Annotated in this window: 42 protein-coding genes and 1 pseudogene; 24 read left to right on the top strand and 19 right to left on the bottom strand. The window is 63.8% G+C overall.

All coding sequences use genetic code 11. From position 1 onward, the window contains the following. Positions 1-501 (top strand): FUSC family protein (locus tag VSR34_RS32895; RefSeq protein WP_342964580.1); only part of this gene is annotated, 501 nt, incomplete at its 5' end. A gap of 334 nt (positions 502-835) precedes the next feature. On the opposite strand, the gene VSR34_RS32890 is transcribed toward VSR34_RS32895, so the two are convergent. The 7 genes from VSR34_RS32890 to VSR34_RS32860 form a co-directional block, all read right to left on the bottom strand. Then, positions 836-1603, bottom strand: a complete 768-nt coding sequence (locus VSR34_RS32890; protein WP_342964579.1) for an ABC transporter ATP-binding protein — start codon at positions 1601-1603, stop codon at positions 836-838. Further along, complete coding sequence (locus VSR34_RS32885; RefSeq protein WP_342964578.1) at positions 1600-2481, bottom strand: ABC transporter ATP-binding protein; 882 nt, start codon at positions 2479-2481, stop codon at positions 1600-1602. The genes VSR34_RS32890 and VSR34_RS32885 overlap by 4 nt, the downstream gene beginning before the upstream one ends. A gap of 1 nt (position 2482) precedes the next feature. After that, on the bottom strand, positions 2483-3397 hold the full coding sequence (gene nikC, locus VSR34_RS32880) for a nickel transporter permease (protein WP_342964577.1): 915 nt from the start codon (positions 3395-3397) through the stop codon (positions 2483-2485). 58 nt (positions 3398-3455) lie between these two features. Next, positions 3456-4526: an ABC transporter permease gene (locus VSR34_RS32875; protein WP_342964576.1), complete on the bottom strand. Its 1071-nt coding sequence runs from the start codon at positions 4524-4526 to the stop codon at positions 3456-3458. Positions 4527-4537: 11 nt separating this feature from the next. Further along, positions 4538-6145: an ABC transporter substrate-binding protein gene (locus VSR34_RS32870; protein ID WP_342964575.1), complete on the bottom strand. Its 1608-nt coding sequence runs from the start codon at positions 6143-6145 to the stop codon at positions 4538-4540. A gap of 69 nt (positions 6146-6214) precedes the next feature. Beyond that, positions 6215-6781 carry a D-alanyl-D-alanine dipeptidase gene (gene ddpX, locus VSR34_RS32865; RefSeq protein ID WP_342964574.1) on the bottom strand — a complete coding sequence of 189 codons (567 nt, stop codon included), beginning with the start codon at positions 6779-6781 and terminating at the stop codon, positions 6215-6217. Positions 6782-6950: 169 nt separating this feature from the next. Next, entirely contained in the window at positions 6951-7667 is a 717-nt protein-coding gene (locus VSR34_RS32860) for a FadR/GntR family transcriptional regulator (RefSeq protein ID WP_342964573.1), read from the bottom strand. Positions 7668-7897: 230 nt separating this feature from the next. On the opposite strand from VSR34_RS32860, the gene VSR34_RS32855 reads away from it, so the two are divergent. From VSR34_RS32855 to VSR34_RS32820, 8 genes are all read left to right on the top strand, one after another. After that, a complete protein-coding gene (locus tag VSR34_RS32855; RefSeq protein ID WP_342964572.1) occupies positions 7898-9448 on the top strand; it encodes a sugar ABC transporter ATP-binding protein in 1551 nt (516 codons plus the stop codon). Beyond that, positions 9441-10472, top strand: coding sequence for an ABC transporter permease (locus tag VSR34_RS32850; RefSeq protein WP_028213815.1), 1032 nt, complete (start codon positions 9441-9443; stop codon positions 10470-10472). The genes VSR34_RS32855 and VSR34_RS32850 overlap by 8 nt, the downstream gene beginning before the upstream one ends. Positions 10473-10525: 53 nt before the next feature. Continuing rightward, positions 10526-11473 (top strand): ABC transporter substrate-binding protein, encoded by a 948-nt coding sequence (locus VSR34_RS32845; protein ID WP_342964571.1) that lies wholly within the window; start codon positions 10526-10528, stop codon positions 11471-11473. 82 nt (positions 11474-11555) lie between these two features. Next, positions 11556-12572, top strand: coding sequence for an aldo/keto reductase (locus VSR34_RS32840; RefSeq protein WP_342964570.1), 1017 nt, complete (start codon positions 11556-11558; stop codon positions 12570-12572). A gap of 99 nt (positions 12573-12671) precedes the next feature. Next, entirely contained in the window at positions 12672-13682 is a 1011-nt protein-coding gene (locus VSR34_RS32835) for a zinc-binding alcohol dehydrogenase family protein (protein ID WP_342964569.1), read from the top strand. A gap of 31 nt (positions 13683-13713) precedes the next feature. After that, entirely contained in the window at positions 13714-14874 is a 1161-nt protein-coding gene (locus VSR34_RS32830) for a mannitol dehydrogenase family protein (RefSeq protein WP_342964568.1), read from the top strand. Next, positions 14871-16397, top strand: coding sequence for an altronate dehydratase family protein (locus VSR34_RS32825; RefSeq protein ID WP_342964567.1), 1527 nt, complete (start codon positions 14871-14873; stop codon positions 16395-16397). The genes VSR34_RS32830 and VSR34_RS32825 overlap by 4 nt, the downstream gene beginning before the upstream one ends. Positions 16398-16552: 155 nt before the next feature. Next, positions 16553-16891, top strand: coding sequence for an L-rhamnose mutarotase (locus VSR34_RS32820; protein WP_028213810.1), 339 nt, complete (start codon positions 16553-16555; stop codon positions 16889-16891). A gap of 89 nt (positions 16892-16980) precedes the next feature. On the opposite strand, the gene VSR34_RS32815 is transcribed toward VSR34_RS32820, so the two are convergent. After that, positions 16981-18111: a DSD1 family PLP-dependent enzyme gene (locus VSR34_RS32815; protein WP_342964566.1), complete on the bottom strand. Its 1131-nt coding sequence runs from the start codon at positions 18109-18111 to the stop codon at positions 16981-16983. 138 nt (positions 18112-18249) lie between these two features. After that, positions 18250-19170, bottom strand: a complete 921-nt coding sequence (locus tag VSR34_RS32810) for a LysR substrate-binding domain-containing protein (RefSeq protein ID WP_028213808.1) — start codon at positions 19168-19170, stop codon at positions 18250-18252. A gap of 196 nt (positions 19171-19366) precedes the next feature. Between VSR34_RS32810 and VSR34_RS32805 the strand changes: the two genes are divergently transcribed. Beyond that, positions 19367-19771: a RidA family protein gene (locus VSR34_RS32805; RefSeq protein WP_028231514.1), complete on the top strand. Its 405-nt coding sequence runs from the start codon at positions 19367-19369 to the stop codon at positions 19769-19771. A gap of 91 nt (positions 19772-19862) precedes the next feature. Next, positions 19863-21140 carry an FAD-binding oxidoreductase gene (locus VSR34_RS32800; RefSeq protein WP_028213806.1) on the top strand — a complete coding sequence of 426 codons (1278 nt, stop codon included), beginning with the start codon at positions 19863-19865 and terminating at the stop codon, positions 21138-21140. A gap of 104 nt (positions 21141-21244) precedes the next feature. On the opposite strand, the gene VSR34_RS32795 is transcribed toward VSR34_RS32800, so the two are convergent. The 5 genes from VSR34_RS32795 to VSR34_RS32775 form a co-directional block, all read right to left on the bottom strand. Then, positions 21245-22717, bottom strand: coding sequence for an NAD-dependent succinate-semialdehyde dehydrogenase (locus VSR34_RS32795; protein ID WP_028231512.1), 1473 nt, complete (start codon positions 22715-22717; stop codon positions 21245-21247). 107 nt (positions 22718-22824) lie between these two features. Further along, positions 22825-23316, bottom strand: a complete 492-nt coding sequence (locus tag VSR34_RS32790) for a winged helix-turn-helix transcriptional regulator (RefSeq protein ID WP_006749694.1) — start codon at positions 23314-23316, stop codon at positions 22825-22827. Between the two features lie 85 nt (positions 23317-23401). Beyond that, positions 23402-24802: an aspartate aminotransferase family protein gene (locus VSR34_RS32785; protein WP_342964565.1), complete on the bottom strand. Its 1401-nt coding sequence runs from the start codon at positions 24800-24802 to the stop codon at positions 23402-23404. A 159-nt stretch (positions 24803-24961) separates the two neighbouring features. Then, positions 24962-25888: a glyoxylate/hydroxypyruvate reductase A gene (locus VSR34_RS32780; protein ID WP_028231510.1), complete on the bottom strand. Its 927-nt coding sequence runs from the start codon at positions 25886-25888 to the stop codon at positions 24962-24964. 10 nt (positions 25889-25898) lie between these two features. Next, positions 25899-26759 carry a GNAT family N-acetyltransferase gene (locus tag VSR34_RS32775; protein ID WP_028231509.1) on the bottom strand — a complete coding sequence of 287 codons (861 nt, stop codon included), beginning with the start codon at positions 26757-26759 and terminating at the stop codon, positions 25899-25901. A 456-nt stretch (positions 26760-27215) separates the two neighbouring features. Between VSR34_RS32775 and VSR34_RS32770 the strand changes: the two genes are divergently transcribed. The 12 genes and pseudogenes from VSR34_RS32770 to VSR34_RS32715 all read left to right on the top strand — a co-directional run bounded on the left by VSR34_RS32770 (position 27216) and on the right by VSR34_RS32715 (position 40834). Beyond that, positions 27216-27884 (top strand): haloacid dehalogenase type II, encoded by a 669-nt coding sequence (locus VSR34_RS32770; RefSeq protein ID WP_028231507.1) that lies wholly within the window; start codon positions 27216-27218, stop codon positions 27882-27884. Positions 27885-28175: 291 nt separating this feature from the next. Beyond that, on the top strand, positions 28176-29762 hold the full coding sequence (locus VSR34_RS32765; RefSeq protein ID WP_342964564.1) for an ABC transporter substrate-binding protein: 1587 nt from the start codon (positions 28176-28178) through the stop codon (positions 29760-29762). A 49-nt stretch (positions 29763-29811) separates the two neighbouring features. After that, on the top strand, positions 29812-30765 hold the full coding sequence (locus tag VSR34_RS32760; protein WP_028231505.1) for an ABC transporter permease: 954 nt from the start codon (positions 29812-29814) through the stop codon (positions 30763-30765). Positions 30766-30795: 30 nt separating this feature from the next. Beyond that, positions 30796-31752, top strand: a complete 957-nt coding sequence (locus VSR34_RS32755; protein WP_036045470.1) for an ABC transporter permease — start codon at positions 30796-30798, stop codon at positions 31750-31752. Beyond that, entirely contained in the window at positions 31752-33626 is a 1875-nt protein-coding gene (locus VSR34_RS32750) for an ABC transporter ATP-binding protein (RefSeq protein WP_028213850.1), read from the top strand. Before VSR34_RS32755 ends, VSR34_RS32750 begins: the two co-directional genes overlap by 1 nt. 140 nt (positions 33627-33766) lie before the next feature. Further along, positions 33767-35101 (top strand): FAD-binding oxidoreductase, encoded by a 1335-nt coding sequence (locus VSR34_RS32745; protein ID WP_342964563.1) that lies wholly within the window; start codon positions 33767-33769, stop codon positions 35099-35101. Between the two features lie 24 nt (positions 35102-35125). Continuing rightward, positions 35126-35632, top strand: a complete 507-nt coding sequence (locus tag VSR34_RS32740) for an AraC family transcriptional regulator (RefSeq protein WP_342964562.1) — start codon at positions 35126-35128, stop codon at positions 35630-35632. A 118-nt stretch (positions 35633-35750) separates the two neighbouring features. Then, on the top strand, positions 35751-36485 hold the full coding sequence (locus VSR34_RS32735; protein WP_028213796.1) for a cupin domain-containing protein: 735 nt from the start codon (positions 35751-35753) through the stop codon (positions 36483-36485). 2 nt (positions 36486-36487) lie between these two features. Continuing rightward, complete coding sequence (locus VSR34_RS32730; RefSeq protein WP_342964561.1) at positions 36488-37813, top strand: FAD-binding oxidoreductase; 1326 nt, start codon at positions 36488-36490, stop codon at positions 37811-37813. A 136-nt stretch (positions 37814-37949) separates the two neighbouring features. Then, positions 37950-38123, top strand: a pseudogene (locus VSR34_RS32725) (FAD-dependent oxidoreductase); the annotation flags it as partial. Continuing rightward, the gene (locus VSR34_RS32720; RefSeq protein WP_028213793.1) at positions 38120-39577 is read left to right on the top strand and encodes an aldehyde dehydrogenase family protein; all 1458 of its coding nucleotides are present in this window, start codon (positions 38120-38122) and stop codon (positions 39575-39577) included. The pseudogene VSR34_RS32725 and the gene VSR34_RS32720, both read left to right, overlap by 4 nt. Before the next feature lie 69 nt (positions 39578-39646). Continuing rightward, positions 39647-40834 carry a M20 aminoacylase family protein gene (locus VSR34_RS32715; protein ID WP_342964560.1) on the top strand — a complete coding sequence of 396 codons (1188 nt, stop codon included), beginning with the start codon at positions 39647-39649 and terminating at the stop codon, positions 40832-40834. 196 nt (positions 40835-41030) lie between these two features. On the opposite strand, the gene VSR34_RS32710 is transcribed toward VSR34_RS32715, so the two are convergent. From VSR34_RS32710 to VSR34_RS32690, 5 genes are all read right to left on the bottom strand, one after another. Beyond that, positions 41031-43730 carry a CoA-binding protein gene (locus tag VSR34_RS32710; RefSeq protein ID WP_028213791.1) on the bottom strand — a complete coding sequence of 900 codons (2700 nt, stop codon included), beginning with the start codon at positions 43728-43730 and terminating at the stop codon, positions 41031-41033. Between the two features lie 11 nt (positions 43731-43741). Next, positions 43742-45040, bottom strand: a complete 1299-nt coding sequence (locus VSR34_RS32705; protein WP_028231498.1) for an ATP-grasp domain-containing protein — start codon at positions 45038-45040, stop codon at positions 43742-43744. A gap of 638 nt (positions 45041-45678) precedes the next feature. Continuing rightward, the gene (locus VSR34_RS32700; protein WP_342964559.1) at positions 45679-46086 is read right to left on the bottom strand and encodes an OsmC family protein; all 408 of its coding nucleotides are present in this window, start codon (positions 46084-46086) and stop codon (positions 45679-45681) included. Positions 46087-47490: 1404 nt separating this feature from the next. Continuing rightward, the gene (locus VSR34_RS32695; RefSeq protein WP_342964558.1) at positions 47491-47829 is read right to left on the bottom strand and encodes a type II toxin-antitoxin system RelE/ParE family toxin; all 339 of its coding nucleotides are present in this window, start codon (positions 47827-47829) and stop codon (positions 47491-47493) included. Continuing rightward, entirely contained in the window at positions 47826-48062 is a 237-nt protein-coding gene (locus tag VSR34_RS32690; RefSeq protein WP_028215555.1) for a type II toxin-antitoxin system ParD family antitoxin, read from the bottom strand. Before VSR34_RS32690 ends, VSR34_RS32695 begins: the two co-directional genes overlap by 4 nt. A gap of 253 nt (positions 48063-48315) precedes the next feature. Between VSR34_RS32690 and paaA the strand changes: the two genes are divergently transcribed. Continuing rightward, positions 48316-49099: 1,2-phenylacetyl-CoA epoxidase subunit PaaA (paaA, locus tag VSR34_RS32685; RefSeq protein ID WP_342964557.1), on the top strand; the 784-nt coding region annotated here is incomplete at its 3' end.

Genomic DNA, 49099 nt, shown 5'->3' with positions numbered 1-49099 from the left:
CACCGGCTCCACCGGCTCGCGTGGCGGCCGGCGCTCGTCGCCAGCGTCGCGGCCCTGCTCGCGATATTGGCGGGCGGCGAATTGTCCGAAGACCGTTCGATGTGGGCGGTCATCAGCACGTTCGTCGTTTTTCTTGGGACGACTTCGTATCAGGGCACGCGCGCAAGGGTCATGAAGCGCATTGCCGGCACGCTGAGCGGCGCGGCGGTCAGCGTGCTGCTCATTACCCTGTGCGGACACCAAACCTGGATGCTCGTTGCCGCCATGGCCTTATCGGTTTTCGGCTGGGCCTATTACATTTTTCACGCATACGCTCGCGGCGTGTTCTTCATCACGACGCTCGTCGGACTCGTTTACGGCCAGCTTGGCTTCGCCATCGTGCCGCTTGCCGAATTGCGCATCGAGGAAGTCTTTGCCGGATGCCTCGTGTCGCTCGCCGCAGCCTTGCTGCTCATGCCGTCCACGACCGCTCCCGCGGGCGTCATGCTGGCTCGTGAGTAACAGCGGAAGCTCGGCCTGAAGTTCGCGTCGCTGCTGCGCTCAATACTCGTCGAGGTGAGCGAATGCGCGGTCCACCCCGTCGTGCACGGCGCGTTCGCCTTGACCAGCGACGCGGCAAAGCAGGCCGCGCAACGACTCGCGTTCGTGCTCGTCGGAACACGCTCAGGATGGCTTGCTCACTGGCGTGAAGGACGGCGGCTGGCACCGGGCGTGTTTACGGTGGAGCGGCATATCGGGAGTAAATGGGTATGCCGAAAGTGCGAGACGCTGATCCGGGCACCGGTGCCCGCACACGTCATCGGCAACGGCATCCCGACCACCGGCATGAGCGCCTTTATAGCGCAGCGTCGATACCCAACGCGCCGACAGCCTTGCGCTGATAGCCATTCGTCGCGAGCAACAGGCTGCGTGAATACTCGTTATCGACCTGCTGCGCTCTAATTTTCTCCACATCGAGTTCTTCGACGATCTCGCCATTGCGCATGATCGCAACGCGCGAGCACAGAAAGCTCACGACAGCGAGATTGTGTGTGACAAGCACCATCGTCAGATTGCGCTCGCGATGCAGGCGCTTGAGCAAGTTCAATATCTCGGCCTGCACGGAGACATCAAGCGCCGATGTCGGCTCGTCGAGCAGCAACACACGCGGCTCGACGATCAGCGCGCGCGCAATCGCCACGCGTTGCCGCTGCCCACCCGAGAGCTGATGCGGATAGCGAAATCGAAATGACGCATCGAGCCCGACTTCACGCAGCGCATTGACGATACGTTCTTCATGCTGGGCGATGCGGTTGATACGCAACGGTTCGCGCAATGTCTGATCGACAGTGAAGCGTGGATGCAGCGAGCCGTACGGGTCCTGAAACACCATTTGCACAGCGCGCTTTTGCGCGACACCGCCTTGCTGCGCGATGCGCACCGTGCCTTGCGCGCCGGGCGTCAGTCCGCTCAACGCGCGAAGAATGGTCGACTTGCCGGAACCCGACTCACCGACGAGCCCGAACGCTTCGCCTTGCGCGACATGAAAGCTCACATCGCGGACGGCATCGATCGCGCCCGCGTTTGTCCTGAAGCGCACTGTCAACGCATCGACGTCGATCATGCGGACGCTCCTTGCGTGTCGTCGAGCCATGCAGGATCGCGCGACAGAACGGGCAGTTCGGCAGGCGGATTGGCAAGCGGCGGATTCGCGGCAAGCAACCCGCGCGTATAAGGATGTTGCGCATGCATGAGATCGCGCGCCGCGCATGTTTCGACGACACGCCCCGCATACATCACCACCACCCGATCGCAGAACGACATGACGAGCGGCAAGTCATGGCTGATGAAAACGAGGCCGGTATCGTGTTTGGCGATCATCTCGTCGAGTACGGCGAGCACCTGCATCGATACGAGCACGTCGAGCGCACTGGTCGGCTCGTCGGCGATCAGCAGGCGGGGTCCCGTCGATACCATCATCGCGATCATCACGCGCTGTCCCATGCCGCCGGAAAGCTCATGCGGATAGGAATCGGCGACGCGTGCGGGGTTACGGATATGCACCGCTTCGAGGGCCGCGATGATCTTTTCACGCATCGCATGCCGGTTGAGTTTCGGATGATGCAGTGCAAACGCCTCGCGCATTTGCTGCGCGACAGTCATCACCGGGTTCAGCGAGTATTTCGGATCTTGCAGGATCATGCCCATTTGCCGACCGCATAGACGGCGGCGCCTGTCGGCGCGCATAGTCAGCAGATCATTTCCGTCGAAGCACAACCTTTTCGCGGTGTAATGCGCGGCTGGCGGCAGAAGTCCGAGCAGCGCGCGGCCCGTCAGCGACTTTCCTGAACCCGACTCACCGACGATGCCAAGCCGCTCGCCTTTATTCAACGTCAGCGAGAGTCCGCGCACGGCTTCATTCAGCGTGCCATCGTGCGTGCGAAATGCGATGCGCAGATCGTTGATCTCACAGAGAGGCGAGCGCGTTTCGTTCGTGCCCATATCAGTCTCCATGGCGGGGATCGAACACGTCGCGCAAGCCGTCGCCGAGCAGATTGAACGCGAGGCTCACGAGCAGAATCGCGAAGCCCGGTATCGTCGCCACCCACCATGCGTCGAGCAGCACGTTGCGGCCCGAGGCGACCATGAAGCCCCATTCAGGACTGGGCGGTTGGGCGCCGAGTCCCAGAAAACCCAGGCCCGCGACGGTCAGAATGATGCCCGCCATATCAAGCGTCGCGCGAACGATCACCGATGACGAACACAGAGGAACGATATAGCGCAACAGGATGCGCAGGTTCGACGCGCCTTGCAGCCGCGCGACGTGTATGAAATCGGCTTGCACGAGCCTCAATGTTTCCGCGCGTGCGAGACGCGCATACGCGGGCCACGCGGTGATCGAAATAGCGATCACCGCATTGAACACACCGGGCCCCAATGCCGCTGCGAATGCGAGTGCAAGCACGATCTTCGGGAACGCCAGCGCGATATCCGTCACGCGCATCAGCACGTTGTCGACCCAGTCTCCGAAGAAGCCCGCCGTCGTGCCGATCAGCAAGCCGATCGGCACGACGACCACGACAACGAGAATCGCAATCGACAGCGTCAGGCGCGAGCCGCAAATGATGCGCGAAAGAATATCGCGTCCGAGCTGATCGGTGCCAAGCCAATGAGAGGCCGAACCGGGCGGCAGCAGACGGTCGGACAACACCTGCCGAAGCGGATCATGCGGCGCGATCCAGGGACCGACGACGGCGACGATCGTGAGCAGTACGAGGATCGACAGACCGAACACCGATAGCGGATTACCCGAAAAACGCCGCGAGCGACGATACGCAAGACCGAGCGCCGCCTGCCTGCGCGAAGCGGGCGTATCGGTCAGCAGCCAGGCTCTCCACGCTGGCCGAGGCGCGTTCATCGGCATGTCCTGCGTTGACGTTTCAACAGATGGACGCACGTTGCAAATCTCCGTTGCATCAGCGGGCGCGCGGATCGAACACGCGATAGAGCGCATCCGTCAGCAGGTTCAACGCAATGAAAGTCATGCCGATCACGAGCGTGCTGCCGAGCACGGCATTCATATCGGCGTTGAGCAGCGCGCCCGTCAGATACGAACCGATGCCCGGCCACGCGAATACGATTTCGGTGAGCACCGAGCCTTCGAGCAAAAAACTATACGACAGTGCGATCACCGTCAGCAGCGGCACCGCGATATTGCCGAATGCGTGCACCCACACGACTCGCCGCTCGGCCAAGCCTTTTGCGCGTGCTGTCGTGATGTACTCCTGGTTCAACTGGTCGAGCATGAACGAGCGCGTCATCCGGCTCAGATAGGCGACCGAGTAGTAGCCCAATATCGTAGCGGGCAACGCGATATGCGACAGTGCATTGAAAAAGACATCCCATTCCCCCGCGATCAGCGAATCGATCAACAGACTGCCCGTGTGCGTATCGACCATGCCATCGAACACCGGGTCGATTCTTCCGGGTCCCGACACCCAATGCAGCTTCGCATAGAACAACAGCAATCCCATCAGGCCGAGCCAGAACACGGGCACCGAGCTGCCGATCAGGCCGATGAAACGCGCGACGTGGTCGATCCAGCGGTTGTGCCGTGTCGCGGCAATCACGCCGAGCGGCACACCGACCAATACGCCGATGATCGTGGACAGTGTTGCGAGCTCCAATGTGGCCGGGAAGACGCGCTTGATGTCGTCGAGCACGGGATTCGCCGTCAGCAGCGATACGCCCAGATCGCCGTGCAGCACCGCGCGCACGTAGATGAAAAACTGCTCGGCAAGGGGCTTGTCGAGTCCGAGCTGAATGCGCGCGGCCGCATAAGCGCTCGCCGACGCGCGATCGCCGAGTATGGCGAGCACGGGATCGATCGGCACCTTGCGGCCGATCACGAAGGTCACCGCCAGCAAACCCGTGAACGTGACGGCGAGCGTGAGCACCCAGCGCAGCACGCGCAACGTCCAGCGCACGGTCGCGCTGCGCGTGGACGCAGCGCGTATCCGGTCTATGGGAGTGAGCGTTGTCGACATGTCTCGCGCACTTACTGCTTCTTCACCTGCAGATAGGACACGAGATCGTTGATCGGACCGACTTCCAGGCCCGACACGCCCGGACGCATCGCCACTTGCGACTCCTGCTGGAACATGATGACGAACGGCGACTTTGCGAGCATTTCCTTCTGCATCGTCTGATAGCGCTGCGCGCGCTTTGTCGTCGACGATTCGGCGAGCGCCGCATTGGTCTCTTTCGTCAGATCGGGAATGTCCCAGGAATTACGCCATGCGAGCATCTTGTACGCGGATTTGTCCGAGTTGTCCGGATTCCATGCGTAGCCCTGCGCATTGCTGTGTGGGTCGATGTAATCCGCAGACCATTCGCCAATATAGATATCGTGCTGACGCGCGCGATACTTCGCGAGCGTCTGCTTGTTGTCGCCCGGAATGATCTCGACCTTGATGCCGCCTTGCGCGAGATCCGCTTGTATGGCTTGCGCGATTTCGTTGTACGGGTAAGCGCTGCGCACATCCATCGTCACATTGAAGCCATTGGGCAAGCCCGCTTTCGCGAGCAGCGCCTTGGCCCTGGCAACGTCCTGGTGATACGGATTGTTATTCAACGCGCCGAGGAAACCTTCGGGCAGGAACGTTTGATGAACCTTGAACGTGCTCTTCGTCACGTTCTTCTGAATGCCGTCATAGTCGATCAGCCATTTCATGGCTTCCTGCACTTCCGGCTTCGCGAGATTCGGGTTCTTCACGTTCAGGCCGAGATAGAGCAATGTCGCTTGCGGCACGGACATCACCTGCACCTTGTTGGCCTTGGTCAATGCGGCGAGATCATCGGGGCTCAGAGTGCGCGCGACATCCGCGTCGCCGTTTTCGAGCAGCAGGCGTTGGCTCGCGGCTTCCGGCACATGGCGCATCACGATGCGCTTCATCGCGAGCGGCAGCCGGTAGCCGTCGTATTTCTGCAGGATGATGCTGTCGTTCGCGGTCCATTTGACGAGCTTGTACGCGCCAGAGCCCGCTTCGTTCGTGCGCAGCCATTCGTTGCCGAAATCGTTGCCCTTCTGATGCGACATCAGGAGCTGCTTGTCGACCACCGACGCGGGCCACGCACCCAGCACGTTGAGCACGAATGTGGGCGCGTATTTCTGATCGGTCGTAATGCTGACCGTCGAGTCATCGATTTTCTTGATGTTTTGCAGCGCATTGTCTCTGGTCAGGCCAATGCCTTGCAATACGGCCGCCGCGCCTTTGTCGAGCAGCACGCAGCGCTGGATCGACCACGCGACATCATCGGCTGTCAGCGGATTGCCCGAATGGAACTTGAGACCCGGGCGAATCTTGAACGTGAACGTGAGTCCATCGGGGCTGACCGTCCACGATTGCGCGACATCGCCATTGAATTTCGCCGGGTCTTTCAGATCGACACGCACCAGTCGATCATAGGTATTCGCGACATATTCTTCCGGCACGAGCTCATAGACTTCGCCCGGATCGAGCGTCGAGAATTCGTCGAGCGTGGTGGCGATCACCAGCATGTCTTTTGGCGTCGCCGCAAATGCAGTACTTGTTGCCGTCATCGTAAGCGTCAGTGCGGACACGACCGCGACTGCCGCCAGCGCATTGCGCAAACCCAGATTCATACTCGCTCCGTATCGAGAGGGGAAATCGGTGAGAAACCCGCAAACGGACAGCAAAGAACCAGAACGCGATTACATCAACTTCAGGGGGCCGCTTTCGCTATTATCAATAACGGGAAGCGAGCGTGAACCAGGGATTTCGTAATGCCACCATTCACTTGAAATATGCATGAATCCTGCCGCATGCATGATGCCGAGCAGCAGCAGGCGATTGCGCTGCACGTGCTGAGGCAATCCGTGATGGAAGTGCTCGGACTCCTTGATCATTGCATCGAAGCCCGTGCCCATGTCGAGAGCTTCACCGTTGCTGTCGATCAGGGTGAGATCGAGCGCCGTGCCCCGGCTATGGTTCGAGCCTTGGCCAAGTTCTGCCACATAGGTGGGATCGGGCAGAAAATCCCACAGCACTTTTTGTGCTTGCGGCGGACGGTACGCATCGAAAATGCGCAGCTTCATGCCGGCGCTTCCAGCAAGTTCGACGGCTTTGCGCAATCTCGCTTCAGCGGGCGCGAGCAGCAGGGCGTGCGCTTCCTTGTAGATTGCCTTGCCGGTGAAATTGCGATCGGTCGCATACACGAGGTCGAGTTCGACGCCGTGCGTTTCCTGTGTGATGTGAATGAGGTGCGGCGTATCGGTCATGATTGTCAAAGATCGAATTGATCGAGTTGCGCAACCGCACGGAGCGACCTGGCAGTGGCAGAACGAGACACGTGTGAGTGGCACTCGTAAGGGTTGGCGCTCGGATGCCGATGACATGGCACATGATTTCTTTCACAGCGTAGCGTCGGGCCGACAGGCGGGTACTTTTTCACTTGCTTCCCCTGTAATCTGGGCCTTGTTTCAATGCTCCGCCTATCCATCGCTCCTCGGAGGCTTTGAGGTGAGCACGCATCGCTGTTTGCGCCGCGATAGGATCGCCGGCCTGCAGGGCTCTCAGGACCTCTTCGTGCTCGCGTACTGCCTCGGTCCAGGTTTGAGGACTTTCCGTATGACCGCGCATGGCGGCCGCGATCGGATCGTGGCGGCTATCGAAGAGTTCGCCGACGAAGCGACTCAGTACGGAGTTACCAGCGGCCTCCGCGATCAGCATGTGGAATTGCCGGTCTGCTTCAACGGGGGATTTGCCCGCTGCTGCCAGTCTGCGCATGCGCTCGATTGAGCGGCGCAGGCGATCGAGCGTGACGGCGGTCATGCGCGCTGCGGCGAGCACGGATACGCTGCCCTCGATCGCGGCGCGCGCCTGCATCAACTCCGACGGGCTATCGCCAAGGGACCCCACCGCGCTCTCATCATCGATACCTGTTTCACGCACATAGACGCCGGATCCGACCCGGATCTCCACCTTGCCACCGATCTCCAGTGCAATAAGCGCCTCACGTAAAGAGGGCCGCGAGACGCCAAGCTTGATGGCGAGTTCGCGCTCCGGTGGCAGACGCTCGCCCGCCGGGAACTCGCCCTGACGAATCAACGTGAGGATCTGCGTAGCGATGGATTGGTAAAGCCGCTTGGGTTCTGTTGATTTCACGATGAGGTTCTGTGCCTGCCAGCTGCCGACAAGTCGAACGGCCCATGGAGTCTAGCATTTCGGCTGAAGTACCGTGGGACAACCGATTGCGCCCGTCCTGGGGTTTTCCTTATGGGTAAGGCCAGTCTACATAAATCATATTGGCTTGACCAAATCCAGAGTTTGCCGTCTAATCCGTCCCAATTGGACTGACCAGCGCGAAGCCAGGTTGGCCCGTTAAAGGAGACGAGATGAGCGTGCCCACCGGTCTGTCCAGCCTGGACGCAGACCCCCGCAAGCTATCGAACGAGGAAATCCTTCGCCTCGAAGGTATCGGAAAGCGCTTCCCGGGCGTGATCGCGCTCGATGGCATCAACCTCGATCTGCGCTGCGGTGAAGTCCACGCCATTTGCGGCGAAAACGGGGCGGGCAAGTCCACGCTGATGAAGATCATCAGCGGGCAATACCGCCCGGACGCGGGCGTGATCCGCTATCGCGGCGAGGCCGTGCAGTTCCTCTCGACTGCCGAAGCGCAGCGCGCAGGCATCGCGATCATTCATCAGGAACTGAACCTGGTGCCGCATCTGAGCGTGGCGGAAAACCTCTATCTGGCACGCGAGCCCAAACGCGGACCCTTCGTCGACACACGCAGGCTCAACGCGGATGCCACGCGTTGTCTGGCACGCATCGGGCTGGATGTGGCGCCCACGACGCTGGTCGGGACGCTCCCGATCGCGCAGCAGCAGATGGTCGAAATCGCCAAGGCGCTTTCGCTCGACGCTCAGGTGCTGATCATGGACGAGCCGACGTCGTCCCTCACGGAATCGGAAACGGTCCAGCTATTCAGGATCATCAAGGAACTACGCGCAGCGGGCGTGGCGATTCTCTACATTTCGCATCGGCTCGACGAGATGGCGCACATTGTCGACCGCGTGACGGTTCTGCGCGATGGCCGCCACATCTCGACCGATGACTTCGCCGCGCTGAGCGTCAACGACATCGTTGCGCGCATGGTCGGTCGCTCGCTCGAGGACGCCTATCCGGCCAGGCAATCGTCGCCTGCCGAAGAGGTGCTCCTGAGCGTGAAGGATCTGCGCCGAAACGGTGTGTTCGGCCCGGTCTCTTTCGAGCTGCGCAGAGGCGAGATTCTCGGATTTGCCGGCCTCATAGGCGCGGGCCGCACGGAGGTTGCGCGCGCAATCTTCGGCGCTGACAGGCTGGATAGCGGAACGATCACGCTTCATGGTCAGCCGGTGAGCATCCGCTCACCGCGGGAGGCCATCCGGCACGGTCTCGCCTATCTGTCCGAAGACCGGAAGAAGGAGGGCCTGGCGCTGATGATGCCGGTTGCCGCGAACATCACGCTGGCAAACGTGCGCGCCATTGCGTCGCGCACGGGCTTCCTGCGCTTTCGGGAGGAGCACCAGATCGCCGAACGATACGTCAAGGAGCTGGCGATCCGGACGCCATCGGTCAATCAGATCGTGCGCAATCTTTCCGGCGGCAACCAGCAAAAGGTCGTGATCGGAAAGTGGCTCTATCGTGGCTCAAAGATCCTGTTTTTCGACGAGCCGACACGCGGTATCGACGTTGGCGCGAAGTTCGCCATTTACGGGTTGATGGACCGGCTTGCCGCAGACGGCGTCGGGGTCGTGCTGATCAGTTCCGAGCTGCCTGAACTGCTCGGCATGACGGATCGGATTGCCGTCTTCCATGAGGGTCGCATGACTGCCGTTCTCGAAACCGCACATACCAGTCAGGAGGAAATCATGCACTACGCTTCGGGGCGCGCCCATGCTTGAAATGACATCCGAATCGACTCAGGCCGCCAGGCAGACCGCCCAGCAACGGCGCCGCGACCTTATCCAGAAGTTTGCAGCATTGGGCAGCCTGGTCGTGCTCCTGGCGGCATTTTCTGTGACGAGTTCGGCATTCTTCTCGGTAGGCAATCTGATGACCGTCTGCCTGCAGGTGACGTCCATCGCCTACCTGGGCGTTGCGGCTACGTGCGTCATCATAACCGGCGGCATCGACCTCTCGGTCGGCTCCGTTCTTGCACTCGCGGGAGTTTCCGCAGCACTCCTGACAAAGGGTGGCGCGCCCGTGCCGGTCGCGATGCTCTGCGGCGTGCTGGTCGGCGCGCTGTGCGGGACGGTAAACGGAATCTGCGTGACGCGTATGAGACTGCCGCCGTTCATTGCGACATTGGGCATGATGCTCGTCGCGCGGGGGCTGGCGCTGCAGATCACCGGCGCCCGCCCGGTTTCGGATCTCGGCGACGCGTTTGGAGCACTCGGAAACGGGGCGCTGTTTCGCGTCTCCCATATCGGTGCGGACGGATTTCCGGACACGACGTTTCCGGGTATTCCGTTTCCGGTCGTCATCATGATCGTCGTGTTCGTCGCGGTCTCCGTGTTGCTGTCAAAGACCTCGCTTGGCCGCCACATCTACGCGGTGGGCTCGAACGCGGAAGCGGCGCGGCTTTCCGGCGTGAACGTTCAGGGCGTGACGCTTTTCACGTACGTCCTCTCCGGTGCCATGGCCGGAGTGACGGGCTGTGTGTTGATGTCCCGACTCGTCACCGGGCAACCCAACGAGGGTGTCATGTACGAGCTCGACGCGATTGCCAGCTCGGTCATCGGCGGCACTTCGCTGATGGGCGGTGTGGGGACGATCTCGGGAACGGCAATCGGGTCGTTCGTCATCGGCGTCCTGCGCAACGGACTCAACATGAACGGCGTATCGAGTTTCATCCAGCAGATCATCATCGGCGTCGTCATTCTCGGCACTGTCTGGATCGACCAGTTGCGCAATCGCAAGCGGTAATCACTCGTAGTTCAACCACCACACGAAGTTCAACCACAAGAGAGGAGCGAGACATGCGAAAGCTTTCCTTACTGACGGTATCGGCGATGTTGTGTGCAGCGTTCAGTACCGGCGCCTACGCTGCAGGCGGCGAGATCGCCGTGATCGTCAAGACGGTCAACTCGAACTACTGGCAGAACGTGCAGAAGGGCGCGAACGCGGCGGTTGCGGAAGCGAAGGGCTATACGATGACCTTCCAGGGGCCGGCCGCCGAGTCGGATATCGCCGACGAGGTGAACATGGTCGAGAACGCGGTCAACCGGCACGTGGCAGGTATCGTGCTGGCGCCTTCCGATCCCGACGCTCTCGTGCCTGCCATCAAGAAAGCCTGGGAAGCACATATCCCGGTGGTGCTGATCGACTCGGCCATTTCGGACTCGGGCAAACCGTACTATCAATCGTTCCTCTCGACCGACAACGAGAAGGCGGGCGAACTCTGCGCCAAGGCATTGATAGATCGCGTAGGGCAGACGGGCAAGATTGCAGTCATGTCGTACGTGCCTGGCGCCGGATCGGAAATTGGCCGGGTAGGCGGGTTCCGCAAATACATCGCGGCCCATTCGAAGCTGCAGATCGTCGGACCTTATTACTCGCAGTCGCAGATGGCGACTGCGCTGAATCAGACGACCGATGTGCTGTCCGCGAATCCGGATCTGAAGGGCATCTTCGGCGCGAACGAACCGACCGCGGTCGGCATGGGACGCGCGCTCAAGCAGGCAGGAAAGGCTGGCAAGCTGGTGGCGGTCGGCTTCGATGGCAATGAGGATCTGCAAGGCTTCGTTCGCGACGGCACCATCCAGGCGATCGCCGTTCAGGGGTCGTGGCAGATGGGGAACAAGGGAATCCAGACGGTGGTCGGCGTCATCGAGCACAAGCCCGTTGCGAAGCTCGTCGATACCGGTGTCGTCATGGTCGACAAACCGAACCTCGACTCCCAGGAAGCGAAGAACGTCCTTTACTGATGGTGGCCGATCTGCGACGAAGCCTTTTGGCTCGTCGCAGGGAGCCTTCACGGTATTTCCCTGACACCTGCCTCCCCGGTTTATGAACGCTTCCGACAAACGCGCCTTGGCGCGCAGTGGCCTCGAACTGACCAGGCTTGGCGTTGGCTGCTCCCAGCTTGGCGGGCTCTACCGTGCCATGTCGGCCACCGATGCCTGCGCATTGGTCGACGCCGCCTGGTCCGCAGGCCTGCGCTACTTCGATACCGCGCCGTATTACGGCTATACGCTCTCCGAGCGGCGCGTCGGGCAGGCACTCGCGGCGCGCCAGCGCAGCGCTTTCAGATTGAGCACGAAAGTCGGGCGTTTGATGCGCCCCGATGTCGGCGTCCAGCCCGGTGAGGATGGCTGGGCCGAACCGTTGCCGTTTCGCCCCGTGTTTGACTACAGCTACGAGGGCATCATGCGCTCGTACGAAGACAGCCAGCAGCGCCTCGGCCTCGCGCAAATCGATATCCTGTATGTTCATGACATCGGCAGTCTGACCCACGGCGACCGACATACGCACTACTGGAGCCAGCTTACGGCCGGCGGTGGGTTTCGTGCGCTCGAAGCGCTACGCGCAGGCGGCGAAGTCCGCGCCGTCGGTCTTGGCGTCAACGAGTGGGAAGTCGCCGTTGATGCATTGAACGAAGCGCCGCTCGACGTCATTCTGCTGGCCGGCCGGTACACCCTGCTCGAACAGGGTGCGCTGAAGCCGCTGCTCGATCGCTGCGCCCGCCTTGGCACAGGTGTCGTCGTGGGCGGGGTATTCAATTCCGGAATACTCGCTGGCAACGGCAAGTTCAATTATTCGGAAGCGCCCGCCGAAGTCGTCGCAAAGGTGCGTCGCCTTTCCGCGCTATGTGAGCGCTTCGACGTTCCACTTCCTGCAGCGGCGCTGCAGTTTCCATTCGCGCATGACGCTGTCGTTTCCTGCGTGATCGGTGCGCGTAGCGTTTCCCAGCTGCAGCAGAACATCGCATGGCTCGAACAACCGGTGCCGGCGGACTTCTGGGGCGCGCTTGGCCAGGAAGGACTGATCGCCCCAGATGCGCCCGTCCCCGGGAGTCGTCAATGACGCCGCGCACGACTACTGTCACTGCCCTCCACGCGACCTGGATGCGATCTATCGTGCACACCGAGCCACCATACCTGACCTGACCGAGAGGACATCAACATGCTTAGCGTGATCTGCGAATCGCCCGGGGTGCTGCGCGCCGAGGAGCGCGATTTACCCGCGCGGGGTGACGGCGAAGTACTGATGCGCGTCAGCCGTGTCGGGATTTGCGGTACCGATCTGCATATTTTTACCGGCAATCAACCCTACCTCCAATACCCGCGCGTGATGGGTCATGAACTGTCCGCAGTGGTCGTCGAGGCGGACCCTGACTCGGGGCTCGCGGCTGGCGACGGCGTGTACGTCATGCCCTATCTGTCGTGCGGACACTGCGTCGCATGCCGTCAAGGCAAGACGAACTGCTGCGTCAACATTCAGGTGCTGGGTGTGCATCGCGATGGCGCACTGACCGAGTATCTCAGCGTGCCTGCGCAGTTCGTGCACAAGGCGCAAGGCGTGTCGCTCGATCAGGCGGCCATGCTCGAATTTCTTGCCATCGGCGCACATGCCGTGCGGCGTGCCGATGTGTCGCGCGGCCAACGGGTACTCGTGGTCGGGGCTGGCCCGATTGGCATGGCTGCGATGATCTTTGCGAGGCTGCGCGGTGCGACGGTCGTTTGTCTGGACACGCGCGCGGACCGCCTCGAATTCTGCAAGTCGCAGCTGGGCGTCGATGCGACGGTCGCGGTGGGCCCGGACGACGTGGCGCAACTCGCATCGCTCACGGATGGCGAGTTCTTCGATGCGGTGTTTGACGCGACCGGCAACATCGACGCGATGAACCGCGGCTTTGCCTTTGTCGCACATGGCGGCAAATACACCCTCATCTCGATCGTGCCGGGGCAGGTGACATTCTCCGATCCGGAATTTCATAAGCGCGAGACCACGTTGCTTGCCAGCCGCAACGCTACCGCCACCGACTTCGAAACCGTGCTGGAGGCGATGCGCGCGGGCCGCATTCCTGACCAGGCGTTGAATACGCACCGCATGCGGCTTGACGAAGTGCCCGACGCATTTCCTCGATTGCTGGAACCGGGGCAGACCGTTGTCAAGGCGTTGGTCGAATGTTGAATTGCACTGCGAAGCAATCAGGACAGGCGGCATGAGCACACCCATTCTTCAGTTCGGCACCAGCCGGTTTCTACTGGCCCATGTCGCCTTTTTCGTATCGCAGGCCCTTGAGCGCGGCGACGCGATTGGCGGAATCGGCGTTGTGCAGACCACGGGCAATCCGTCGAGTCGAGCGCGTATTTCAGCGCTTGCGCATTCACGCAGTTATCCGGTCCGCATTCGGGGCAGGGAAGGCAGTGTGGCGGTCGATCGCGTCGTCGATTGCCACGCCGTCCAGAAGGGGTGGATCGCCGATCTCGACTGGGCACACATTCGTCGTGTCATGATCGAGCAGGTGCGGGTCATTGTCTCGAACACGGGCGATGCCGGTTACCGGCTTGACGACCGGGATTCGGCGGACATGCTTGTCGGCGACGAACAGGTGCCGCACAGCTTTCCGGTGAAGCTGCTGGTTCTCCTGCATGCACGTTGGCAGGTGCGTCCCGATGAGGGTGTGTCGATCTTTCCGTGCGAGCTTGTCGAAAACAATGGCAACACGCTTCGCGATATCGTGCTCGGCGTGGCACGGCAATGGGAAATGCCGGCGACGTTTATCGGGTATCTGGAGCATAGCTGCGTCTGGGTGAACTCACTGGTCGACCGGATCGTGTCCGAGCCGATCGACCCGGTCGGCGCGATCGCGGAACCGTATGCGCTATGGGCCATCGAGCGGCGTACGGGCATGGAGTTGCCGTGTGTGCACGAGCAGATTGTGGTGACGGACGACCTGCGTACCCATGAGCGTCTGAAGCTCTTCTTTCTCAATCTCGGCCACAGCTGGCTCGCGGATCAGTGGATCAACGAGCGCCGCCCGTCGAACGAAACGGTGCTGGTGGCGATGAGCGATCCCCGACTTCGGGACGGTATCGAGGGAATCTGGCACGAGGAGGTCTTGCCGGTGTTCGACGCAATGGGCCTGCGCACTGCCGCGGAGCGCTACATCGAAAGTGTGCGCGACCGTCTGCTCAATCCCTGGCTGGCGCATCGTATCGCGGACATTGCGACCAATCACGAAGAAAAGATCAGACGGCGAGTCAAGCCGTTGATCGAACTCGCGGACTCGTTATCGCTTACTTCTACACAGCCGCGCCTGCGAAGCATGCTGGCCGCGCAGAACCGCCTGGACGCTGCAGAAGGGAGGCGTGAATCATGAACGTGGAGACAGTTCTGGTGCTTCACCGTGAAGACAACGTTGCCGTTGCGCTTCGTGCGCTGGATGCAGGCACGCAGATCGATGCGAATGGGCAACAGGTTCACGTCTTGACGCCTGTGCCTGCCGGTCACAAGGTGGCCATACGGAACATCGCCTGCGGCGCGTCGGTGACAAAGTATCGGCAGACGATCGGGGTTGCGCTATGCGACATCGCTGCGGGCGAGCACGTTCACGTACACAACGTCGGCATGCCTGAACGTCACGAGAGCGGGCAGTCGGGCCACGAAACGGCGCTTCGTGCTGCGGAGATGGGCCCTTTCGACACGTTTGAGGGATTCGTGCGGCCGGACGGTCAGGTCGGAACGCGCAATTACATCGGCGTTATCGCGAGCGTGAACTGCTCGGCCAGTGTTTGCCATGCGATAGCGGATGCGTTCAAGGGCGCACCCATGGAGGCCTTCAAAAACGTGGACGGTGTTGTCGCGACTACGCACCAGAGCGGATGCGGGATGTCCGCTTCCGGCGACGGAATTGCGATATTGCGTCGGACACTGGCCGGTTATGCGCGCAATCCCAATTTTGCGGCCGTGCTGTTCGTCGGACTGGGTTGCGAGGTCAATCAGGTCGAAGATCTCGCGGCATCGTTGCGAGCGCGCCACGAAGGGTCGATCCGAACGCTCGTCATCCAGGACGCAGGCGGTGTGCGCGAGGCGGTGACGCGTGGAGTAAAGGTCGTACACGACCTGCTCGAAATGGCAGATCGGGCCGTGCGCACAACAGTACCTGTGGCGCGGCTGAAAATCGGGCTGCAGTGCGGCGGTTCGGACGGGTATTCGGGAATCACCGCCAATCCCGCGCTCGGTGTGGCGGTCGACCTGATCGCACGTAATGGCGGCACCGCAATCCTGTCGGAGACGCCGGAGATTTACGGAGCAGAGCATCTGCTGACGGCACGGGCAGCGTCGGATGACGTCGCCGAGCGTCTGCTCGGGAAGTTGCGCTGGTGGGAACGCTACGCGGCGGAAAATGGCGGCGAAATGAACAACAATCCGTCGCCCGGCAACAAGGCAGGTGGCATTACAACGATCCTTGAAAAGTCACTGGGAGCAGTCTCGAAAGCAGGCGGCACCGCACTGAATGCGGTCTACGACTACGCTGAGCCGGTATCTGAAAGCGGCCTCGTATTCATGGACACGCCGGGCTACGACCCGGTGTCCGCAACGGGGCAGATCGCGGGAGGGGCCAACCTGATCTGCTTTACGACTGGACGCGGCTCAGTCTTCGGTTCCAGGCCGGCTCCCACCATCAAGATTGCAACCACCACGGACCTGTTCGAGCGAATGCGCTCGGACATGGACTTCAACAGCGGTGACATCGTCGACGGTCGTCTGAGCGTCGAGGAAGCAGGGATGCAATTGTTCCGGTTCATTCTGGAAGTTGCATCGGGAAGGCGAACGTGCAGCGAGGAAAACGGAATCGGTGATCGCGAGTTCGTTCCCTGGCTGCAGGGGGCGATCATGTAACGGGCGACGCCCGGGGCACTAACAGTTAGCGATGCAGATTGAGAGGGATGAAGTGTGCGATTCATTTGACAGCATGCAGGGAACGCCATGCGGAAACAGGCCACGCAAGGCGTGACCCCAGCTGGATGACTGCGGCATTTTAAACAGGAGTGATCGTGCGTTACTGCTTCGCGCTGGATCTGAAAGAAGATCCTGAGCTTATTGCCCGTTATGAAGAACTTCACCGCCAGGTTTGGCCTGAAGTGATCCAGCACATACGAGGCCATGGCGTTGTGGACATGGAGATTTACCGTCTGGGAACCCGATTGCTCATGGTGATGGAAACAGACGACAGAATATATGACGCTGGCAGGATGGCGACCGCTGCTAAAAATAACCCCGTGGTCCAGCGGTGGGAAACGTTGATGTGGCAGTTTCAGGCGCCCACACCGTGGACGCCGTCCGGACAGAAGTGGATAGCGATGAGCCGGATATTCGACCTGGCACAGCAATAGCACCGCTGGCGAGTGCGGCTCGGCGAAGGGATGATTCAGGCTCATCGAGGACAGTGAACATGCCGTTGAATCACGCGCCACCGTTCGTCTTACCAGCCATAAAAGCGTGGCCAGGTTTCGACTCTTCCGTCGGGACCGACGGCGTGATAGGCGGGATGCTGCGCGCCGGTGGCACACGCGTGGTTGGGCAGGATGCGCAGGCGTGTCCCGATTGGGAAGCGCTGCTCGATCTCATGATCGGGCGTTCCTGACCGGGACACTATGCCGTGCTCCTGGTTCGCGCCGCTCATCAGATAGTCGCCTCGCACCTCCCCGTTTTCGAGGCAGACGAGGCCGTAGCCAAAATCGCGCTTCTGGCGGTGGGTACCCCGGTCGCGGCTCATAGCCATCCAGCCCGCATCGACGATGGCCCAGCCTTTCTCGCGTTGGTGGCCGATGACCGTAGTCAATACGCTCAATGCAATCTCGGACGTGTCGTTGACGCCCACGTTATGCATGACGAGATCGAACATCACATAGACGCCTGCGCGAACTTCCGTCACGCCTTCCAGGTGTTCGGCGGCTAGCGCTGTCGGCGTCGATCCGATGCTGACGACGTCACACTGCAGGCCGGCCGCGCGAATGCGCTCGGCGGCGCGCACACAGCCCGCACGTTCCTGTTCGGCGATGCGGACGAGATCCTCGTGCGTGTCATAGTCATAGCTGGAACCCGCATGGGCCAGGACGCCGCCGAGATGCATTCCGCCGTTGGAAAGCGTGGCGGCGACTGCGAGAAGTGTGTCATCTTCGGGCGCAATGCCCGAGCGATGGCCATCCACGTCGATCTCGATCCACACGTCGAACCGTTCATTGTGTTCCCGCCCGAATGCAACGATGGCTTCGGCGCATACGACGCTATCGGCAACGATCTTCAGGTCGCAGCCTTGCCGGCGCAGCGCCAGTGCCTGCGGGAGTTTCGTCGGGGCCATGCCCACAGCGTATACGATGTCGCGGATGCCGCGTGCCAAAAATTGTTCGGCTTCCTTGAGCGTGGACACGGTGATACCTTGTGCGCCAGCATCCATTTGCGCCTTGACCACCTGCTCGCATTTGGTTGTCTTGACGTGCGGCCTGAATTTCACGCCGAGCGCATTCATGCGTCGCTGCATCCGTTCGATGTTGCGGTGCATGCGCATGACATCGATCAACGCCGCGGGGGTGTTCAATGACTCCAGGTTCATCTGTGGCTCCTGACGATTATTCGCGCGATCGGTGTTCGATGCCGACCTCGCGCGTGAAGAAAAGCCACTATAGGAGTTCGCTGCGAACTTGTGCTTAATGACCGATAAATCCACCTTTAAGCAACGTTCAATGCTGCGTCAATTCCGCCAGGGCACTGGGTCGAAGGCTTGCTTCGCGGCTTCCAGAAACACGCGCTGACGGATGGTCAAGCCCTGACGCGTGGGCGTCAGCGCTATTACCGGTGCGGGTTCAAGGCGCCATGCCGGCAACACGCGCTTCAGCTTTCCCTCGGTGATCAGCCGTGCGCAATCCCATTCGGATCGCGCGACAACTCCGAGGCCGTCAACCGCCCAGTCCCTCACCACGGTGCCGTCGTTCGAAGACAAAGTGCTGTTTAGCCGAACCGTTACGGCCTGGCTTACGCGTTTGCCCTTAGCGTCGTATTGACTGAAACGCAGACGCGTCACGTCTTCATCGTTTTCTCGTAGCGTCAGGTACGCGTGCCGGGTGAGTTCGGACGGATGCTTGAGCTGTGACAGGCTATCCGCAAAGGCGGGGCTCGCGCAGAGGAAGCGCTCGTTCGGGGCCAGGTAATGTCCTACCCAGGAGGATCCTTTGATGTGGCCGATTGAAATGACCACGTCGGCGCCCGACGCGGCAGCGAGCGGACTTTCGAACAAAACGAGCGAAATCCCCAGATTGGGATGCGAGCGATGCAGGTCCCGGACGAGCGGCGCGACATATTCCCTGCCGAACCCGAACGGTGCTACGACGCGCAAATGGCCGCTCACACCGCTTGCCTCTCCCGAGACGCGGGACGCAATGGACTCGATCCGCTCCAGGATTTCGATCGCTTCCTGAACGAGGCGGTGGCCTTCGTCAGTGAGAGAAATGCCTCGGGCTGCGCGTGTCGCAAGGCTCACCCCGATGCGTTCTTCAATGCGCTGAAGACGTACCGTAACCGCGGGCGGCGTAAGATCCAGTAACCTGGCGGCTGCCGCAAGCGACTTTGATACGCCAAGCGCACGGAGCAGCTGCATGTCTTCCAGTTGAAGCATTAAGAACTCGCTAACGACGGATTCATCAGATATTAAACACGACGAAGATATTTATTTCTATAGTACGTCGCATCAGCTGGCAACCGCCGTGAGCCATCCACACTGCAGGCGGACTGGCGAGGCGACTCTGAAACTGACAGCCTTCCCGGCTGGCACGGCGCAGCGGCCAGCCGGTTCATTCTTTAAAGTGGCCTTCATGGATAAGTATCAACACGGTACGCAGTACCCTCGAACGATGAACCCCGCTGGGCTGGCAACGCCGGGCGGCCACTACAGTCACGTTTCAATTGCAAATGGCCTCGTTTTTGTATCGGGTCAACTCCCGATCGACGCGACCGGCCGAAAACTCACGGATAGCTCTTTTGAAGCGCAGGCCAGGCAGGTATTGGCAAATCTGTCTTCCGCGCTTGTCGGTGCAGGCAGCGACATCAAGAAACTGACCCAGGTCCGCGTCTATATCGTCGATGTCGGGCATTGGGCGAGTTTCAACGAGATCTACGCGCGCTGGGCCGGCGATGCGAAACCTGCTCGCGCCGTCGTGCCGGTTCCGGCACTGCACTTCGGTCTGAAGATCGAGATCGAGGCGGTTGCAGTCGTATAGCCCGAGCGGTTGCGCTTGCGGTGCTACTCCAACATTTCGGATAACAGATCATGCTGTGCCAGGCACCAGTCCGCCAGCTCTGGAGTTTGTCATGCATTTCGGTTCCTACTGGCTTGATACGTGCGCGCCATTCGTGAGCCGCTCGTCGGAGCTGCCTGGCGGAAGTTGCGACGTGGTGGTAATGGGCGGCGGAATCACGGGCTCGGCGGCCGCATTGGCGCTGGCCAGGAAAGGCGCGCGCGTGATCGTCTGCGAAGCAGGGACCGTGGGGCAGGCGGCGTCGGGCCGCAATGGCGGCATGTGCAACAACGGCTTCGCGCAGGATTACGCGTCGCTGTCGCAGCGCATCGGCACGGAACTCGCTAACCGGCTGTATCTCGCGTTCGACGCGGGTGTCGATAGGGTCGAGCGGCTGGTCAGGGAGGAGTCGATCGACTGTGATTTCGTTCGCAGCGGAAAGCTCAAGCTCGCGGCGAAGCCCGAGCATTTCGATAAGCTCGCGCGCAGTCACGCGTTGCTTGCCGCGAGCGTGGACCCTGATACGTGCCTCGTGACAGCGGCAGAGCTTCGTGACGAGATCGGCTCGGACCGCTATCACGGCGGGTTGATCTTCAGGAAGAGTGCCGGGATGCACGTTGGCCGCTATGTGCGTGGACTCGCGAACGCTGCCCAAGCGCGCGGCGCGCACTTTATCGAGCATGCGCCGGTTCTCGGCTTGAAGCGGCAAGCGGGCGGCACATACGCGGCGCAAACGCCGCTCGGCGAGATCCGTGCGCGTCAGGTGCTGCTCGCAAGCGGCATCTCGCAGGTGGGGCCGTTCGGCTGGATTCGCCGCAGGATCGTGCCGGTTGGCGCGTTCATCATTGTCACCGAGCCGTTGCCACGCGAGCTGCTCGACCGCTTGCTGCCGACTCGCCGGATGGTCACTGACACGAAGAACTTCGTCAATTTCTTTCGCGTGACGCCCGACAACCGGATGCTGTTCGGCGGGCGGGCGCGATTCGCGACGTCGAATCCGCGTTCGGATGAAAAGAGCGGGTTGATCCTGCGAAAGCAGATGGCCGCCGTGTTTCCCGAACTGGCCGGGGTGCGCATCGACTACTGCTGGGGCGGGATGGTCGACATGACGGTCAACCGGCTGCCGCGCGCGGGCGAGCGCGACGGCGTGTATTACTCGATGGGCTACAGCGGCCACGGCACGCACATGGCGACGCTGATGGGCACGCTGATGGCGGAGATCATGGACGGACGCGCCGATCTCAATCCGTGGAAAGGCTTCGACTGGCCGGCGATTCCCGGTCACTTCGGAAAGCCCTGGTTTCTGCCGTTCGTCGGAGCGTGGTACCGGCTCAAGGACACCCTGCAATGAATTCTCCATTACTCACCGGATGCAAGCAGGAAGTCCGAACCGGTCCTTCATCGATGGTGAGTGGAGCGTGGCCGACGGCGGCGCCCCGTTCGCGGCGGCGCGAGTCAGTCGAGTCCGCCCTGGCACAGGTACTTGATCGACAGGTAATCGTCGAGGCCATAGCGCGAGCCTTCGCGGCCGTAGCCCGATTCCTTCACGCCGCCAAACGGCGCGGCCTCGCTCGCGAGCGCACCCTCGTTGATCCCGACGATGCCCGTTTCGAGCCGCGCCGACACGCGTGCGATCCGCCTTAAGTCCTGCGTGTAGAAATACGCAGCGAGCCCGAACGGCGTGTCGTTCGCGGCGTTGACGGCCTGGTCCTCCGTGTCGAACGGAAACAGCGCGGCGACCGGACCGAAGGTTTCCTCACAGGTGAGCTGCATGTCGGCGGTGGCGTCGGCGAGCACCGTCGGCGCGTAGTAGTTCGGCCCGAGTTCGGGCAGACGCTTGCCGCCCGTGAGCACGCGTGCGCCGCGCTCGATGGCGTCGCTGACATGGCGCGCGATCTTGTCGACCGCGCGTGCGTTGATCATCGGGCCGATCTGCGCGGCCGGATCGGTCGCGGGCGCAACCTTCAGCTCTGCCACACGCGCGGCGAGCTTCTCGGCGAACGCATCGTAGATGCCGGCCTGCACGTACACGCGATTGGGCGACACGCAGGTCTGGCCGCCGTTGCGGAACTTGGCCGCCATCAATCCGTCGACCGCGGCATCGAGCTCGGCGTCGTCGAACACGATGAACGGCGCATTGCCGCCGAGCTCGAGCGAGAGCTTCTTCAGCGTCGCGGCCGACTCACGCGCGAGCAGCTTGCCGACGGGCGTCGATCCGGTGAACGTGATCTTGCGCACGCGGCCGTCGGCGAGCCAGTCGGCTACCGCGTCGATGCCGCGCTCGCGCGACGCGGCGATCATGTTCAGCACACCGGGCGGCACGCCGGCTTCCTGCGCAAGGAACGCGAGCGCGAGCGCGGTCAGCGGCGTGTCCTCCGCAGGCTTCGCGACCACCGTGCAGCCAACTGCGAGCGCGGGCGCGATCTTGCGCGCGATCATAGCGAGCGGGAAATTCCACGGCGTGATCGCGGCGACGATGCCGATCGGCTCCTTGACCGCGCTCAGCCGCTTGCCCCGCTGCTGCTGCGCAATGATGTCGCCGTACGTGCGCGTTGCTTCTTCCGCGAACCACAGCACATACGATGCGCCGTAGGCGACTTCGCCGCGCGCCTCGGCGAGCGGCTTGCCCTGTTCGCGCGACATCAGCTTCGCGAGATCGTCGGTGTGCGCGACGATCGAAGCGTGCCACGCCCGCAGGATGGCGGCCCGTTCGCGAGCGGGCGTCGCGCGCCATGCTGGCAGCGCACGTGCGGCCGCGTCGGTCGCGGCGCGCGCGTCGGCCGCGCCGCTATCAGGGGCATGGGCGACGGTCTCGAGCGTCGCCGGATCGGTGACGTCGAAGCGAGCGCCGTCGAGCGCGTCGCGCCACGTGCCGTCGATCAGGTTGGTGGAGCGCAGGAGTTCGGTTCGGGTCAGTGTAAGCGGCATGGCAGGTCCCTGGATGAAGCGATCCAGCGACGCCCCCGGCGGTGCGGGCGCGCGACTCCCCGCGCGCGGACAGCGGGCTGCCGCGTTGCAGGGGCGCACACCGACCGTCAGTGACGTTCGCCGAACAGCGATTCGAGCGGATAGTGCCGTTTGACGAACGGCGACTTGATGATCACGTAACTGAAATACTTCTCGATGCCGATGTTCTGCTCGAGCAGCCCTTCGACGATCGTCTGGTAATGGCTCACGCTGCGTGTGATGAACTTCAGCAGATAGTCGTAGCCACCGCTCGCGAGGTGGCACTCGACAATCTCGTCGACGTTGCGGATCGCCGCGACGAAACGGTCGAAGTCCTCGCGACGGTGGTCGGCCAGCGTGACCTCGGTGAACACGACCTGCACGTCGCCGAGTTTCTCGAGCTGGATGTGCGCGCCGTAGCCGCCGATGTAGCCGGCCTTCTCGAGCCGCTTCACCCGGATCAGGCACGGACTGGGCGACAGCCCGACCGCATCGGCCAGTTCGACGTTGGTCATGCGGCCGCGTTTTTGCAACTGGGAGAGGATGCGCAGGTCGATGCGATCCAGCTTGCTGTCCGTAATGTTCACGTGAAAAGGCGAAAATGGAATGTCTGGTTACTTTAGAGTCGAACGATGGCCGCCACAAGCCGGGCTTCCCTTACCGGGCTCATGCTGGCTGCGTTTGCGCGACGTCCAGCGCGCGCTGCACGGCCGCATCGGCCAGCACGTCGTCGAGCGTCTTGCGCACGCGTTCGAACAGCAGGTCGAACTCGCCCGCGGTGAAGCTCAGTGCCGGCGCGAAACCGAGCACGCCGTCGCTGAATGCGCGGAACACCACGCCGTTCGCGTACGCTGCTGCGGCAATCTTGTCGGACAAGTCGAGCGCCGGGTCGAAGCGCGTCTTGCGCGCCTTGTCGGCCACCAGTTCGAGCGCGCCGAGAAGGCCGATGGAACGCGCATCGCCGACGAGCGGATGGGCGCGCAGCGCGTCGAGCCCCGCGGCAAAGCGCGGCGCCATCGCCTGGCCGTTCGCGAGCACGCCGCCTTCGTGATAGAGCTTCAGCACCTCGAGGCCGATCGCCGCGCTGACCGGATGAGCGGAATACGTGTAGCCGTGTCCGACCACGGCCGACTCCGACCGGCTGCCCGCAATGCCTTCGTAGATTTCGTCGGACATCAGCACTGCGCCCATCGGCGCGTAGCCGGCGGTCAGCCCCTTCGCGACGGTCATCAGGTCCGGGTCGACCCGTTCGGCCTCGCACGCGAACAGCGGCCCGGTGCGGCCGAAGCCGGTGATCACCTCGTCGGCGACGAACAGGATGCCGAGGCGCCGGCATGCGTCGCGCATCGCACGCAGCCAGCCGGCCGGCGGCACGATCACGCCGCCGGAGCCCTGCACGGGCTCGCAGAAGAACGCCGCGACGTTGTCCGCGCCGAGTTCCGAGACCTTGGCCTCGAGTGCGGCGACCGACGCGGCGATCAGCGCCTGCGGATCGTCGCCGAGCGGGTGGCGGTACGGGTAGGGCGACGGAATATGGTGCTGGTCCGCGCGCGGCAGGTCGAAGTGGCGGTGGAACGCCGGCAGCGCGGTGAGGCCGGCACCGATCGACGATGAACCGTGATACCCGCGTTCGAGCGCGATCATCTGTTTCTTCGACGGGCGGCCGGTCGCGTTGAAGTAGTGCGTGATGAAACGCACGGCGGAGTCGATCGCATCCGAGCCGCCGAGCGTGAAGTACACGCGGTTCAGCGACGGCGGCGCGAGCGACGCGAGCCGGTCGGCCAGCTCGATCGCGGGTTGCGAGCCGAAATGAAAATAGCCGGTCGCGTACGGCAGCTTCGCCATCTGGTCGGCGGCGGCCTTGACGATGCTGTCGCGGCCGTAGCCGACGTTGACGCACCACAGGCCCGAGAATGCGTCGAGCAGCGTATGGCCGTCGGCGTCGCGCAAGAACACGCCTTCCGCGGAATCGAGGACGGTGACGCCGCGCGACTCGTGCGCGCGATAGTTGACGACGGGGTGGATCAGGTGTTGACGATCGGCTTCGATCAGCTCGGCTTGGTTCATGGCGGGGCGGGACTCTGGTCGGTTGTCAGCGGTGAGTTCATGCTACCGGGCGAGAAATCCGCATGCGCCTTCAATTTGCGGCCTGAAACGTATGAACACGGCGTTTGCACGGGACGCTTCCGCATTTTCTGCTGCGCGTTTCGCTGGGCGGGGCGCGAGTCAGTAGCCGCGGGCGCGGTCGACCACGCCGATCATCGGCTGTCCTGCGCGATGGCGCGCGATGTTTGCGAGCACGGCGTCCACCGCGGTGCCGGGCCGCGTTGCGCTGGCAATGTGCGGCGTGATCCGGATGCGCGGATGCGTCCAGAACGGGTGGCCTGCCGGAAGCGGCTCCGGTTCGGTCACGTCGAGGATCGCACTGTCTAGCCGGCCGCTGTCGAGCGCCGCGAGCAGCGCGGCCGCGTCGAGCTGCGGGCCGCGCCCGACCTGCACGAGCGATGCGCCGGCCGGCAGGGCGTCGAACACGCGCGCGCCGAGCAGCCCGCGCGTGCTCCCGGTGAGCGGCAGCAGGCAGATCAGGATGTCGGTGCGGGCGAGGAACGCATCGAGCGCGGCGTCGCCCGCGTAGCAGTCGACGCCGTCGAGCGTGCGCGGGGTGCGGCTCCAGCCGGCGCACGGAAAACCGAAGCGGCGCAGCATGTCGAGCACGGCCTGCCCCAGTGTGCCGATGCCGAGCACGCCGACGCGGCGCGACGCGGCCGCGCGCACCGGCTTCTCGCGCCACACCTGCGCGCGCTGTTGCGCCGCGTAGTCGAACAGGTCGCGGTGGATCGTCAGCACCGCCTGCGTCACGTATTCGACCATGCCTTCGACGATGCCCGGCTCGATCATCCGCACGACGGGGATATGTGCGGGCACGCTCGACAGGTCGAACTGGTCGATGCCGGCGCCCACCGAGAACACGACCTCGAGGTTCGGCAGCAGTGCGACCGGGTCGTCCGGCGGCTGCCATGCGGCGAGATAGCGGACGGCCTTGGGATCGCCGATGTCGGGCCAGATGCGGAATGCGAGGTCGGGCGCCTTTTGCGCGAAGCGCTGAGCCCATTGGGCGCCGCGTACCGGATCGGATTTGTACAGGAAACTCATCCCGTACTGCTCAGCCGAGCGCCTGGTTGACGATCCCGAACGCGCGCAGCGCCGGTTCGCGTGCGGGCACCGCGCCGCGTGCCATTGCGACGACGGTATCGACGCGCGGCAGGCCGAGCCCCTGCAGCCAGTCCGACAGCCCGCTGTCGCCCGGCACGTCGAGACGGAGGAACATGCCCTCGTGCAGCGCGAGCCAGTGGCTGATGAGCGCCTGCGCGCGCAGCGCGTCCGGCGCGATCACCGGGCCGATCACATGTCCGCGGCCGAAACGGCGAAAGAGCGCGAAGCCGAGCAGTTCGCCATCGCGATCGAGCGCGATCCCGTTCGCGAAGTCGAGCAGCGCGTCGATCACCGCGCCGCGCTCGTAGCCGGCCGCGCGCGATGCGAGTTCGGCCAGGCGCGGGCCGTCGTTGATCCCGAGCGGGCGCAGGCGCTCGCCCGGCGGCAGCGAAATCAGCGGCGGCTGGAACGCCGCGCCCTGGTGCTGGTCGATCGTGCCGGTCGCTTTGAAGCCGAACTTCGCGTAGAGCGGTTCTCCCGATGGTGTCGCATGCAGGAATATCGTGCGCGTGCCGAGGCTGTCGAGAACGCGCGAGAACAGTTCGCGGCCGATGCCGCGGCCCTGATGCTCGGGCGACACGATCACCATGCCGAGCGCCGCGTGCGCGTCGCCGAAGGGCCAGCCGAGCGCGGTGCCGACGACGCCGGATTCGTCCTCGGCGACGAAGCCGCTGCCGAGCTGCAACACAAAGCGCCAGTCGTCGAGCCGGTGCGGCCACTTGACCGCTTGCGAGAGTCGATGCGCGGCGGGCAGGTCGGTTTCGGCGAACGGGCGATAGATAAGCGTGCGGGAAGGATTGAGGTCGGCCACGCCGGACTCCAAAGCGGTAGATTTGACGTCCTCACTCTGCCAGCGCCGGTGCGGCCCGGATAGGACGATTCGCCTGTTTCGCCGCGGCAGTGGCCGCGCGTGCGAAATCAACGCAATCCGGCGCGCCCGGTGCCAACGAACGCGTGTTTCGTGCCATCGCGGCGCATCGATCCCGCAGCTTCTGCCGCGCGCATGCCACTACGATGGAAGCACGGTGGCGTCGTCGTTCGTCGCCATGTCGCACCGCTGGATGCCGCGCGCCACGCCCGCGAAGGCCACGGCGGCGCTTCTCCCGGCCGCGCCGCAGATCGTGCTGCTCGCTGCGTGCAATACGCGACGATTATGCGTTTGGAACCGCGCCGAACGATGCGCGAACGACTTTTTGCCCTGATTCAATTTCGTTGAACCCAGCCCGTCCCCGGCCCTGCCGGGGCTTCACACCGACAGGACCTCACCATGATTCAATTTGAACCGAAGTACATCACGTTCGACTGCTACGGCACGCTGATCCACTTCCGAATGGGCGAGATGGCGCGCGAGGTCTACGCGGACAGGCTGTCGCCGGTCGCGCTCGAACAGTTCGTGCGAGCGTTCGCCGCCTATCGGCTCGACGAGGTGCTCGGCGCGTGGAAGCCGTTTCGCGACGTCGTCGTCAATGCGATCCGGCGCACCTGCGCGAGGGTCGGCGTGAAGTTCGACGAAGCCGAAGCCGAGCGCTTCTATCTGGCAGTGCCGACCTGGGGTCCGCATCCGGACGTGCCGGCCGGCCTGTCGCGGCTCGCCAGCAAGTACAAGCTCGTGATCCTGTCGAACGCAATGGACGACCAGATCATGAGCAACGTCGACAAGCTCGGCGCGCCGTTCCATGCGGTGTTCACCGCTCAGCAGGCGCAGTCGTACAAGCCGCGCATGCAAGGCTTCGAGTACATGTTCGACAAGCTCGGCTGCAAGCCCGAGGACGTGCTGCACGTGTCGTCGAGCCTGCGCTACGACCTGATGACGGCCGAGGATCTCGGCATCAAGCACAAGGCGTTCGTCAATCGCGGCCACGAGCCGGGCACGCCTTTCTACAACTATTACGAAGTGTCGGACATCGGCCATCTCGCAACGCAGCTCGGGCTGTAAGCGGCGCCCGCGCTTAATTCTGTACCGAACGGTTAACAGGCGGCGGCCATCATTCTGCGTTCGGCCAACGGCGATACGGGCGCGCACGCAGCAAACAATGCTGCGCGGGTGGCTCAAAACGGTCGATTCGTATCGTGAGGGCGGCCCGAATCGCGACAAACCGCATTTTGGCGGTGCTTAAATGAGTTGCATGCGCACGACGTCGCACCCGCCACCAGCAAGCGGGCGCGGCGGGGTTGAAGAACTACGCTGGACCCCACGATCCACTTACCACAGTCAGGAGCAGTTCGGATGAGCGACGATATCGACAACGGCGGCGGCAACGGTGGCTTCACGCGCCGCGACATGATGCGGGTCATGGCGGCGAGCGGCATGATGGCCGCCGGCGCCGGCGGACTGCTGGTGAACCCCCGGACTGCCTTCGCCGCGCCCGCGCCGCAGCGCGGCGGCAAGATCCGGGTCGCGAACGATACCAGTTCGACGGCCGATACGCTGGACCCGGCCAAGGGCTCGACGGGCGCGGACTACATCCGCTTCTTCATGTTCTATAGCGGCCTCACGCAGCTCGATCAGAGCCTGACGCCGCAGATGAATCTTGCCGAGTCGCTGCACACGACAGACGCGAAGACGTGGGTCATCAAGCTGCGCAAGGGCGTCACGTTCCACGACGGGAAACCCGTCGGACCGGCCGACGTGGTGTTTTCACTGATGCGCCACAAGAACCCGACCACCGCGTCGAAGGTCAAGACGCTCGCCGACCAGTTCGTGGACGCGAAGGCGAGCGGCCCTGACGAAGTCACGCTCACGCTCGCCAGCGCGAACGCGGACCTGCCGGTGATCCTCGCGACGCCGCAGTTCGTGATCGTCAAGGACGGCACGACCGACTTCTCGACCGGCATCGGCTGCGGCCCGTACAAGCTGAAGACGTTCAAGCCGGGCGTGTCGACGGTCGGCGTGCGCAACGACAGCTACTTCAAGCCGGGCATGCCGTATCTCGACGAGATCGAGCTGATCGGCATCAGCGACAGCGCAGCGCGGCTCAACGCGCTGCTTTCGGGCGACGTGCACCTGATCAACGCGATCGATCCGCGCTCGACTCAGCAGGTCGGATCCGCGCCGGGCTATGCGCTGAAGGAAACCAAGTCGGGCCTGTATACCGATCTGATCGTGCGTAGCGAAAACCCGATTACCGCGAACCCCGATTTCGTCGAAGGGATGAAGTACCTGTTCGATCGCGAACAGATCCGCTCGGCGGTGTTCCGCGGCTATGCGGTGATCGGCAATGACCAGCCGATTCCGCCGGGGCATCGCTACTTCAACGCGTCGCTGCCGCAGCGGCCGCACGACCCGGACAAGGCGAAGTTCCTGTTCCAGAAGGCCGGCGCGCTGGGTTCCACGCTGCCGCCGATCTATGCGACGTCCGACGCGAACGGATCGATCGAGATGGCCGTGCTGCTGCAGCAGGCCGGCCAGAAAATCGGCCTGAACCTGCAGGTGAACCGCGTGTCGGCCGACGGCTACTGGTCGAACCACTGGATGAAGCATCCGCTCGGCTTCGGCAACATCAATCCGCGCTCGAGTGCCGACGTGCTGTTCACGCAGTTCTTCAAGTCGGACGCGCCGTGGAACGAGTCGGGCTGGAACAACGCGAACTTCGACCAGTTGCTGCTCGCCGCGCGCTCCGAGACCGACGATGCGAAACGCAAGCAGATGTACGGCGAGATGCAGACGATCGTGGCGCAGCACGGCCGGGTCGGGATCCCCGCGTTCATCAGTTTCCTCGACGGGTACGACAAGCGGCTCGGGGGCCTCGGTTCGATCCCGACCGGTCCGATGATGGGCGGCATGTTCGCCGAGTACGTGTGGTGGAACGCCTGACGCCGTCGCTTGCCGCCGCCGCGCGCGGCTTTTTCGGGAGTCCTGCTTCATGAACCGAATCCTCGTCGCGCTGATCGGCCGGCGCATCGCGGTGACCGTACTGACGCTGCTGATCGTGTCCGCCATCATCTTCACGATCACGAACCTGCTGCCGGGGGACGCCGCGCAGGCCGCGCTGGGCCAGTCGGCGACGCCGGAGACGATCGCCGCGCTGCGCCAGCAGTTCGGCCTCGACCAGCCGGCGCACGTGCGCTACCTGCACTGGCTCGCGGGGCTGCTGCACGGCGATTTCGGCCGTTCGCTGTCCGGCGATATGCCGGTGTCGGAGATGATCGGCACACGCCTGCCGAAGTCGCTCACGCTCGCGGCAATCACGACCGCCGTGTCGGTGCCGATCGCGCTGCTGCTCGGCATCGTCGCCGCAGTCAAGCGCGAATCGGCGGTCGATCGCGTGATCAGCCTCGGCACGCTGTCTCTCGTCGCGACGCCGGAATTCCTGATCGCGACGGTCGCGGTGCTCGTGTTCGCCGTGAAGCTGCGGTGGTTGTCCGCGCTGTCGTACAGCGGCCCGATCGGCAGCGTGCACGATTTCCTGCGAGCCTATGCGATGCCTGTGCTGACGCTGTGCGCGGTCGTGATCGCGCAAATGGCGCGGATGACGCGCGCCGCAGTGATCGAGCAGCTGAGCGCGTCGTATGTCGAAATGGCCGTGCTCAAGGGGGCGAGCCCCGCGCGAGTCGTGCTGCGTCATGCGCTGCCTAACGCGATCGGTCCGATCGCGAATGCGATCGCATTGAGCCTGTCGTATCTGCTCGGCGGCGTGATCGTCGTCGAGACGATCTTCAATTATCCCGGCCTCGCCAGCCTGATGGTCGATGCCGTTGGCAACCGTGACTTTCCGCTGGTTCAGGCCTGCACGCTGATCTTCTGTGTCGCTTACCTGACGCTCGTGCTGTTCGCCGATCTGTGCTCGATCGTGTCGAACCCGCGACTGCGCAGCTGAGTGTTTCGTCCTCCTACCGAGATGCCGACCATGCACCCGAGCGAATCCGTTCAACGCAGCAGCACGCTGCAGCCGCCAAGCGAGCCCCGCCCGCCGCGGGGCGGCTTGCCGCCTGCCGCACCTTCCCCCGACCAGCCGCCCAGGCGCCGCGCGCCGCGCATGAAACTGACGGCCGGCGGCCGCGTCGGGCTGTCGATGGTCGGCCTGATGCTGTTCATCGCGGCGTTCTCGCCGCTGCTCGCGCCGCACGACGTCGGCGAGATCGTCACGTCGGACGTGTTCGCGCCGTTCAGCGCGAAGCTGCCGTTCGGCTCCGACTTCCTCGGCCGCGACATGCTGAGCCGGATCCTGTACGGCACGCGGCTCACCGTGCTGCTCGCGCTCGCGGCGGTGCTGCTCGCCGCGCTGACCGGCACGACGCTCGGGTTGCTCGCGACCGTGTCGGGCCGCGCGGTCGACGAGACGATGAGCCGACTGCTCGACGCGCTCACGTCAATTCCGTCGAAGATGTTCGCGCTGATGTTCGTCGCCGCGTTCGGCTCGTCGCTGCCGCTCCTGGTCCTCACTGCCGCGGTCAGCTACATGCCGGGCTCGTACCGGATCGCGCGCGCGCTGGCGGTCAACATCAGCACGCTCGAATTCGTACAGGTCGCGCGGGCTCGCGGCGAGAGCGCGCTGTACATCGCGTGCGTCGAGATGCTGCCGAACATGATCCACCCGATGCTCGCCGATACCGGGCTACGCTTCACGTTCGTCGTGCTGCTGCTGAGCGGCCTGAGCTTTCTCGGGCTCGGCGTACAGCCGCCGTATGCGGACCTCGGCTCTCTCGTGCGCGAGAACATCGCCAGCCTCGGCGGCGGTTCGGCCGTCGCGATCATGCCAGCGGTCGCGATCGCGATCCTGACGGTGGGGGTCAACCTCCTGATCGACGGCCTGCCGCATCGCGGCCGCCGCAAGGGCGCGGCCGTGGCCGCGGGAGAACACTGATGCGAGATCAATCGACTCCGCTCGTCGAAGTGCGCGGACTGCGCGTGGTCGGCGGCCGTCCGGGCGGCGCGGAAACGACGATCGTCCACGACGTCGACTTCGACATCGGATGCGGCGAGGTGCTAGCGCTGATCGGCGAGTCGGGCTCCGGCAAGACAACGATCGCGCTGTCGCTGATGGGCCATGCGCGTGCCGGCTGCCGGATCGCCGGCGGCTCGGTGAAGCTCGGCGGCATCGACGTCTGCAGGCTGCCGGCGCAGGCGCTGGCCGCGCTGCGCGGCCGCAAGGTTGCGTACATCGCGCAGAGCGCGGCCGCCGCGTTCAACCCGTCGCGCACGATCCTCGACCAGGTGATCGAGAGCGCGTTGATCCACCGGACCCTGACGAAGCGCGATGCGCAGGCGAAGGCGGTCGAGCTGTTTCGCGCGCTCGCGCTGCCCGAGCCGGAGACGATCGGCAAGCGTTATCCGCACCAGGTGTCGGGCGGGCAACTGCAGCGGCTGATGGCCGCGATGGCGCTGATCACCGACCCGGAGCTCGTGATCCTCGACGAACCGACCACCGCGCTCGATGTGACCACGCAGATCGACGTGCTGCAGGCGTTCAAGAACGTGATCCGGCGCTGCGGGATGAGCGCGGTGTACGTGTCGCATGACCTGGCCGTGGTCGCGCAAATGGCCGACCGGATCGTGGTGCTGAGCGACGGCGTGATCCGCGAGACCGGCGCTACGGAACAGATCCTGCATGCGCCGACGCACCCCTACACGCAGAGCCTGATCGCGGCGGTCACGCCGGGCGATGCGCAACGCGACGAGAAACCTGCGCCCGCGGCACCGGGCCCGCTGCTCGATGTGCGCGGCGTGATCGCCGGCTATGGCAGCCGCGCCGCGAACGGCTGGCCCGCGAAGGTGATCCTGCACGAAGTGGACCTGCGCATCGGGCGCGGACAGACGGTCGGCGTGATCGGCGAGTCGGGCTCCGGCAAGACGACGCTCGCGAAGGTGATCGCGGGGCTCGTGCCGGCGACTGGCGGGCGGATCCTGCTCGACGGCGAACCGCTCGCGCTCGACATCGGCAAGCGCACGAAGGAGCAGCACCGCCGCGTGCAGATCGTGTTCCAGAATGCCGATACCGCGCTCAATCCGGTGCATACGGTCGAGCGCACACTGGCGCGGCCGCTCGCGTTCTATCACGGGATCAGGGGCGCGCGTGCGCGGCAGCGCGTCGCTCAGCTGCTCGAACTCGTGCGCCTGCCACAGGCGGTCGCCGCGCGGCGCACCGGCGAGCTGTCGGGCGGGCAGAAGCAGCGCGTGAACCTCGCGCGCGCGCTCGCGGCCGAGCCCGACCTGATCCTGTGCGACGAGGTCACATCGGCGCTCGACACCGTGGTCGGAGCCGCGATCATGGATCTGCTGCGCGAGCTGCAGGCGAAGCTCGGCGTGTCGTACGTGTTCATCACGCATGACATTGCGAAGGTGCGCGCGATCAGCGACGACATCGTCGTGCTGTACGCCGGCCGCCGCGTCGAAACCGGCAGCCGCGACGCGCTGTGCGCGCCGCCTTACCACCCGTATTCGCACCTGCTCGTGTCGTCCGCGCCCGAGCTGCGCGCGGGCTGGCTCGATGATGCCGGCGAGCGTTGCCACCGGCCGCTGGTGCCTATCGGCGCGAGCGCCGATGACACCGAGCTGTGTTCGTTCTTGCCGCGCTGCGCGATGCGGGTGGACGGCGTCTGCAACCGGACGGCACCGGCGCTGCGCACGCTCGAGAACGGTGCGAAGGTGCTGTGCCATCGAAGCGAGGAAGATCTCACGCGCTTCCAGGCCGAGCCGCTTCAGGTTGGCATCGCGCCGGTGCAGCCGGTGCATCCGTAGTGGGCAATACGCCGCTTTTCATCGCGCGTGCCGCGGCAGCCGGCGTTCCGCATAGTCTGCTGCGGCGATCGCGCAAAACGGCGATTTCTGCGCGCTGCGCGCGCGAATGCGCGGCAACTGCGTTTTTTGATGGTGATTAAATGGTTTGCAATGGACGGTCGCCGATGGTCGTCGCACGAACGCTCGAAAAGGATTCGATGAAACTGGAATCGTACTGGCTGGATACCCGCCCGGCGTTTCGCGCCGGCAGCGAAGGACCCGTCGAAGGGCGTGCGGACGTGGTCGTGATCGGCGGCGGCTTCACCGGATTGTCGGCGGCGCTCGCGCTCGCGCAGCGCGGCGCATCGGTGGTCCTGCTCGAGGCCGCGCAGATCGCGGGCGAAGCGTCGGGCCGCAACGGCGGCCAGTGCAACACCGGCGTCGCGCAGGACTACGCGTCGCTGGTCGCCCGAATCGGCGCCGCGCCGGCGAAGCAGTTCTATCGCGCGTACGAGAGCGCAGTGAAGAGCGTCGAGACGATCGTCGCAGAGCATGCGATCGACTGCGACTTCCGGCGTGCGGGCAAGCTGAAGCTCGCCGCGAAGCCGCAGCATTTCGCAGGACTCGCGAAGACGTTCGACCTGTTGCGACGGGACGTCGATTCGGATATCGAACTGATCGAGCCGTCGCGGATCCGCGATGAAGTCGATTCCGACGGCTTCTACGGCGGGCTGTTGCAGAGCAACGGCGCGCAGATGCACATGGGCAAATTCGGCGTTGGCCTGGCGCAGGCAGCCGTGCGCTCGGGCGCACGAATCTTCGAGCACGCAGCCGTCACGCAGCTCGAACGGCTCGACGGCGAGCGCCATACGGTCGCCTGCACGCGCGGCACGATCGTCGCCGACCGCGTGCTGGTCGCGACCGGCGCATCGCAGCACGGACCGTTCGCGTGGTTCCGGCGACGCATCGCGCCGGTCGGCAGTTTCATCGTCGTCACCGAGCCGCTGCCCGATGCGCAGCTGAACCGGCTGTTCCCGAACCGCCGCGCGTACGTGACCTCCCGCCAGATCGGCAACTACTTCCGGGTGACGCACGACAACCGGCTGCTGTTTGGCGGCCGCGCGCGCTTCGCGATGTCGAGCCCGCGCTCCGACGCGAGAAGCGGCGAGATCCTGCGTGCCGGGATGGCCGGCTATTTTCCGGAACTGGCCAACGTGCGGCTCGATTACTGCTGGGGTGGGCTGGTCGACATCACCGCCGACCGCCTTCCGCGCGCGGGCCAGCACGACGGGCTCTACTACTCGATGGGCTACAGCGGCCACGGCGTGCAGATGTCCGTGCACATGGGCCGCGTGATGGCGGATGTGCTGTATGGCGCGGCCGCGTCGAATCCGTGGCGCGAGCTGGACTGGCCCGCGATGCCCGGCCATTTCGGCCACGCGTGGTTCCTGCCGTTCGTCGGCGCGTACTACCGGATGCAGGATTTCCTGCACTGAAACGAGCGCCGGGGAGGATTCGATATGACAGTGCAATTCGTTGGCTCGCCTGGTCTCGCGCGGCCCGTATCGCCGGCGATCGGCGATGTGCTGCGCACGATCGACGCATCGTTCGCGCAGCCGCTGAACCTCGACACACTCGCTTCGGTAGCCGGCTTGAGCGTGTCGCGTTTCACTGCGCGCTTTCGCGGCGAAACCGGGTTGTCGCCGCACAGGTATCTGTGCCTCGTGCGGGTACGGCGTGCGCAGGACCTGTTGTGCGCCGGTCTCGCGCCGTCGGTCGTCGCGACCGACGTCGGCTTCTTCGATCAGAGCCATTTGTGCCGACATTTCCGGCGGGTGCTCGGGATCACGCCGCGCGACTACGTGGTAGCGCGGGAAGGGCGCGCGACGGCGTGCATGTCGCCGACGGCAATGTCGCTCACGCGCACGTCGCAAACGCGCATGTCGCAAACGCGCACGTCGCAAACGCGCACGTCGCAAACGCGCACGTGCGCAGAAGGCCGCGAAGAGACGTGTCACGCGGCGTAACATCAATCACGGATGTTATGTAGACCTGAAGGTTTCCGGCAGGAGAGCCGGCGAACGACGATTTCCGATATCGCGCGGCGGTTTCAGTCAAACCGCCACGCACTGCACAGGAGCAAAAATGACGGCAGCTTTCGTGTTGCACCGTGCCGACGGCGCACCTTCTTCAACCGCCTTCCGCAAGCACGCGTTCGGCGAGGGCGATCCGTTCGCGCAACACCGGGAGATTGCATGGGAAGGGCCCGACGCGATGGCCGCGGGGCGTATCGGCTTCGTCGGCGAGCTCGACGTGCCGAGCTTTCCGCACATTGAAACGATCATCGTCGTAGAAGGTGAGCTGACGCTCGAAGCGGCCGGCGCCGCGCCGCTGGTGCTCGGCCCGCGGCAAGGCGCCGTCATCGGCGGCGGCACCGCGCTTCGCATCGCAGCGCAATCGCGGGTGCTGCTGATGTTCTGCGCGGCCGCGTGCGCGACACCGACGAAGCGCGGCCTCTTTGCGCTACATGCCGACGCTGACTTCAAACCATCCGCGACGCTGCCGGCGGAGGTGCTGCTTGGTCCGGCGCCGCAATGCCGCAGCGACAACGTGTTCGTCGACGACGGCGCCGCGTACTGCGCGGGCACGTGGGATTCGACGCCCTATCACCGGATCGTCCGCCCGCATCGCGTGAACGAGTTCATGCTCCTGCTGGACGGCGCCGTACGGTTCGCTGCGCCCGATGGCAGCGTACTGTCGCTCGGTGCCGGTGACGCGCTGTTCGTGCCGCGGGGTGCATCGATCGGTTGGGAAAGCAGCGAACGCGTGGCGAAGTTCTACGTCGTGCAGAACGTCAATGCATCCACCGAGCGAGACTGAACATGTCCCCTCCGCTGCACCATATCGAAACGCTGGCCACGCCGCCAGCTTCGGCCGATGTCGTCGTGATCGGCGGCGGCATCATCGGCGTCTTTGCCGCCTATTACCTCGCCCGGCGCGGCGTGTCGGTCGCGCTCGTCGAGAAGGGGCGAATCGGCGCCGAACAGTCGAGCCGCAACTGGGGCTGGTGCCGGCAGCAGAACCGCGACGAGCGCGAATTGCCGATGGCGAGCAAGAGCATCGATCTGTGGGAGCGATTCACGGCCGAATCCGGCGAAGACACGGGCTTTCATCGCTGCGGGCTGTTGTATCTGAGCAATGACGACGCCGAGCTGTCCCGCTGGGCCAGCTGGGGGGAATTCGCGAAGACCGCGGGCGTGACGACGTACATGCTCGACAGCAAGCAGGCCACCGAGCGTGGGCACGCGACCGGGCGGCAATGGAAGGGCGGCGTATTCTCGCCGAGCGACGGCACGGCGGACCCGGGGAAGGCCGCACCCGCGGTGGCTACCGCACTGATGAAGCTCGGCGGCAGTGTCCATCAGCACTGCGCGGCGCGCGGCATCGAACTCGAGGGCGGGCGTGTCAGCGGCGTCGTCACGGAGGCCGGCGTCATCAAGACCAGGACGGTCGTGCTCGCCGGCGGCGCATGGGCGTCGTCGTTCTGCCGGCAGCTCGGCATCCGCTTTCCGCAGGCCTCGATCCGTCAGTCGATCCTGAGCGTTTCGCCCGTCGAGCATCCGCTGCCGGATGCGATGTACACGTCCGGCGTTTCCGTTACGCGCCGCAGCGACGGACGCTACGCCCTGGCGATCAGCGGCCGCGCGCGCGTGGACCCGACGCAGCAGTTCCTGCGCTTTGCGCCGCAATTCGTGCCGATGTTCGCGAAGCGCTGGCGCAATCTTCTGCCGGGCGGCCTCGAAGGGGTGCGCGGCGGCCATGAATCGCTGAAGCGCTGGCGCCTCGATGCGCCCACGCCGATGGAGGCGGTACGCATCCTGGATCCGAAGCCCGACATGCGGACGGTCAACGAAACGTACCGGCGTGCAGTCGAACTCCTGCCCGAACTTCGCGGTGCAAAGATCACGCACGCATGGGCCGGCTTCGTGGACAGCACGCCGGACGGCGTGCCGGGCATCGGCGAAGTGCCGGGCGTGCCGGGGCTGATCCTCGCTGCGGGCTTTTCGGGCCACGGCTTCGGGATAGGACCGGGCGCCGGGCATCTCATCGCGGATCTCGCGACCGGCGCGCAGCCGCTGGTCGACCCAGTGCCGTATCAGCCGGCCCGGTTCAACGATTCCTCGTGGGGAAAGGTTGCCGATTTCTAGAGCGGGGCCGTCGCGCGAAGACGGTGGCGGCCTCGGGACGAGGCGGATCGAGTGCGCTCGCACCGGTCCGCCAGCTTTGGAGTTGGTCATGCAATCCGGTTCCTGGTCGCTTGATACGTCCGAGCCATTCGTGAGCCACGGCACGCGCATGGCGGCGCTGATGGGCGCGCCGATGGCGGAAATCATGGACGGGCGCGCCGATCTCAATTCGTGGAGGGGCTTCGACCGGCCGGCGATTCCCGGTCACTTCGGAAATCCGTTTCTTTCGTTCGTCGGAGCGTGCTACCGACTCAAGGACACCCTGCAATGATTTCTCCCGTGACTCACCTGAAGCAAGCCGGAAGGCTGGACCGGTTCTTCATCGATGGCGATTGGAGCGTGCCCGACGGCGGCGACCGGTTCGCGGTCGTGTGCCCTTCCACCGAGGACACGTTGTGCGAAATCCCGCTCGGCAGCGCACGCGACGCCGACCGCGCCGCACGTGCCGCGCGCCGGGCGTTCGAGCGGTGGTCGGCTACATCCCCGCAAGCGCGCGCCGCGCTGCTCGACCGCGTTCATGCGTTGATCCTCGAGCGTGCGGAACTGTTCGCCACCGCGCTCGCCATGGAAATGGGCGCGCCCATCGGCTACGCGCGCGCCGCGCATGTGCCGCTCGCAGCCGAGCATATCCGGGTTGCGCGCGACAACCTCGCGAGCTACTCGTTCGTCACGCGGCGGGGGACGACCGCGATCGCGCGCGAGCCGATCGGCGTGTGCGCGCTGATCACGCCATGGAACTGGCCGATCTATCAAATCACCGCGAAGGTCGGGCCGGCGCTCGCCGCCGGCTGTACGGTGGTGCTCAAACCGAGCGAGCTGGCGCCGCTCAGCGCGCTGCTGTTCACGGAAGTGATCGCCGATGCGGGTGTGCCCGCCGGCGTATTCAACCTTGTGAGCGGCAGCGGCGCGGAGGTAGGTGCCGCGCTTTCGGCGCACACTGAGGTCGACATGGTGTCGATCACCGGATCGACGCGGGCGGGCGTGCTGGTTGCCCAGGCGGCTGCGCCGACGGTCAAGCGCGTCGCGCAGGAGCTCGGCGGCAAGTCGCCGAACATCGTCCTGCCGGACGCGGACCTGGAGCGGGCCATTGCGCCGGGCGTGGCCGCCGCGTTCCGGAACATGGGGCAGTCGTGCAGCGCGCCGACCCGCATGATCGTGCCGCGCAACGTGCTCGGCGCGGTCGAGGAACTGGCCATCGCGGCGGCGCAGCGTCTCATCGTCGGCGACCCTTTCGCCGAAGCAACGACGCATGGGCCGCTCGCCAATCGCGCGCAGTTCGGGCGGGTCGCGCAGATGATCGACGCCGGCCTCGACGAACGCGCCAGGTTGATCGCCGGTGGACCGGGGCGGCCTGCGGGCTTCGACAAGGGTTTTTATGCGCGGCCGACGATTTTCTCCGACGTGCGCACCGACATGGCGATCGCGCAGCAGGAGATCTTCGGTCCGGTCCTTGCGATCCTGCCTTACGACACCGTTGACGAAGCGGTCGCTATCGCGAACGACACGGTCTACGGGCTCGGCGCGCATGTGCAGGGCACGGACATGGAACGCGCGCGCGCGGTGGCCGCGCGCATCCGGTCGGGGCAGGTGCATCTGAACTATCCGGCGTGGGATCCGCAGGCACCGTTCGGCGGATACAAGCAATCGGGCAACGGCCGCGAGTACGGGATCGAAGGGATGGAGGACTACATGGAGGTCAAGTCGATCCTCGGGTACTACGGCTGACGCGGCCGCTGCGCGCAAATGCGCCGGCAGTAGAGAATGGAAGCCGTCTACTTTCCGAAGGTGCCGAAATTGGAAAACTCCGTCGTTTCCGAAACGTCGCTGAGCGCGCATCAAGCGCACTGGGCCGGATTGCGCCGCGATCTGCATGCGCATCCCGAACTGCGCTTCGAGGAGCACAGAACGGCCGGCGTCGTCGCTCGCGAGCTCGAAGCGCTCGGCTATTCGGTGTCGCGCGGGCTGGGCGGCACGGGTGTCGTCGCGAGCCTGCGCGGTGCGGATCCGGGCCGCGGCATCGTGCTGCGCGCCGATCTCGATGCGTTACCCATCCACGAAGCCAACGACTTCGCGCACGCATCGTGCACGCACGGGATCATGCACGCGTGCGGGCATGACGGCCATACCGTGATGTTGCTTGGCGCCGCGCGCATCCTGAAGGAACTGCCGCAATTGCCAGGCAACGTGCATTTCGTGTTTCAGCCCGGAGAAGAGGGCGGGGCGGGCGCGCGCAAGATGATCGACGACGGGCTGTTCGAGCAATATCCCACCGAAGCGGTGTTTGGCATGCACAACTGGCCCGGCTTGCCCGCCGGGCATTTCGGGCTGCGTACCGGCCCGATCATGGCCGCTGGCTGCCGCTTCAGGATTACGGTAACGGGCAAGGGCGCGCATGCGGCGCAGCCGCATCTGGGCATCGATCCGGTCCCGCTCGCGTGCGCGATGGTGCTGCAATGTCAGACCATCGCCGCGCGACACAAGGATCCCGTCGATCCCGCCGTCATTTCCGTCTGTATGTTCCATGCGGGTACGACGGACAACGTCATTCCGGACACTGCCGAGCTGCGCGGCACGATACGCACGCTGTCGTCCGGATTGCAGCAGAAGCTGCAGCACGACGTCCAGCTTGCGTGCGAGGGGCTGGCCGCGGCTCATGGCGCGCGGGTCGACGTGGAGTTTTTTCAGTACTACCCGGCGACGGTCAACACGCCGGCCGAGACGGCGCTGTGCGAAGCGGTGATTCGCGACACGTTCGGAGATAAACGCCTGTACCGCGAGGTGCCGCCGAACATGACGTCCGAAGACTTTGGCTTCATGCTGGAGGAGCGGCCGGGCGCTTACGTGCTGATCGGCAATGCGCGGGACGGCACGACCGCGCCGGCACTGCATCACCCAGAATACGATTTCAACGACGACATCATTTCGGCCGGCGTCCGGTATTGGGTTGCGTTGGCGCAGCATTACTTCAGGCGATCGCCTTGATGCGCCAATTCGACGTTAAAGACCGGGTGGTTGGGGTCGGGATCGTGCTGCGTTCGATGCGCACGGCTCGACAGCAGGGCGCTCGTACAGGTGTCCTGAACGATTGATGTTCTCCAGTAATCAGTCGACGTTTCGCCCGGCTGCGCCGGTGCTACCTGTGCCTGTAGCGCCCGGCCGAGCCCTCGGATTTCAGCGATCAGGCAACGAAACGACACTGGGAGGCAGGCGTGCGCGTGTCCATATTGCGTCCGCGGTTCAGATGATCGTCGATTTCCGCCGCGCACCCGAGCATGCGCGGGTAAAGGAAGATCGTGAACGCGGCGGTTTCGAGATCCGACTCGCTGAACTCCCCGCGCTGGAGCGGCTGCCACAGCATCTTCAGCAGCAGCGCGGCGATCACGGCATCGACGTTGACGCAGTAGACGGTACGCGACACGCCCGCATCGAACAATGCCTGCACCAGCGCACGGTAGTATGCATGAAACGCGTTGTACTCGCCGCGTGCCTCATAAAGCTCGGAGATGAACACTTCGCGCGGATCGTGATTCACGGGCTTGTCCTTGAAGACCGGATGATTTACGCCCGGCAGCTTGGCGATGTCGAGGCTTCCCGCCTGCTTTTGACGCGCCTTGTACTGCGCATAGTGCTCGACGGCGCGGCGCGCGAGTGCTTCGAGGTCGACGCCGTGTTGCGCGTCGGCGGGATCGCTGAGGCCGCTGCCGCGAAATGCCTCGTTGAGGAACGCGATACCTTCGTAGCCGTTGCCGCCATGCGTATAGCCCGAGTGCGTGAGAAAGCCCGTCAGCGCCTTGTTCAACTGGACCCGTTCGGGGGACTCGGGACCGTCGGCGGACACCGCGCCCTTCGCGCCTTGCGCCGAGATCGCACCCGGTCCGTTCGTGAGCAGCAATCCGGTCAGTGTCCTGAATGCGAACAGGTCGTCGGCGGACGGCTTCAGGCCGAGCAGCGCCGCGAATGCCACTTCCGTCAGCGAGCGCTCGCCGAGTAACTCCTCCGTGGAAAAGTCGCAGAAACTGCCAGGACGGTGGTGCGACGCGTCCGCCGAGGCGCCGATCAGCGTACCGAAGAGCTTCATCCACCAGGGCAGGCCCTCCGCCGTCAAACGCGAGATGCGCTTGCGCATGAGCGGGCCCCAGGCAAGTGTCGTCGTGATCGCCGCGAGCACGGCGTCCGCGCGCGGATGGCCCGGGCCGTTGGCGAGCCACCGCACGAATACCGAACTCACGCCGCGTGTCGCGAGCCCGGCGAGAATGGCCTCCGCTTGCAGGTCAGGTTGCTCGGAAAAGAGTGCCGCGCTCCCTTCGGTGCCGATCGCGTCGATGTCGAACTCGCGATCGAACGCGTCCACAAGTTTCGCTGCCGCGAAGCGGTCGATCATCAGCCTGGCCGCCTCGCGCGCCGCGCGCTGGCGATTCGGCCCGACGATCGCCGCTGCGGCGGCGAGCACCGTGTTTGGCGCATTGCCCGCCTCGCGCGCCGCTTGCGCGGCCGCCAGTTCAGGTGTGCCGTACAGGTTCACCGCCGCGCCGATTGCAACGTCAACGAGTTGCTCGTCGTTTGCGCCGCCGAACTCGTGCAACAACGCAAGGCACACGTTCGCTTCGAAGGAATGCTTCGCTGCTTCAAGCATCGATACGCCGTGCAGACTGCTGACCTGTGTTTTCGCGTCCATCTGCGAGGCGCCCGAGGCGTCTTTCAACGGCTGCCGCGGCGGGATCGCGCCGATCTGGTCATTCACCCGCGCGACTTGCTCATCGTACGGTGCAACAGCTTTCACGACTGGAAGTGCGAGTTCCTCGGGCAACGCGAGTCCCTGATCGGAGCCGAACCACGGCTTGAGCGCGAGACTGCCTTCGGGCTCGAAGTCCGGCATCGTTGCGTTTGCGCGCATCACCGCCGTGAGCGCGGCGGGAATATGGGCGATATTCGTCACCACCGCGCCCTTCGCCGAGCAGCATGGATCTTCGGGCGTGAAGAGCCGTTCGACGCCGAACTTCTCCATGAACCAGCGTTCCTTCGCGAGCGCATCGTCGGCGCCGCCGGCCATCGCGCCCGCATGTCCCACTGCGCGCGTGAGACGGCTCTTCCAGCGGCCCACGACGCACGCGACCACGGGTTTCGTGAAGTCCGCGTCGGCCTCGTAGTATCCGCCGGGCTCGCAGTACAGCACGGCCGCCTTGCTGCGGGCGTCGTTGGCGAGGGCGAAGGCGAATTCCGGGGCGGCATAGTGGATGTAGACATCCTTGCCGCTGGAAATGACCGTGGATGTGCCCCAGCCGCTCATGCGCAGGTACTGCGCGATCGTGGTGCTGAAACCACCGGAGTTCGAGAAGATTGCGATCGATCCCTGGCGCAGCGTCGCGCCCGGATCGTCACCGCCGAGCGCGCCGCCGATTCGCACGCGCTGCCACGAGTCCGCGACGCCCAGCCCGTTTGCGCCGAAGATGTCGATGCCCGCCTGCTGTCCCATCGCCCGGATCTCGCGAGCGTCGTGCACGGCGATCTTCTCCGTGATGATGAAGATTTTGCGCAGATCCGGATTCACGCGAATCAGTTCGGCTACGCCGTCGCGCGCGGCCGAAGGCGGCAGGTACACGACGCCGCAGTTGAAGCGATGGCCGGCTTCGAGACCGTCTCGCACGTTATTGAAGACCGGAATCTCGCCTGCGGGCGTCGCGAGCATCTGTCCGCCTTTGCCGGGCGCGGTGCCGAATACGACGTTCGCACCCGAGAAAGCGTGACTCACTGGCGTCACGTCCGACGACTCGCCGCCGAGAATATTGAGCACGCAGACGCGATCTTCGCGCGTGGCGATATCTGCCAGCGACTGAATTCCAACGAAGTATTTAAAACGACTGTTGCCTTGCTTGTACATGTCCGATCTCCTCAAACCGATGCGGTTTGCGTTTGAGCCTCGCGCGCGCCGATGCGCGCCGCGACCTGCGCACGGCCGCCCGATTGCATCCACGTATCGGCCTTGCGCGCGTACTGGATCACTTCGCTGATGTCGGAGTCGAAGCCAAAGAGGCGATAAGGCAGGCCTAGCGAATCGCAGGTGTCGCGCAGTGCGGCCATGCCGCGCACGAGGTTCGGACCGCCGCGGCCGAGGACGACGTAGAGCGGCGTCGGGCCGTGCTCGCTGAAGTGCTCGCGTAGCGCATCGGCCATCGCGCGCAGTGTCTCGTAGATGTCGGTGTTGTTCGACTTGCCGCCGATGATGAACAGCACGTTGGATTGCTTGAGCCAGTGTCGGAAGCAGATGCGCGCCACTTCCTTCATCTTCTCGTACGGAGGATTGCCGCCGAAATCCGACGAGATGATGGCCGCGTCGCCCAGCATTTCCGTGACGAGCGAGTTCGCGCCGCCGCCGAAGGTGGGCGCAAGGATGGTTCCTTTATCGTTGATCACGTAGACATCGCTTTGTCCCTGGTGCGTGCGAAGCTGATTGATCTCCTGCTCGAAATCCGAGTAGTCGGCGGCGAAAAGATGGGGCGGGAGACCGAGCCGCGAGAAACGCGGATCGTCGCGATCGAATCCGCACTTGAAGTCGCACGCCACGGGCGTGAGGCGGCCCTTTTTGTCTTCGCGCATGCGGATCGGGTTGAGTTCGAGCGTCGTCATGCCGAAATCGTGGAATAACTCCCAGAGCTTCGGCAACTGCTGCACGAGTGGCGAGATGATTTCACGCGGCGCGCCGATCTCGCTCAGCGCATTCGCGACGACGAACGCCTTCAGTCCTGTCAGCGCATCGAACGGCACCATCGCGACGTGCTTTGGATCGACCTCCTCGATGTCCATTCCGCCCATGTGCGACAGCGTCATGGTGGGAGCGCGAAAACGCGTGGAATCGGTGATCGAAAAGTAGACTTCGTGTTTGGCGGGTACACCCGCTTCGAATGTCACGCCGTTCGCCTTGGCCCTCATATGACCTACAACGTGCTCGGCAAAGTACAGCCGTTCTTTTTCCGCGAGCGCCGTCTTGAGATCGGTCGCGCGGCCGAGCAGGCCGGCCTTGCCTTTCTTCCCCACGCCGCCCTTGAACACCGGTTTGATGAATATCTGACCGTGTCGGTCGATGAGCGACTTGATCTCTTCTTCGCTGGCGCCCGGGCCCAGCACTTCGCTGGACGGAAAGCCGACGAATTGCAACAGGCGCGCGCCGTGCAACATTCCGGTGATCTGCATGTGAAGTGTCTCCTGAATTTCAAGGCAATGACGAATGAAGCGGATACTGGGTATTCAGTCAGCTCGCTGCAGCAGGCGCGAGAAGCACCGCTGCCGTGGACGCTCGAAAGCGGCGGCAGGGGATTCACGTAGCGAGGTGGGGCAGGCGAGATGCGCGTCGGCGACCGTAGGCGGCACCCGTGACCGGGCTTGCACTGGGATGAGGCGAAACGCGGTTCTGCGCTTCGCGACTGTCTCCGATGCGTTCTCTGTTATGAACGTCTTGAGGATCGATGTTTGCGCAGGATGCGCAAAACGAGAAGTGCAATTTTCTGAAGCATTGATGTTCAAAGGTTATCAATGCCGACGAGGGAAAAGGGCGCTGCAGCGGGTATTGTCGGAATCGCGGCACCATGCGCACGTCAGCACCTTTTCAGGGTGGGGCAAATCCTGGACCCCTACGTCGCCCACTTGAGGCAATCCTTCGCTTCTTGCGCGTTCTCCCTCCCGCTTGATCAACAGTGTTCCTCACGGGCTATCAAGCTCTGATTTTCATTCCTGCTGTTTTGATCGGAGACACGCCGACGCGACAAGGCTATGTGATTCGAATTGCACTTTCTCGAAAATACGCAACACCCACGCGGCCCGGGCGGGTACGTTCACCGTTCCACCATCGTGGTGTCGATGCGCGTGCCACGCTTGATGAAGAGCGTGACTGGCGTCTTCTCGCAGATCTCTGCGAGTCGAGCCCGTTGCATGTTTTCGAGCGGCGCATCGACAGTTACGGTGCGGCGGATGTACTGGTTGCCATCATGGTCGGCGTGCAGGGAGGCTGTCACATCGATGGCGCCGTCGGGCCATCCCTTGCGCTGCATATACATGCGCAGCGTCGCGGACGTGCACGCCGCGAGACCAGCGAGCACGAATTCGAATGGGGCAGGGCCGCGATCCTGACCGCCTTCGCGCGGCCCTTCGTCGCCAGCCAGCACATGGCGGCCAGCGTCGATGGCGACGAGGTAGTTGGGTGCATCAATGGCAAGTCGGGCAGAGGCTGCAGCGAGCGGCATGGTATTTCCTCGGGGACTGGATGGCTGCCACGGCGGAAGAGGATTGCGGCGGGACGCATTCAATGTTGCCGCCCGCATGCGCGATCCGTGCCGGCGGAATCAATTGTGCCACCTTCTTCATGGCGCTGCCCCGCGCGGGCCGCCCTGTCGGCTTCGCGTCGAGCGACGGCTACCGCAAGGTGATCAACGATATACCGGCGCCCGCTGCGTACTATCCTCGCAACGGATGTGGCACGGCCCCTTTGATCGTTGACCAGTGCCATGGATACTTACTTCGGGCATCGCAGGTGGCCGGTTGGCGTGTGTTCGGCAATAGGTTCGGGTCGGCCACGGTCGCGACGCTGCGGCCTGGGCACGCATTTGGACAAGCGGAGAAATCCGCTTTGCGCAGGCAATCAACGCAAGGTTGTTGGCGGTAATGCAACAACGTAGGGAAGACAAGTTGCAAAACTACGAACGTAGAAAAATCGGTCTTTATCGCCAAAAGTTCTGAGATGGTTTCCGCTCAGATATTCACTATCATTCTGTTCTACTAGTTATCCAGCAAAGCGGAAGCGTTGAACATTACATTCAAAAATGCGCAGTATCTTTTTTTGAAAAACGGTCTATCGTTATAGCGTGCACTCTATCTTGCGCATCGGGTTCATCCGGCCCATCGGCGTTCTTCAGATGCCCCTGTCACCTCGAACGCCAACCGCGGACTTGCCGCGTTAGCTGTTCTCTACACCCGGTAGAAAGCCAGACCCGCAACCGGGTTCCAGCAGCGGGCGAAATCGCCGGCAGCGACTGACCGTCGTGTGCCGGTCGCTTCGCTTATGCCCACATCAAAGCGTTTTTACAAGATGATGCCTGATTTCATATTGATGAAGGAGTAATGTCATGAAGACGACGTTTCTCGTAAGCACGGTGGCGCTTTTTGGCGCTCTCGCTTTAGTTGACGGAGCGCAGGCCCAGGACGCCTCAGGACAACAAAATGGCCAATCGGCCTCTATTGGAAACGCTTCAGATACATCCGGGTATGGAGGTGTGTCCGGAAGCGCCAGTGCAAGCGGGATAGCCCGCTCAGGATGGGCTACGTGCGGCCATGAGTCGAAGTGCAACCCTGACAGCGGCCACTAGATCGGTCACCCGAAGCACGGGTCTTCCCGGTTCGGTTCATCTAACCCGGAAGACCCGCAACGATGTTTGCCCAACATCGGTGCACGGCGCGTATGTCTTTCGCGATCCTAACTGAATAAAAGCTGTAGCCTGGATAAAGAAAGACTGGTGACAGTGACGACGCGAGAGCTTCTGCGACTCAAGGAACGGTTATGGCGCCCGGCAGGACGATCGCGTGCGTCGTCAATAGAGAAAAGGATCCGGCCGAAAGACGTGTCTTCGCACGGCATGACCGGTCAGAACGCGTCATTGAATCTCGCTGTCGTCGTTCAAGAGCCACGACGGGATATCGCGTTTACCGTCAAGCACGCGCCAGACTTCGACGTGATCCGTGCGCTCGACGTAGGAGATCACATGCGGATAGCGGTCAAGTGGCCAGGATCGCAGGCGCGGTATGTCCAACTCGTACGCATAACGAGAGGATCCAATGTTCGGGTTTCTAGAGAGATGGGCGTACGCCCGCTCGATTTCGGCGATGAACCCGAGCGCTGCCTGTTCCGAGCCTTCGTCCACGAGGTAGTAGGTCAGCTCGTCTTCCACGTCCCGCGTGGCCAGCCTCGTCGGTATGACGGGCTTTGCCGTCATTTGCGCGAGGTGCGCACGCGAACGCGCAGCGATTCGAAGTATTTGGAATCGACTGGATCCGCGAGGCCCGACGCCGCCCCCTGCAGGATAAGTCCGCGCAGGCGCTTGCGATCCTGGTCCTTACGGATCAGTTCGCGGACGTATTCGCTGCTCGTGCCGTAGCCGCCCTGGCCGACCTGCTCGTCGACGTATTCCTTCAGCGAATCGGGGAGGGAAATGTTCATTGTGCCCATGCAAATCCAGTCTATCAGTCTTGGCAAATTTTGCCAAACCGGGGAATTTTTTCAGGCCTCCTTGACCGCTCCGAAGGCTAACGAGGCATCGCATCCACAGCGTTGGGTGACGGATCGTCCCGCTGCTCGCTGCCTGCCGCCCAAGGGTTTTCACTGCACTATCCATTTTTTTTGACAAAAGACAAATTTGATTGACCGACCGGACGGTTAATTTATACTGCGTCAACCTGCCACCCTCCCTGGATCGCTGCCGATGTACACCCAATCCCTCGACATCCCCGGCAACGTCGCCCCACTGGACGCCGATGCCGCCTCGCCCGAGCAGGCGCAGTTCGACGCCATCATGGCCGCCGACGGCAAGATCGAGCCGCAGGACTGGATGCCCGAAGCCTATCGCAAGACGCTCGTGCGCCAGATCTCGCAGCACGCGCACTCGGAAGTGGTCGGCATGCTCCCGGAAGGCAACTGGATTTCGCGCGCGCCGAGCCTCAAGCGCAAGGCGATCCTGCTCGCCAAGGTGCAGGACGAAGCCGGCCACGGCCTTTACCTGTACAGCGCGGCGGAGACGCTCGGCGTCTCGCGCGACCAGCTGATCGACGCGCTGCACGCCGGCAAGGCCAAGTACTCGAGCATCTTCAACTACCCGACGCCTACGTGGGCGGACGTGGGCGTGATCGGCTGGCTCGTCGACGGCGCCGCGATCATGAACCAGATTCCGCTGTGCCGCTGCACCTACGGCCCGTACGCGCGCGCCATGATCCGCATCTGCAAGGAAGAGTCGTTCCACCAGCGGCAGGGTTTCGACGCCCTGCTCGCCATGATGCAGGGCACCGAGGCGCAGCGCGAGCTCGTCCAGCAAGCCGTGAACCGCTGGTGGTGGCCGGTGCTGATGATGTTCGGCCCGAGCGATGCCGATTCCGTCCACAGCAACCAGTCGGCCAGATGGGGCATCAAGCGCATCTCGAATGACGACCTGCGCCAGAAGTTCGTCGACGCCACCGTCGAGCAGGCCAAGGTGCTCGGCGTCACGCTGCCCG

The sequence above is a fragment of the Paraburkholderia sp. JHI2823 genome, from assembly GCF_038900695.1.
Classification (GTDB): domain Bacteria; phylum Pseudomonadota; class Gammaproteobacteria; order Burkholderiales; family Burkholderiaceae; genus Paraburkholderia; species Paraburkholderia mimosarum.
This window is presented reverse-complemented; position numbering and strand designations above follow the sequence as displayed.

Coding starts and splice junctions, on each gene's coding strand:
- VSR34_RS32800 (WP_028213806.1), top strand. CDS start 19,863: ATGCATTTCGGTTCCTACTGGCTTGATACGTGCGCGCCATTCGTGAGC.
- VSR34_RS32830 (WP_342964568.1), top strand. CDS start 13,714: ATGAGCACACCCATTCTTCAGTTCGGCACCAGCCGGTTTCTACTGGCC.
- VSR34_RS32870 (WP_342964575.1), bottom strand. CDS start 6,145: ATGAATCTGGGTTTGCGCAATGCGCTGGCGGCAGTCGCGGTCGTGTCC.
- VSR34_RS32720 (WP_028213793.1), top strand. CDS start 38,120: ATGATTTCTCCCGTGACTCACCTGAAGCAAGCCGGAAGGCTGGACCGG.
- VSR34_RS32825 (WP_342964567.1), top strand. CDS start 14,871: ATGAACGTGGAGACAGTTCTGGTGCTTCACCGTGAAGACAACGTTGCC.
- VSR34_RS32770 (WP_028231507.1), top strand. CDS start 27,216: ATGATTCAATTTGAACCGAAGTACATCACGTTCGACTGCTACGGCACG.
- VSR34_RS32890 (WP_342964579.1), bottom strand. CDS start 1,603: ATGATCGACGTCGATGCGTTGACAGTGCGCTTCAGGACAAACGCGGGC.
- VSR34_RS32730 (WP_342964561.1), top strand. CDS start 36,488: ATGTCCCCTCCGCTGCACCATATCGAAACGCTGGCCACGCCGCCAGCT.
- VSR34_RS32805 (WP_028231514.1), top strand. CDS start 19,367: ATGGATAAGTATCAACACGGTACGCAGTACCCTCGAACGATGAACCCC.
- VSR34_RS32855 (WP_342964572.1), top strand. CDS start 7,898: ATGAGCGTGCCCACCGGTCTGTCCAGCCTGGACGCAGACCCCCGCAAG.
- nikC (WP_342964577.1), bottom strand. CDS start 3,397: ATGAACGCGCCTCGGCCAGCGTGGAGAGCCTGGCTGCTGACCGATACG.
- VSR34_RS32690 (WP_028215555.1), bottom strand. CDS start 48,062: ATGGGCACAATGAACATTTCCCTCCCCGATTCGCTGAAGGAATACGTC.
- VSR34_RS32735 (WP_028213796.1), top strand. CDS start 35,751: ATGACGGCAGCTTTCGTGTTGCACCGTGCCGACGGCGCACCTTCTTCA.
- VSR34_RS32835 (WP_342964569.1), top strand. CDS start 12,672: ATGCTTAGCGTGATCTGCGAATCGCCCGGGGTGCTGCGCGCCGAGGAG.
- VSR34_RS32710 (WP_028213791.1), bottom strand. CDS start 43,730: ATGTACAAGCAAGGCAACAGTCGTTTTAAATACTTCGTTGGAATTCAG.
- VSR34_RS32740 (WP_342964562.1), top strand. CDS start 35,126: ATGACAGTGCAATTCGTTGGCTCGCCTGGTCTCGCGCGGCCCGTATCG.
- ddpX (WP_342964574.1), bottom strand. CDS start 6,781: ATGACCGATACGCCGCACCTCATTCACATCACACAGGAAACGCACGGC.
- VSR34_RS32780 (WP_028231510.1), bottom strand. CDS start 25,888: ATGAGTTTCCTGTACAAATCCGATCCGGTACGCGGCGCCCAATGGGCT.
- VSR34_RS32750 (WP_028213850.1), top strand. CDS start 31,752: ATGCGAGATCAATCGACTCCGCTCGTCGAAGTGCGCGGACTGCGCGTG.
- VSR34_RS32695 (WP_342964558.1), bottom strand. CDS start 47,829: ATGACGGCAAAGCCCGTCATACCGACGAGGCTGGCCACGCGGGACGTG.
- VSR34_RS32850 (WP_028213815.1), top strand. CDS start 9,441: ATGCTTGAAATGACATCCGAATCGACTCAGGCCGCCAGGCAGACCGCC.
- VSR34_RS32760 (WP_028231505.1), top strand. CDS start 29,812: ATGAACCGAATCCTCGTCGCGCTGATCGGCCGGCGCATCGCGGTGACC.
- VSR34_RS32885 (WP_342964578.1), bottom strand. CDS start 2,481: ATGGGCACGAACGAAACGCGCTCGCCTCTCTGTGAGATCAACGATCTG.
- VSR34_RS32815 (WP_342964566.1), bottom strand. CDS start 18,111: ATGAACCTGGAGTCATTGAACACCCCCGCGGCGTTGATCGATGTCATG.
- VSR34_RS32840 (WP_342964570.1), top strand. CDS start 11,556: ATGAACGCTTCCGACAAACGCGCCTTGGCGCGCAGTGGCCTCGAACTG.
- VSR34_RS32700 (WP_342964559.1), bottom strand. CDS start 46,086: ATGCCGCTCGCTGCAGCCTCTGCCCGACTTGCCATTGATGCACCCAAC.
- VSR34_RS32705 (WP_028231498.1), bottom strand. CDS start 45,040: ATGCAGATCACCGGAATGTTGCACGGCGCGCGCCTGTTGCAATTCGTC.
- VSR34_RS32810 (WP_028213808.1), bottom strand. CDS start 19,170: ATGCTTCAACTGGAAGACATGCAGCTGCTCCGTGCGCTTGGCGTATCA.
- VSR34_RS32745 (WP_342964563.1), top strand. CDS start 33,767: ATGGTTTGCAATGGACGGTCGCCGATGGTCGTCGCACGAACGCTCGAA.
- VSR34_RS32845 (WP_342964571.1), top strand. CDS start 10,526: ATGCGAAAGCTTTCCTTACTGACGGTATCGGCGATGTTGTGTGCAGCG.
- VSR34_RS32795 (WP_028231512.1), bottom strand. CDS start 22,717: ATGCCGCTTACACTGACCCGAACCGAACTCCTGCGCTCCACCAACCTG.
- VSR34_RS32765 (WP_342964564.1), top strand. CDS start 28,176: ATGAGCGACGATATCGACAACGGCGGCGGCAACGGTGGCTTCACGCGC.
- VSR34_RS32875 (WP_342964576.1), bottom strand. CDS start 4,526: ATGTCGACAACGCTCACTCCCATAGACCGGATACGCGCTGCGTCCACG.
- VSR34_RS32755 (WP_036045470.1), top strand. CDS start 30,796: ATGCACCCGAGCGAATCCGTTCAACGCAGCAGCACGCTGCAGCCGCCA.
- VSR34_RS32785 (WP_342964565.1), bottom strand. CDS start 24,802: ATGAACCAAGCCGAGCTGATCGAAGCCGATCGTCAACACCTGATCCAC.